50 protein-coding genes (2 of these 50 cut by a window edge) are annotated in these 57,671 nt (G+C 56.0%); 18 read left to right on the top strand and 32 right to left on the bottom strand.

Annotated features, from left to right (window positions below; all coding sequences use genetic code 11):
- The 4 genes from IM271_RS08310 to IM271_RS08295 all read right to left on the bottom strand — a co-directional run.
- Nucleotides 1-908: the 5' portion of a polysaccharide deacetylase family protein gene (locus IM271_RS08310; RefSeq protein ID WP_193052431.1), read on the bottom strand. It extends 340 nt beyond the left edge of the window; only the first 908 of its 1,248 coding nucleotides appear in the window; its start codon is at nucleotides 906-908; the stop codon falls past the left edge of the window.
- Between the two features lie 63 nt (nucleotides 909-971).
- Nucleotides 972-1,412, bottom strand: coding sequence for a PTS sugar transporter subunit IIA (locus tag IM271_RS08305; RefSeq protein WP_049000526.1), 441 nt, complete (start codon nucleotides 1,410-1,412; stop codon nucleotides 972-974).
- Nucleotides 1,413-1,516: 104 nt separating this feature from the next.
- Complete coding sequence (locus IM271_RS08300; RefSeq protein ID WP_023334536.1) at nucleotides 1,517-2,287, bottom strand: ABC transporter permease; 771 nt, start codon at nucleotides 2,285-2,287, stop codon at nucleotides 1,517-1,519.
- A complete protein-coding gene (locus IM271_RS08295) occupies nucleotides 2,284-3,210 on the bottom strand; it encodes an ABC transporter ATP-binding protein (protein WP_028015540.1) in 927 nt (308 codons plus the stop codon). Before IM271_RS08295 ends, IM271_RS08300 begins: the two co-directional genes overlap by 4 nt.
- Before the next feature lie 107 nt (nucleotides 3,211-3,317).
- On the opposite strand from IM271_RS08295, the gene can reads away from it, so the two are divergent.
- On the top strand, nucleotides 3,318-3,980 hold the full coding sequence (gene can / locus IM271_RS08290) for a carbonate dehydratase (RefSeq protein ID WP_014882586.1): 663 nt from the start codon (nucleotides 3,318-3,320) through the stop codon (nucleotides 3,978-3,980).
- A gap of 61 nt (nucleotides 3,981-4,041) precedes the next feature.
- Here the strand turns inward: can and hpt are convergent, their stop codons facing one another.
- A complete protein-coding gene (gene hpt / locus IM271_RS08285; RefSeq protein WP_032644976.1) occupies nucleotides 4,042-4,578 on the bottom strand; it encodes a hypoxanthine phosphoribosyltransferase in 537 nt (178 codons plus the stop codon).
- Nucleotides 4,579-4,786: 208 nt separating this feature from the next.
- On the opposite strand from hpt, the gene IM271_RS08280 reads away from it, so the two are divergent.
- On the top strand, nucleotides 4,787-7,177 hold the full coding sequence (locus tag IM271_RS08280) for a glucose/quinate/shikimate family membrane-bound PQQ-dependent dehydrogenase (RefSeq protein ID WP_049000524.1): 2,391 nt from the start codon (nucleotides 4,787-4,789) through the stop codon (nucleotides 7,175-7,177).
- Between the two features lie 74 nt (nucleotides 7,178-7,251).
- Here the strand turns inward: IM271_RS08280 and cueO are convergent, their stop codons facing one another.
- Complete coding sequence (gene cueO, locus IM271_RS08275; protein ID WP_049000522.1) at nucleotides 7,252-8,811, bottom strand: multicopper oxidase CueO; 1,560 nt, start codon at nucleotides 8,809-8,811, stop codon at nucleotides 7,252-7,254.
- Nucleotides 8,812-8,956: 145 nt separating this feature from the next.
- Between cueO and IM271_RS08270 the strand changes: the two genes are divergently transcribed.
- The 3 genes from IM271_RS08270 (at nucleotide 8,957) to speD (ending at nucleotide 11,084) form a co-directional block, all read left to right on the top strand.
- Nucleotides 8,957-9,304 carry a YacC family pilotin-like protein gene (locus IM271_RS08270; RefSeq protein ID WP_014882582.1) on the top strand — a complete coding sequence of 116 codons (348 nt, stop codon included), beginning with the start codon at nucleotides 8,957-8,959 and terminating at the stop codon, nucleotides 9,302-9,304.
- A gap of 115 nt (nucleotides 9,305-9,419) precedes the next feature.
- Complete coding sequence (gene speE, locus IM271_RS08265; RefSeq protein ID WP_028015536.1) at nucleotides 9,420-10,289, top strand: polyamine aminopropyltransferase; 870 nt, start codon at nucleotides 9,420-9,422, stop codon at nucleotides 10,287-10,289.
- Nucleotides 10,290-11,084 (top strand): adenosylmethionine decarboxylase, encoded by a 795-nt coding sequence (gene speD / locus IM271_RS08260; protein ID WP_028015535.1) that lies wholly within the window; start codon nucleotides 10,290-10,292, stop codon nucleotides 11,082-11,084.
- A gap of 31 nt (nucleotides 11,085-11,115) precedes the next feature.
- On the opposite strand, the gene yacL is transcribed toward speD, so the two are convergent.
- Together yacL and acnB are read right to left on the bottom strand one after the other, a co-directional pair.
- Nucleotides 11,116-11,478 carry a protein YacL gene (gene yacL, locus IM271_RS08255; protein ID WP_041911228.1) on the bottom strand — a complete coding sequence of 121 codons (363 nt, stop codon included), beginning with the start codon at nucleotides 11,476-11,478 and terminating at the stop codon, nucleotides 11,116-11,118.
- 190 nt (nucleotides 11,479-11,668) lie between these two features.
- Complete coding sequence (gene acnB, locus IM271_RS08250; protein ID WP_126326313.1) at nucleotides 11,669-14,266, bottom strand: bifunctional aconitate hydratase 2/2-methylisocitrate dehydratase; 2,598 nt, start codon at nucleotides 14,264-14,266, stop codon at nucleotides 11,669-11,671.
- Nucleotides 14,267-15,158: 892 nt separating this feature from the next.
- On the opposite strand from acnB, the gene IM271_RS08245 reads away from it, so the two are divergent.
- Nucleotides 15,159-16,706, top strand: a complete 1,548-nt coding sequence (locus IM271_RS08245; protein WP_193052430.1) for a DUF3300 domain-containing protein — start codon at nucleotides 15,159-15,161, stop codon at nucleotides 16,704-16,706.
- A gap of 10 nt (nucleotides 16,707-16,716) precedes the next feature.
- A complete protein-coding gene (locus IM271_RS08240; protein ID WP_193052429.1) occupies nucleotides 16,717-17,508 on the top strand; it encodes a DUF2950 family protein in 792 nt (263 codons plus the stop codon).
- Between the two features lie 52 nt (nucleotides 17,509-17,560).
- On the opposite strand, the gene lpdA is transcribed toward IM271_RS08240, so the two are convergent.
- From lpdA to pdhR, 4 genes are all read right to left on the bottom strand, one after another.
- Nucleotides 17,561-18,985, bottom strand: a complete 1,425-nt coding sequence (gene lpdA, locus IM271_RS08235; protein ID WP_023332094.1) for a dihydrolipoyl dehydrogenase — start codon at nucleotides 18,983-18,985, stop codon at nucleotides 17,561-17,563.
- A gap of 175 nt (nucleotides 18,986-19,160) precedes the next feature.
- Nucleotides 19,161-21,059: a pyruvate dehydrogenase complex dihydrolipoyllysine-residue acetyltransferase gene (gene aceF, locus IM271_RS08230; RefSeq protein ID WP_136486631.1), complete on the bottom strand. Its 1,899-nt coding sequence runs from the start codon at nucleotides 21,057-21,059 to the stop codon at nucleotides 19,161-19,163.
- A 14-nt stretch (nucleotides 21,060-21,073) separates the two neighbouring features.
- The gene (gene aceE / locus IM271_RS08225) at nucleotides 21,074-23,737 is read right to left on the bottom strand and encodes a pyruvate dehydrogenase (acetyl-transferring), homodimeric type (RefSeq protein WP_028015529.1); all 2,664 of its coding nucleotides are present in this window, start codon (nucleotides 23,735-23,737) and stop codon (nucleotides 21,074-21,076) included.
- A 123-nt stretch (nucleotides 23,738-23,860) separates the two neighbouring features.
- Nucleotides 23,861-24,625, bottom strand: a complete 765-nt coding sequence (gene pdhR, locus IM271_RS08220; RefSeq protein ID WP_006173806.1) for a pyruvate dehydrogenase complex transcriptional repressor PdhR — start codon at nucleotides 24,623-24,625, stop codon at nucleotides 23,861-23,863.
- Between the two features lie 263 nt (nucleotides 24,626-24,888).
- Between pdhR and IM271_RS08215 the strand changes: the two genes are divergently transcribed.
- From IM271_RS08215 to IM271_RS08200, 4 genes are all read left to right on the top strand, one after another.
- On the top strand, nucleotides 24,889-25,116 hold the full coding sequence (locus IM271_RS08215) for a hypothetical protein (protein ID WP_193052441.1): 228 nt from the start codon (nucleotides 24,889-24,891) through the stop codon (nucleotides 25,114-25,116).
- A 46-nt stretch (nucleotides 25,117-25,162) separates the two neighbouring features.
- The gene (aroP, locus tag IM271_RS08210; RefSeq protein ID WP_028015528.1) at nucleotides 25,163-26,533 is read left to right on the top strand and encodes an aromatic amino acid transporter AroP; all 1,371 of its coding nucleotides are present in this window, start codon (nucleotides 25,163-25,165) and stop codon (nucleotides 26,531-26,533) included.
- Between the two features lie 164 nt (nucleotides 26,534-26,697).
- Nucleotides 26,698-28,095: a glycoside-pentoside-hexuronide (GPH):cation symporter gene (locus IM271_RS08205; protein WP_193052428.1), complete on the top strand. Its 1,398-nt coding sequence runs from the start codon at nucleotides 26,698-26,700 to the stop codon at nucleotides 28,093-28,095.
- 10 nt (nucleotides 28,096-28,105) lie between these two features.
- Complete coding sequence (locus IM271_RS08200) at nucleotides 28,106-29,056, top strand: family 43 glycosylhydrolase (protein WP_045259468.1); 951 nt, start codon at nucleotides 28,106-28,108, stop codon at nucleotides 29,054-29,056.
- Between the two features lie 18 nt (nucleotides 29,057-29,074).
- Here the strand turns inward: IM271_RS08200 and ampE are convergent, their stop codons facing one another.
- Entirely contained in the window at nucleotides 29,075-29,929 is an 855-nt protein-coding gene (ampE, locus tag IM271_RS08195) for a beta-lactamase regulator AmpE (RefSeq protein ID WP_041911235.1), read from the bottom strand.
- A 9-nt stretch (nucleotides 29,930-29,938) separates the two neighbouring features.
- A complete protein-coding gene (ampD, locus tag IM271_RS08190) occupies nucleotides 29,939-30,490 on the bottom strand; it encodes a 1,6-anhydro-N-acetylmuramyl-L-alanine amidase AmpD (RefSeq protein ID WP_116342530.1) in 552 nt (183 codons plus the stop codon).
- Nucleotides 30,491-30,577: 87 nt separating this feature from the next.
- Between ampD and nadC the strand changes: the two genes are divergently transcribed.
- From nadC to hofC, 4 genes are all read left to right on the top strand, one after another.
- Nucleotides 30,578-31,471, top strand: coding sequence for a carboxylating nicotinate-nucleotide diphosphorylase (gene nadC / locus IM271_RS08185; protein ID WP_045259465.1), 894 nt, complete (start codon nucleotides 30,578-30,580; stop codon nucleotides 31,469-31,471).
- Nucleotides 31,472-31,645: 174 nt separating this feature from the next.
- A complete protein-coding gene (gene ppdD / locus IM271_RS08180) occupies nucleotides 31,646-32,083 on the top strand; it encodes a prepilin peptidase-dependent pilin (protein WP_045259464.1) in 438 nt (145 codons plus the stop codon).
- A 10-nt stretch (nucleotides 32,084-32,093) separates the two neighbouring features.
- Nucleotides 32,094-33,476: a type II secretion system protein GspE gene (gspE, locus tag IM271_RS08175; protein ID WP_193052427.1), complete on the top strand. Its 1,383-nt coding sequence runs from the start codon at nucleotides 32,094-32,096 to the stop codon at nucleotides 33,474-33,476.
- A complete protein-coding gene (hofC, locus tag IM271_RS08170; RefSeq protein ID WP_049000509.1) occupies nucleotides 33,466-34,650 on the top strand; it encodes a protein transport protein HofC in 1,185 nt (394 codons plus the stop codon). Before gspE ends, hofC begins: the two co-directional genes overlap by 11 nt.
- Nucleotides 34,651-34,691: 41 nt before the next feature.
- Here the strand turns inward: hofC and IM271_RS08165 are convergent, their stop codons facing one another.
- The gene (locus IM271_RS08165) at nucleotides 34,692-35,735 is read right to left on the bottom strand and encodes a GMP reductase (protein ID WP_028015519.1); all 1,044 of its coding nucleotides are present in this window, start codon (nucleotides 35,733-35,735) and stop codon (nucleotides 34,692-34,694) included.
- Between the two features lie 228 nt (nucleotides 35,736-35,963).
- Between IM271_RS08165 and coaE the strand changes: the two genes are divergently transcribed.
- The 3 genes from coaE to yacG are packed head-to-tail and all read left to right on the top strand — an operon-like array spanning nucleotide 35,964 to nucleotide 37,531.
- Nucleotides 35,964-36,584: a dephospho-CoA kinase gene (gene coaE / locus IM271_RS08160; RefSeq protein WP_028015518.1), complete on the top strand. Its 621-nt coding sequence runs from the start codon at nucleotides 35,964-35,966 to the stop codon at nucleotides 36,582-36,584.
- Nucleotides 36,584-37,327, top strand: coding sequence for a cell division protein ZapD (gene zapD, locus IM271_RS08155; RefSeq protein WP_028015517.1), 744 nt, complete (start codon nucleotides 36,584-36,586; stop codon nucleotides 37,325-37,327). Before coaE ends, zapD begins: the two co-directional genes overlap by 1 nt.
- 9 nt (nucleotides 37,328-37,336) lie before the next feature.
- Nucleotides 37,337-37,531: a DNA gyrase inhibitor YacG gene (yacG, locus tag IM271_RS08150; RefSeq protein WP_193052426.1), complete on the top strand. Its 195-nt coding sequence runs from the start codon at nucleotides 37,337-37,339 to the stop codon at nucleotides 37,529-37,531.
- 34 nt (nucleotides 37,532-37,565) lie between these two features.
- Here yacG and mutT read toward each other — a convergent pair whose 3' ends face one another.
- The 17 genes from mutT to ftsL all read right to left on the bottom strand — a co-directional run.
- Nucleotides 37,566-37,958, bottom strand: coding sequence for an 8-oxo-dGTP diphosphatase MutT (gene mutT, locus IM271_RS08145; protein ID WP_028015515.1), 393 nt, complete (start codon nucleotides 37,956-37,958; stop codon nucleotides 37,566-37,568).
- A 57-nt stretch (nucleotides 37,959-38,015) separates the two neighbouring features.
- Nucleotides 38,016-40,721 (bottom strand): preprotein translocase subunit SecA, encoded by a 2,706-nt coding sequence (gene secA / locus IM271_RS08140; RefSeq protein WP_048957883.1) that lies wholly within the window; start codon nucleotides 40,719-40,721, stop codon nucleotides 38,016-38,018.
- A gap of 58 nt (nucleotides 40,722-40,779) precedes the next feature.
- Nucleotides 40,780-41,283 carry a secA translation cis-regulator SecM gene (gene secM / locus IM271_RS08135; RefSeq protein ID WP_193052425.1) on the bottom strand — a complete coding sequence of 168 codons (504 nt, stop codon included), beginning with the start codon at nucleotides 41,281-41,283 and terminating at the stop codon, nucleotides 40,780-40,782.
- Between the two features lie 280 nt (nucleotides 41,284-41,563).
- Nucleotides 41,564-42,481: a UDP-3-O-acyl-N-acetylglucosamine deacetylase gene (gene lpxC, locus IM271_RS08130; protein WP_006810110.1), complete on the bottom strand. Its 918-nt coding sequence runs from the start codon at nucleotides 42,479-42,481 to the stop codon at nucleotides 41,564-41,566.
- 101 nt (nucleotides 42,482-42,582) lie between these two features.
- Nucleotides 42,583-43,734, bottom strand: a complete 1,152-nt coding sequence (ftsZ, locus tag IM271_RS08125; protein WP_008501978.1) for a cell division protein FtsZ — start codon at nucleotides 43,732-43,734, stop codon at nucleotides 42,583-42,585.
- 63 nt (nucleotides 43,735-43,797) lie between these two features.
- Nucleotides 43,798-45,054, bottom strand: a complete 1,257-nt coding sequence (ftsA, locus tag IM271_RS08120; protein ID WP_006173845.1) for a cell division protein FtsA — start codon at nucleotides 45,052-45,054, stop codon at nucleotides 43,798-43,800.
- Entirely contained in the window at nucleotides 45,051-45,893 is an 843-nt protein-coding gene (ftsQ, locus tag IM271_RS08115) for a cell division protein FtsQ (protein WP_045259458.1), read from the bottom strand. Before ftsQ ends, ftsA begins: the two co-directional genes overlap by 4 nt.
- Nucleotide 45,894: 1 nt before the next feature.
- Nucleotides 45,895-46,815, bottom strand: a complete 921-nt coding sequence (locus tag IM271_RS08110) for a D-alanine--D-alanine ligase (RefSeq protein WP_041911244.1) — start codon at nucleotides 46,813-46,815, stop codon at nucleotides 45,895-45,897.
- Nucleotides 46,808-48,283: a UDP-N-acetylmuramate--L-alanine ligase gene (gene murC, locus IM271_RS08105; RefSeq protein WP_028015510.1), complete on the bottom strand. Its 1,476-nt coding sequence runs from the start codon at nucleotides 48,281-48,283 to the stop codon at nucleotides 46,808-46,810. Before murC ends, IM271_RS08110 begins: the two co-directional genes overlap by 8 nt.
- A gap of 56 nt (nucleotides 48,284-48,339) precedes the next feature.
- Nucleotides 48,340-49,404: an undecaprenyldiphospho-muramoylpentapeptide beta-N-acetylglucosaminyltransferase gene (gene murG, locus IM271_RS08100; RefSeq protein WP_059357870.1), complete on the bottom strand. Its 1,065-nt coding sequence runs from the start codon at nucleotides 49,402-49,404 to the stop codon at nucleotides 48,340-48,342.
- Nucleotides 49,401-50,645 (bottom strand): cell division protein FtsW, encoded by a 1,245-nt coding sequence (gene ftsW, locus IM271_RS08095; protein ID WP_028015508.1) that lies wholly within the window; start codon nucleotides 50,643-50,645, stop codon nucleotides 49,401-49,403. Before ftsW ends, murG begins: the two co-directional genes overlap by 4 nt.
- Nucleotides 50,645-51,961, bottom strand: coding sequence for a UDP-N-acetylmuramoyl-L-alanine--D-glutamate ligase (gene murD / locus IM271_RS08090; protein ID WP_063154807.1), 1,317 nt, complete (start codon nucleotides 51,959-51,961; stop codon nucleotides 50,645-50,647). Before murD ends, ftsW begins: the two co-directional genes overlap by 1 nt.
- A 2-nt stretch (nucleotides 51,962-51,963) precedes the next feature.
- The gene (mraY, locus tag IM271_RS08085) at nucleotides 51,964-53,046 is read right to left on the bottom strand and encodes a phospho-N-acetylmuramoyl-pentapeptide-transferase (RefSeq protein WP_008501985.1); all 1,083 of its coding nucleotides are present in this window, start codon (nucleotides 53,044-53,046) and stop codon (nucleotides 51,964-51,966) included.
- On the bottom strand, nucleotides 53,040-54,398 hold the full coding sequence (gene murF / locus IM271_RS08080) for a UDP-N-acetylmuramoyl-tripeptide--D-alanyl-D-alanine ligase (protein ID WP_136343954.1): 1,359 nt from the start codon (nucleotides 54,396-54,398) through the stop codon (nucleotides 53,040-53,042). Before murF ends, mraY begins: the two co-directional genes overlap by 7 nt.
- Entirely contained in the window at nucleotides 54,395-55,882 is a 1,488-nt protein-coding gene (murE, locus tag IM271_RS08075) for a UDP-N-acetylmuramoyl-L-alanyl-D-glutamate--2,6-diaminopimelate ligase (RefSeq protein ID WP_193052424.1), read from the bottom strand. Before murE ends, murF begins: the two co-directional genes overlap by 4 nt.
- Nucleotides 55,869-57,635, bottom strand: coding sequence for a peptidoglycan glycosyltransferase FtsI (locus IM271_RS08070; protein WP_028015504.1), 1,767 nt, complete (start codon nucleotides 57,633-57,635; stop codon nucleotides 55,869-55,871). The genes murE and IM271_RS08070 overlap by 14 nt, the downstream gene beginning before the upstream one ends.
- Before the next feature lie 15 nt (nucleotides 57,636-57,650).
- Nucleotides 57,651-57,671 carry the 3' portion of a cell division protein FtsL gene (ftsL, locus tag IM271_RS08065; RefSeq protein ID WP_006173860.1) on the bottom strand. 345 nt of this gene lie beyond the right edge of the window, so the window shows 21 of its 366 coding nt (coding positions 346-366); its start codon lies beyond the right edge, outside the window; the stop codon is at nucleotides 57,651-57,653.

Genomic DNA, 57,671 nt, shown 5'->3' with positions numbered 1-57,671 from the left:
TCGAAGACATCCTGTATACCCTTAATTTCCTGAACGCTCATAAACTGCAGCGATTTCGGGTCCCACTTCTGCGGATGGCCTTTGATACGTGACGAAATGATAAACGCCGTCGCGGTGAAGCCGTACTGTTTCAGAACGGGGTACGCGTAGCGGCTCACCGATTTCAGGCCGTCGTCAAAGGTGATCACCACCGCCTTCGCGGGCAGATTCATCTTGTTGCGCACGTAGCCTTCCAGCTGATACATCGTCAGCGTGGTGTACCCCTGGTCGCGAAGCCAGGTCATCTGGTTGCTGAACGCGCGCACGCTGGTGGTGGTGGAGGTATGGCGAAAACGGGTGTTCTCCTCATCGCGCAGGATATGGTGATAGGTCAGAACCGGAATGCCGTTATCTTCCTGCGCGTCCAGGCTGCTTATCCACGCCAGGCGGTTGCCGATGCGGATCTGATACCAGGTCTGGTTCAGGCGGTCTTTGAGTTTATTCAGAATGGGATAGCGCAGGTTGGCGCTCAGGGTGCCAAAGGGCGCGCTTCCGCTATTGGGCGCGTTATAGACGGGCGTATCTTTCCAGGTGATGAGATTCTGGTTACTGAGCGGCTTGTTCAGGTCGCCCAGGCTGTCCTCAACGCGCTGCTTGCCCTGCACTTTCTCAAGGTGGTCTTTATCAATAAAGCCGGTACCGAACCCGAAGCGAAATTCGTAATAATCCGCCGCGGCGGGAAAGACCGCGATGATCTGCCCTGCGCGAATATTGCCCACGTTAACCACAGAGTTACCTACCTGAGCCCAGATGGCAGCATCCTCAGTGGTTTGCATATATTGAGCAGGAAGCCCTTGCTGACTTATCAGGCTGGCAGACGCCCCGCCGGAAACCAGCAGCAAAAGGAGAAAGAACACGCGCATGAACATAGGATATAAATCGACACGGGAAATCAGTCGCCATTGTAGCAAAAGCGACATCAATACCAATGTTTAATGCTTATACAGATCGTGAAGCAGAACGAAAGGCGGGTTTTTCTGCTGCTGGTGCCACAGGCTGCTCACGCCCGGCGAGCCCTGCGCCACAATGGCATTTCGAAATTCAGCACTGCTTAATGAGGCGCGAAAAGGATACAGGGTTTCGAGTAAAGGCAGGTTGATACCGGAGATTACTTCACAGTTATTATGCTTGTGGCTAAGCAACGCCGCGGCCCGGTAAGGTGCGGCACCGGATTTATCGGTAAGAAAAATCACCCCATCACCGGTATCCGTTTCATGCAGGGCATCGCACATCATCCGGCTGAGCATGTTAGTGCTTAGCCCGCGCCAGTAGTTAACCACCCGGCATTGCGCCAGCGGGCCAAATTTGGCTTCAAGCGTGTCCAGCATGTCCTGCGCTCGTTCATCGTGGCAGGTGATCACCCATCCCAGCATAACTCTCTCCTTAGCAGGCAAGTAGTTTAGCGGAGTGAAGGTTTGCTTACGGTGATAACCGTCAAAGAAAGTGCCCGGCAACCAGAGCGTCGCCGGGCAGAGGGTTAACTACGCAGACCGCGCCCGCGCTGGATCAGATACCAGCACAGCAGGTAGAAGGCGATGATGAACACCACCAGCACCGCCACCGTGGTAAACAGCGGAACATCGGTAATGCCGAGGAAGCCAAAGCGGAAGCCGCTGATCATGTAGACGATCGGGTTCAGATGCGACAGCGCCTGCCAGAACGGCGGCAGCAGCGTCAGGGAGTAGAACACCCCGCCGAGATAGGTCAGCGGCGTCAGCACAAAGGTCGGGATCAGGCTGATGTCGTCAAACGTTTTAGCGAACACCGCGTTCAGCAGACCGGCCAGCGAGAACAGAATTGCCGTCAGCAGCAGAGTCAGCGCCACGAACAGCCACGAGTGTACCTGGAACGGCACGAAGAACAGCGAAATCGCCGTCACCAGGATGCCCACGCACAGCCCGCGCGCCACGCCGCCGCCCACGTAACCGGCTATGATGACGTGCGTTGGCACCGGCGCCACCAGCAACTCTTCAATATTGCGTTGGAACTTAGCGCTGAAGAACGACGAGGCCACGTTTGCGTAGGCGTTGGTGATCACCGCCATCATAATCAGGCCCGGCACGATAAACTGCATATAGGTAAAACCGTGCATCTCACCAATGCGGGAACCAATCAGGTTGCCGAAGATAATGAAATAGAGCGTCATAGTGATGACTGGCGGTACCAGGGTTTGCACCCAGATACGCATAAAGCGGTTAATCTCTTTCGCCCAGATACTTTTCAGCGCGACCCAATAAAGATGCGTCATGCCTTGTCTCCTTGTTTATCCTGCACCAGAGAGACAAACAGCTCTTCCAGTCGGTTCGCTTTGTTACGCATACTTAAAACCTGAATCCCCTGCGCGCTCAGCTGGGAGAACACGCTGTTGATCCCCTGCTCGCGCAGCACTTCCACTTCCAGCGTTGAGGTATCAACCAGGCGATACTGGTACCCTTCAAGCTTCGGTAGCGGGCTTTTTGCCGCCAGATCGAGAATAAACGTTTCGGATTTCAGCTTGGAGAGCAGATCCTTCATCGAGGTGTTCTCCACCAGCTCGCCGTGCTGAATGATGCCGATGTTGCGGCACAGCATCTCTGCTTCTTCAAGGTAGTGGGTGGTCAAAATGATGGTGGTGCCTTTGTCATTAAGATCCTTTAGGAAACCCCACATAGAACGACGCAGTTCGATATCCACGCCTGCGGTGGGTTCATCAAGAATCAGCAGCTTCGGCTCGTGCATCAGCGCGCGGGCAATCATCAGGCGGCGCTTCATCCCCCCGGACAACATCCGCGCACGTTCGTTACGCTTTTCCCACAGATCGAGCTGTTTCAGGTACTTTTCGCTACGCTCAAGCGCCTCTTTACGCTCAACGCCGTAATAACCCGCCTGGTTAACGACAATCTGCTGCACCGTCTCAAACGGGTTGAAGTTGAACTCCTGCGGTACCAGCCCCAGCTGGCGCTTGGCGTTTACCACATCTTTTTGCAGGTCGTAACCAAAGACGCTCACCCGTCCGGACGTTTTATTCACCAGCGAGCTGATGATCCCGATGGTGGTGGATTTCCCCGCCCCGTTCGGCCCCAGAAGCGCGTAAAAATCCCCGGCCTCTACTTTTAGGTCTATCCCGCGTAGCGCCTGAACGCCACCCGGATAGGTTTTTTTAAGCTGCTCAAGCTCCAGTGCAATTGCCATGAATTTAACTTACCTTCAGTTCTTACACACGTTGTGTGGTTTCATTAAAAGTCGGGTTACCCTATAGTAGCGCAACGCAATTACTCGGTTACAGGTCGCTAACCTCCATGAACGACATAGATACACTCATTAGCAACAATGCACTATGGTCAAAAATGCTGGTGGAGGAAGACCCCGGATTTTTTGGAAAACTCGCACAAGCCCAGAACCCGCGCTTTCTCTGGATTGGCTGTTCAGACAGCCGCGTACCTGCCGAGCGCCTGACCGGCCTTGAGCCCGGCGAACTGTTTGTTCACCGCAACGTCGCCAACCTGGTGATTCATACCGATCTCAACTGCCTTTCCGTGGTTCAGTATGCCGTTGACGTCCTGGAAGTCGAGCACATCATTATTTGCGGCCACTACGGCTGCGGCGGCGTGCAGGCGGCGGTTGAAAACCCGGAACTGGGTTTAATTGATAACTGGCTGCTGCACATCCGCGATATCTGGTTCAAACATAGTTCACTGCTCGGCGAAATGCCGCAGGAGCGACGCATGGACACGCTGTGCGAGCTGAACGTGATGGAGCAGGTATATAACCTTGGGCATTCGACCATCATGCAGTCGGCGTGGAAACGCGGGCAGAAGGTATCAATCCACGGCTGGGCGTACGGTATTCACGATGGCCTGCTGCGCAATCTGGAAGTCACCGCCACCAACCGCGAAACGCTGGAGCAGCGTTACCGTTCGGGGATTGCCAACCTCAAGCTTAAGCATGTGAACCATAAATAAAGCCGGGGGTTTTCGCCCTCTCCCCGTGGGAGAGGGTAGGAGTGAGGGCATCAGCCCGCAATTACTCGTCCAGCAATACCACTTTCCCAACATACGGCAGATGACGATAACGCTGCGCGTAATCAATGCCGTAACCCACCACGAACTCGTCCGGGATGGAGAAACCGACAAACTCTACCGGCACCTGCACTTCACGACGCTCCGGTTTATCCAGCAGCGTACAAATCGCCAGCGATTTCGGCTCGCGCAGGCTCAGGATCTCGCGCACCTTTGAAAGGGTGTTGCCGGAGTCGATAATGTCCTCAACGATCAACACATCTTTGCCACGAATATCTTCATCCAGATCTTTCAGGATTTTCACATCACGGGTTGTGGACATGCCGCTGCCGTAGCTGGAAGCGGTCATAAAATCGACCTCGTGCGGTACCTGCACTTCACGGCACAGGTCTGCCATGAACATGAAAGAACCGCGCAGCAGACCAACCAGCACCATTTCGCTGCCGCTGTCCTTGTAATGCTCGGTGATTTGACGACCCAGTTCGGCGATACGCGCTTTGATCTCGGCTTCCGGGATCATCACTTCAACAGTATGTTTCATATTACTAACCAAATGATTTTGATGAAAATCTTTCAATGCGGATGAATCTTGCTCCGGCATCGATACGCAAGCCAGCCATTATATCAGTAAATGGATAAGCCTGGCGTATGAGTTATAAAAAGCAAATATTGTGATTCCGATCACACTTGTTAACACCTATAATTAGTTGCTAGCAAATTATTAACAAAAACTGACGAGTACACTTTCTATGGCTGAAACAAACACTAAACAGCCGCGTCTACTGGTGACACTAACAGCGCTATTCGCCGCCTTCTGCGGCCTGTACCTGTTAATCGGTGGCGTCTGGCTGGTCGCGATCGGCGGCTCCTGGTACTACCCGATTGCGGGCCTGGTTATGCTTGGCGTAACCGTCCTGCTCTGGCGTAGAAAACAATCCGCACTGTGGCTGTATGCCGCCCTCCTTCTTGCCACCATGATCTGGGGCGTCTGGGAAGTCGGTTTCGATTTCTGGGCCCTGACGCCGCGCAGCGACATCCTGGTCTTCTTCGGTATCTGGCTGATCCTGCCGTTTGTCTGGCGCCGCCTGATTGTTCCTTCCAGCGGTGCCGTTGCAGCCCTGCTGGTGGCGCTGTTAATCAGCGGCGGCATTCTCACCTGGGCTGGCTTTAACGACCCGCAGGAGATCAACGGTACGCTGAACGCGGAGTCCACGCCTGCGGCAGCTATCTCGCAGGTCGCTGACGGTGACTGGCCTGCTTATGGCCGTAACCAGGAAGGTCAACGTTACTCCCCGCTGAAGCAGATCAACGCGGACAACGTGAAAAACCTGAAGGAAGCCTGGGTATTCCGTACCGGCGACCTGAAAATGCCGAACGATCCGGGCGAGCTGACCAACGAAGTGACCCCGATTAAAGTGGGCAACATGCTCTACCTGTGTACGGCGCACCAGCGTCTGTTCGCGCTCGACGCGGCCACCGGTAAAGAGAAATGGCACTTCGATCCACAGCTGAACTCCAACCCGTCCTTCCAGCACGTGACCTGTCGCGGCGTCTCTTACCACGAAGCGCGCGCCGATAATGCCAGCCCGGAAGTCATTGCCGACTGTCCTCGCCGCATTATGCTGCCGGTGAACGATGGCCGTCTGTTTGCCATCAACGCTGAGACCGGCAAGCTGTGCGAAACCTTCGCCAACAAAGGCATTCTGAACCTGCAGACCAACATGCCGGACACCACGCCGGGTCTGTATGAGCCAACCTCCCCGCCAATCATCACCGATAAAACCATCGTGATTGCCGGTTCGGTAACGGATAACTTCTCTACGCGTGAAACCTCCGGCGTTATCCGTGGTTTCGACGTGAACACCGGTAAACTGCTGTGGGCTTTCGACCCGGGCGCGAAAGATCCAAACGCGATCCCGTCTGACGAGCACACCTTTACCTTCAACTCGCCGAACTCCTGGGCACCAGCCGCGTATGACGCGAAGCTGGACCTGGTCTACCTGCCGATGGGCGTATCAACGCCGGATATCTGGGGCGGTAACCGCACGCCGGAGCAGGAACGTTATGCGAGCGCTATCCTGGCGCTGAACGCAACCACCGGTAAGCTGGCGTGGAGCTATCAGACCGTTCACCACGATCTGTGGGATATGGATATGCCGTCCCAGCCGACGCTGGCGGACATTACCGTTAACGGTAAAACCGTGCCGGTCATTTACGCTCCGGCTAAAACCGGCAACATCTTCGTGCTGGATCGCAGCAACGGTAAGCTGGTTGTGCCTGCCCCGGAAAAACCGGTTCCGCAGGGTGCGGCCAAAGGCGATTACGTCAGCAAAACCCAGCCGTTCTCTGACCTGAGCTTCCGTCCGAAGAAAGACCTCAGCGGTGCAGACATGTGGGGTGCCACCATGTTTGACCAGCTGGTGTGCCGCGTGATGTTCCATCAGCTGCGCTATGAAGGCATCTTCACGCCGCCGTCTGAGCAGGGTACGCTGGTCTTCCCGGGCAACCTGGGAATGTTTGAGTGGGGCGGTATTTCCGTCGACCCTAACCGTCAGGTGGCGATTGCCAACCCAATGGCGCTGCCGTTCGTTTCCCGTCTGATCCCACGCGGTCCGGGTAACCCGATGGAGCAGCCGAAAGACGCGAAAGGCAGCGGGACCGAAGCCGGTATCCAGCCGCAGTATGGCGTACCGTTTGGCGTTACCCTGAACCCGTTCCTGTCTCCGTTTGGTCTGCCGTGTAAACAGCCAGCCTGGGGTTACATCTCCGGTCTGGATCTGAAAACCAACCAGATCGTCTGGAAAAAACGTATTGGTACCCCACAGGACAGCATGCCGTTCCCGATGCCGGTTCCGGTGCCGTTCAATATGGGTATGCCAATGCTGGGTGGTCCAATCTCCACAGCCGGTAACGTGCTGTTCATCGCGGCAACCGCAGATAACTACCTGCGCGCGTATAACATGACCAACGGTGAAAAACTGTGGCAAGGCCGTCTGCCGGCCGGTGGACAGGCAACGCCGATGACCTATGAAGTGAATGGCAAGCAGTACGTTGTCATTTCTGCGGGTGGTCACGGTTCGTTTGGTACGAAGATGGGCGACTATATTGTCGCGTATGCATTGCCGGACGAAGGCAAATAAAAGCAAAACGGCAACGAAAGTTGCCGTTTTTAGCAATGCAGGCCGGGTAAGGCGAAGCCGCCACCCGGCTTTTTTTATACGGTAAAACCGAGCATCATCCCCGTATCTTCATGCTCCAGCAGATGACAGTGCGCCATATAGGCAAACTCTTCAGGCGCTTCATGGTCGAACTTCACCAGCACCTCGCTGACGCCGCCTTCCACTCTCACCGTATCTTTCCAGCCTGCTCGATGCGCTTCCGGCGCTTTGCCGTTCTCAGACAGAATACGGAACTGCGTGCCGTGGATATGGAACGGGTGCAGCATCATGTCCCCTTCCCCTGAAACCACCCAGCGCTCAAACTGCCCCTTCGCGGCGGCAAACATCGGCGTGTTCATATCGAACGCTTTGCCGTTGATCTTGTTGGCGTTGTGGAAATCGAACCCGTGACCGCCGTGATCCATACCGCCCATTTTGCCGTGGTCCATATTCATGTGGCCCATCATCTGGCCGTGGTGCATTCCCGCCATGGCCTGATTGCCATACTTTTTCATCAGCGCCTGCATGCCCATCATGTCAAGCATCGGGTCCATGGAGAGCTGAAGCTTACGCTGCGTGAGCCCATCCAGCGACGGGAGAGCTGGCAGCGTGGCTAAGGTGTCCGGCAGCATACCGGAGGCCGTGACCTGTAGCGGCTGAATGCGCAGCACCGGATGCGGTTTATCAAACGGCGCCACTGCCATCCCCATCTGGCTGACAGGCAGCGTTACCAGGTCAAACGGCTTGCCGTCGCTGATGTCCACCAGCACTTCGAAGCGTTCGCCCATCAGCATCGGCAGCTCGCTCACTTTTACCGGTTCCGGCAGCAGGCCGCCATCGCTTGCCACCACGTAAAGCGGGCGCTTATCGCTGGTGGCGAAGTTCAACGAGCGGGCGTTACAGCCGTTAAGCAAGCGCAGGCGCAGCCAGCCTTTCGGGGCGGCGTGCTGCGGATAGATCGCACCGTTGGCCAGCAGCGTATCGCCAAACCAGCCGACCGCCGCGCTCATCACGTCCAGCTGGTAGTCAATCTGCCCGTCAACGCTGAATTTTTTGTCCTGCACAATCACCGGCACATCGTCGATACCCCACTGTTTTGGCAGGCGCAGGAGACGGCTTTCGTCATCCTCAATCAACACCAGTCCGGCCAGCCCCATTGCCACCTGATGGCCCGTTTTGCCATGCTGATGCGGGTGGAACCAGCAGGTTGCCGCCCGCTGGTCAGGGGTAAAGGTTACGCTGCGTTTACCCCCTGGCTTGATAACACCCTGGGGACCACCATCCACTTCGCCCGGGACTTCCAGCCCGTGCCAGTGCAGCGTGGTCTCCTCGGCAAGCGTATTGTGGATATCCACCGTCACCGCTTTCCCTTTGCGTAACTGAAGCGCCGGGCCGAGCAGATTGCCGTTGTAGCCCCAGGTTGTGGCGCTGTGCCCGCCGAAGGAGGTTTTACCGGCCTGAACAACGAGCTGAATACGGCTACGGGCGTCTGCGGTCAGTAAGTCAGGAATGGGTAAGGCAGGCCTTTCAGCCGCAAAAACCGCGCGGCTCCAGAGTGGTAATGCGCTGGCAACCCCCAGCACAGCGGAATATTTTAAAAAATCACGACGTTGCATGTTCATTTCCTTATTTCCAGCAGGCGATCTTTTGAGCATAAACCCTCCCCTTACCGGAAGGTCAAGTAAAGCGGCAATAATAAAGATCGTCGCACTGGCATCAAGTGTGCTAACGTTAATTTTCCGTGAAGAAGTGGTAGAAGCAATGAAGACGTTTTTCAGGACAATTTTGTTCGGAAGCCTGATGGCAATGTGTGCGAACAGCTATGCGCTCAGTGAAAATGAAGCGGAAGATATGGCCGATTTAACGGCGGTTTTTGTATTCCTGAAAAATGATTGTGGCTACCAGAATTTACCCAACGGGCAAATTCGCCGCGCGCTGGTCTTTTTCGCCCAGCAGAACCAGTGGGATCTCAGCAATTATGACAGCTTTGACATGAAGGCGCTCGGTGAAGACAGCTACCGTGACTTGAGCGGTATTGGCATTCCCACGGCTAAAAAATGCAAAGCGCTGGCCCGCGATTCGCTCAGCCTGCTCGCCTACGTGAAATAACCTTCCCGACGCCCCCTGTTCAACCTATACCCGTGCAACCACGGTTATAGTTAGCTATCATGTTTCGCTCATTTTTTGTGAGCGTTACGGATGTTAACAAAGGAGGAGTCCGCGTATGGCCGACCACACGTTGTGGCATGAAACACTGCATGACCAGTTTGGTCAGTACTTTGCCGTTGATAACGTGCTCTATCATGAGAAAACGGATCACCAGGATCTGATCATCTTCGAAAACGCCGCCTTTGGCCGCGTGATGGCCCTGGATGGCGTTGTGCAAACGACCGAGCGCGACGAGTTTATCTATCATGAGATGATGACCCACGTTCCGCTGCTGGCCCACGGACACGCGAAGCATGTTCTGATTATCGGCGGCGGCGACGGCGCAATGCTGCGCGAGGTTTCACGTCATCGTTCCATTGAAACCATCACCATGGTTGAGATCGATGCGGGCGTGGTCTCTTTCTGCCGCCAGTATCTGCCCAACCATAATGCCGGCAGCTATGACGATCCGCGCTTTAATCTGGTTATCGACGACGGCGTTAACTTTGTTAACCAGACCACGCAGACCTTCGACGTGATTATCTCTGACTGCACCGACCCCATCGGCCCCGGCGCGTCGCTGTTTACCTCCTCGTTCTACGAAGGCTGCAAGCGCTGCCTGAACCCGGGCGGGATCTTCGTCGCACAAAACGGTGTCTGCTTCCTGCAGCAGGACGAAGCCCTCGACAGCCATCGCAAGCTCAGCACCTATTTCGGTGACGTCAGCTTCTATCAGGCGGCAATTCCGACGTACTACGGCGGGATCATGACCTTTGCATGGGCAACGGATAACGACGTGCTGCGTCATCTCTCTACCGAAATTATCCAGGCCCGCTTCCATCAGGCCGGGCTCACGTGCCGCTACTACAATCCGGCTATTCATACCGCAGCGTTTGCTCTGCCGCAGTACCTGCAAGACGCATTATCCACTAAGGGGGTGAGCTAATTGAAAAAGCTTAAACTACATGGCTTTAACAACCTGACCAAAAGCCTGAGTTTTTGTATTTACGATATCTGCTATGCCAAAACAGCGGAAGAACGCGATGGTTACATCGCCTATATCGATGAACTCTACAACGCCAACCGTCTGACCGAGATCCTGTCAGAAACCTGCTCGATCATCGGCGCCAATATTCTGAACATCGCACGACAGGATTATGAGCCCCAGGGTGCCAGCGTCACCATTCTGGTCAGCGAAGAGCCGGTCGACCCGCAGCTTATCGACAAAACTGAACACCCGGGTCCGCTGCCAGAAGTGGTCGTCGCCCACCTCGACAAAAGCCATATCTGCGTTCACACCTACCCGGAAAGCCACCCGGAAGGCGGGCTGTGCACTTTCCGCGCGGATATTGAAGTGTCGACCTGCGGCGTGATTTCCCCGCTGAACGCGCTGAACTATTTAATCCACCAGCTGGAATCGGACATCGTCACGATTGATTATCGCGTGCGCGGTTTTACCCGTGATATCAACGGCATGAAGCACTTCATCGACCACGAGATCAACTCCATTCAGAACTTTATGTCCGAGGACATGAAATCGCTGTATGACATGATGGACGTGAACGTGTACCAGGAAAACATCTTCCATACCAAGATGATGCTTAAGGAGTTCGACCTTAAGCACTACATGTTCCACACGAAGCCGGAAGATTTAAGTGAAGAAGAGCGCAAGGTCATCACCGACCTGCTCTGGAAAGAGATGCGCGAAATCTACTACGGCCGCAATATTCCGGCCGTGTAAGTGTTGCCCGGAGCAGGGACGCTTCGGGAAGTTACTTCTGTTTCATAAACTCACGGTAGGCATTCACTACCTGCAGGAAGTCTTCCACGCCGCACAGCGACAGGCTCTCTTCGTCGTAGTAGCTCATCCCCTCTTCCATCTCATCCCCTGAAAACTCAAGCTGGTTGGCGCGCACCATCACCTCTTCGCCGTCCATCCACAGGGTGTATTCATGTCCGGCGCGTTGCCAGGAGCGCTCGCTGCCTTTCACCGTATTTGCCGCCTGTTCGACTTCATCAAGAAGGGCGAGATTTTCTTTCACCTCTTCGTTAAACCAGTGTCCAACGGCTTCGTGCCCCATCGACATGCGCACTTTCACCACACCGGTGATGTCGCGCAAAAATTCGTAATCCATAGCGTTTTCCTCAGCAAAGCCATTAGGGTAATTATCGCAGCAGAGGGAAAGAAAAAAAGCGGGAGAGGTGGGAGGAATGAAAATAAAAAGGTGAGAGCAAGACCCTGCGGCCTGATGCCCTCACCCCGTCCCTCTCCCACGGGAGAGGGTGCAAACACTAAAAACCGTCTCGTAGAGACGGTTTTGCTGTTTATACTGCCGTCTGGAAGATCACCCCGTCAGCCTTCTCGGTGTACTGAGAAAGCTGGTCGAAGTTCAGATAGCGATAGGTATCCACCGCCGTCTTATCCACCTGCGCCACGAAGGTCTGGTACTCTTCCGGCGTTGGCAGTTTGCCAATCAGCGCCGCAACCGCCGCCAGCTCCGCAGAGGCCAGGTAGACGTTCGCACCAGTACCTAAACGGTTCGGGAAGTTACGGGTAGAGGTGGAAACCACCGTCGCACCGTCGGCTACGCGCGCCTGGTTACCCATACACAGGGAGCAGCCAGGGATTTCGATACGCGCCCCGCTCTTACCGAACACGCTGTAGTAACCCTCTTCGGTCAACTGAGCCGCGTCCATACGGGTTGGCGGTGCCACCCACAGGCGGGTCGGCAGCTGGCCTTTATGGGTATCCAGCAGCTTACCGGCGGCGCGGAAGTGGCCGATGTTGGTCATACAGGAGCCGATGAACACTTCGTCGATCTTATCGCCCTGCACGTCAGAGAGCAGACGCGCATCGTCCGGATCGTTCGGCGCACACAGGATTGGCTCTTTGATATCCGCCAGATCGATGTCGATCACCGCCGCGTACTCTGCGTCTGCGTCAGCTTCCAGCAGTTGCGGATCCGCCAGCCATTTCTCCATGCCCTGAATACGACGCTCCAGCGTACGACGATCGCCGTAGCCTTCCGCAATCATCCACTTCAGCAGAACGATGTTGGAGGTCAGATACTCAACGATCGGCTCTTTGTTCAGCTTGATGGTACAGCCTGCCGCAGAACGCTCGGCGGAGGCGTCGGTCAGCTCGAACGCCTGCTCCACTTTCAGATCCGGCAGACCTTCAATTTCCAGGATACGGCCAGAGAAGATGTTTTTCTTGCCTTTCTTCTCAACGGTCAGCAGGCCCTGTTTGATGGCATACAGCGGGATCGCGTGAACCAGGTCGCGCAGGGTGATGCCCGGCTGCATTTTGCCCTTGAAGCGCACCAGCACGGATTCAGGCATGTCCAGCGGCATTACGCCGGTCGCTGCAGCAAACGCCACCAGACCGGAGCCCGCCGGGAAGGAGATCCCGATTGGGAAACGGGTATGGGAGTCACCGCCGGTACCCACGGTATCCGGCAGCAGCATACGGTTCAGCCAGGAGTGGATGACGCCGTCACCCGGACGCAGAGAGACACCGCCGCGGTTCATGATGAAGTCTGGCAGCGTGTGGTGCGTGGTCACGTCAACCGGCTTAGGATAGGCCGCCGTGTGGCAGAAGGACTGCATCACCAGGTCAGAAGAGAAGCCCAGGCACGCCAGGTCTTTCAGTTCGTCACGGGTCATTGGGCCAGTGGTGTCCTGAGAGCCCACGGAGGTCATCTTCGGCTCGCAGTATGCGCCAGGGCGAATACCGGCTACGCCGCACGCGCGACCCACCATTTTCTGTGCCAGCGAGAAGCCGCGGTTGCTTTCTGCCACGTCTTTCGCGTGACGGAAAACGTCGGAGTGCGGCAGACCCAGCGCTTCACGCGCTTTGGTGGTCAGGCCGCGCCCGATGATCAGCGGAATACGGCCACCGGCACGCACTTCGTCAATCAGCACGTCGGTTTTCAGTTCGAAGCTTGCCAGCAGCTCGTTGGTTTCGTGGTTGCGCACTTCGCCTTTATACGGATAGACGTCAATCACGTCGCCCATGTTCAGGTTGCTCACATCCACTTCAATTGGCAGCGCGCCCGCATCTTCCATGGTGTTGAAGAAGATTGGCGCAATTTTGCCACCGAGGCACAGGCCGCCGCCGCGCTTGTTCGGCACGTGCGGAATGTCGTCGCCCATGAACCACAGTACGGAGTTGGTGGCGGACTTACGGGAAGAGCCGGTACCCACAACGTCACCGACGTAGGCCAGCGGGAAACCTTTTTGTTGCAGAGCTTCGATCTGTTTGATCGGGCCCACCACGCCCGGCTGATCTGGCTCAATGCCTTCACGGGCGTTTTTCAGCATCGCCAGGGCGTGCAGCGGGATATCAGGACGAGACCACGCGTCCGGTGCCGGAGACAGGTCATCGGTGTTGGTTTCACCGGTCACCTTAAAGACGGTCACGGTAATTTTTTCCGCCAGCGCAGGGCGGTTCAGGAACCATTCGGCATCGGCCCAGGACTGCATCACCTGCTTCGCATAGACGTTGCCCGCTTTGGCTTTTTCTTCTACGTCGTAGAAGTTATCGAACATCAGCAGCGTGGAAGAGAGCGCTTTAGCGGCAATCGGTGCCAGCTTGTCGTTATCCAGCGCGTCAATCAGCGGATGAATGTTGTAACCACCCTGCATGGTGCCGAGCAGTTCAATGGCTTTTTCAGGAGTAACCAGTGGGGAGGTGGCTTCGCCTTTGGCGATAGCAGCAAGGAATCCGGCTTTTACGTAGGCAGCTTCATCTACGCCAGGCGGTACGCGGTTGATCAACAGATCTAACAGGAATTCTTCTTCGCCCTTAGGCGGGTTCTTCAGCAGCTCGACGAGCGCGGCCATTTGGGTTGCATCTAAAGGTTTGGGTACAATTCCCTCGGCGGCACGTTCTGCTACGTGCTTACGGTATTCTTCTAGCACGACGGTTCTCCTCGCTCTCATTGTCATATGCGGCGGACGTTCTCTTCACGCTCCTGTGAGACAGCAGTTTGTAGGGTAAATGCCCGATACCGCGTCGGGCAGCATAGCAGGATTTCTGCACAGTGTTAATCCGTTTACAAAAAAGCAACATTAAAAAGTTTGCTGAATCGTTAAGCATGGTGTAGCGGGGAGACGAGGTGAATTTTGGGGACAAAAAAACCGCCTGGTAGCGGTTATTTTGTTGCCTTGCGGTGGTAGCACACCGGGTTGGCAGATTTGCGGCAACCCCAACGCAATGAATTTTGCATCACACCCTGCAGGCTTGCAAGCCATTATGTCAATTTTGCGTAGCACCTTCCCATTTCGAATGAAACCCCGTTTAAATTCATCTCTCGCCTTTAGAATTACCACTGAGTCGATTACTCTTTCCCCTCGGCCTGCTTCGCTGGTGTAGCAACCAGTCACCGGGCCCGGGAGCAGTTCCGTAACCTACGCGGCAATCCCAACTTGCCAGGTTCTGCCTTTCCCGGTGAAGAATGAACCCGCGTAGCCTGTACAGGAACGCACGCAATGGAGATGCGAATCACTGCGCTGATCGTTGCGATCGGTTTACTGCTTACCGCACTGCACGGTGGCTGGAACATATCCGACATCACGGTGCTGTTTGTCGTCAACCTCGGCAACTAGCTGCTGGCCGCTCGCAAGAGCGGCCTTCTGAATTCCCGGCGCCTTTTCCCGCATCGCATATAATTGTGTAATAAATACTCACACTCTTTATCCGGACGTACCGGACGCTTCCCAATAAAAGTCAAAACAGTAAAAGACGGGTGAATGATACTCACGCCAACCGTAACGCCTCACGGCACAGCGCCTGTCTCGTTGGAGTCATTTTATGAAGTTGCCCTTTAAGCCACATCTGCTTGTCCTTCTGTGCAGTGCCGGGCTGTTTGCCGCCTCAGGCGTCATGTTTGTCAAAAGTCGTGCAACGGAACCCGTTGCGCCAGCCCCCGTCGCGCAACCACCGTCAGCGCCTACCGCAGCCCAGCCGGCCCCTGTTGTCGCGCCAACCTACACTGCCGCGCAAATCGATCAGTGGGTTGCCCCCATTGCGCTCTATCCGGATGCTCTGCTGTCACAGATCTTGATGGCCTCGACCTACCCGGCTAACGTGATTCAAGCGGCACAGTGGTCCAAAGACAACCCCAAAATGGAAGGGGACGCCGCGATTCAGGCCGTTGCCAGCCAGCCCTGGGATCCCAGCGTAAAATCCCTGGTCGCGTTTCCTCAGCTTATGTCGCTGATGGGAGAGAATCCGCCGTGGGTACAAAATCTGGGCGATGCGTTTCTCGCGCAGCCGAAAGATGTGATGGATTCGGTGCAACGGTTGCGCGCGCTGGCGCAGAAGACCGGCGCCTTGCAATCTACGCCTCAGCAGACGGTCACCACGGTAACGAAACCCGCACCTGCAAAAACCAGCACCACCGAATCAACGTCAACCACCACGTCCGCACCGGCCCCGACGGTGATCAAAATTGAATCTGCCGACCCGCAGGTGATTTACGTCCCCACCTATAATCCCAATACGGTTTACGGGACCTGGCCTAATACCGCCTATCCGCCAACCTATCTCCCGCCGTCACCCGGGGAGCAGTTTGGCAATAGCTTCGTCAACGGCTTAGGTTTCAGCCTGGGTGTCGCCACAACTTATGCCATCTTCAGCAACATCGACTGGGATGATGACGATGACTGGGACCATCATCATGACGGTGACTGGGATAATCACGGCGGCTACAACCGCAACGGTGATAACAACATCAATATTAACGTTGAGAACTTCAATAAAATCAGCGGACAACGTCTGGCGGACGCCAACCGTACCTGGCAGCACAACCCGGCCTATCGGGAAGGTGTCCCCTACCCGACAAACCAGCTCAACACGCGTTTCCACTCCACCGACACGGCCACGGGGCTTAGTGCAACGCAACAACCGGTTAATCGCGATAGCCAGCGTCAGGCGGCGCTGAGCCAGATGGAGAAATCGACAGGTAAAACCTTCCCACAGACTGCTCGCCCGGGCACGAAAGCGGCGCAGCGACAGGCCTCAAGTGAACAGCTGAAACAGATTTCTCAGCGCAATAACTACCGTGGCTATGACACCAAACCGCAGACGGCGAAGCGGGCCACCACGCAGCAGCGAGAAAACCGCCAGACCACCGCACAGAGACAAGAGAAACGGGTCCAGCCTTCTCAGCAACGTCCCTTCCAGCAGCGAAACAGTCAGCTCCGGGCCAATGCACTGAGCGGCAACGACAGCCGTTCCGCCAACTGGCAGGCGCAGCAGCAGCGTGGGGCGCAAAGCAGACGCCTCGCCGCTCGTCAGCAGCAGCTACGCCCGGCAGCGGCTGGACGTGCTGAACACCGTGAATTCCGTCATCGCTAAGGGAGCCGACATGAAACGTAAATTACTCAGTGGAATGGTGTTGTTCATGGTCTCGGCGACCGTCATGGCGCAGCAATCCTTCAGTTCACCAGAACAGGCTACCAATGCGCTGGAAAGCGCCATCCGCGATCAAAACGAAAGCGCGATGAGCAACCTGCTCGGTGAGAACTGGCGCGACTTCCTGCCCCCTGAAGGCGTTGATCCTGACGCAGTCGATCGCTTTCTGCGCGACTGGAAAGTCCGTCATAACACCATTGTCGAAGGCGATAAAGCGCATCTGGTTGTCGGAGACAGCGGCTGGCAACTTCCCATTCCGGTGATCAAAACCGCCTCCGGCTGGCAGTTTGACATCAAAGAAGGCGCTGAGGAGATCCTGACCCGCGAAATTGGGCGCAACGAACTTGCCGCCATCGAAGCCCTGCATGCTTACGTGGCCGCTCAGCAGAGCTATTTCGCAATGAACCAGAAATACGCGCAGAAGATTGTCAGTTCTGAGGGGAAAAAGGACGGTCTGTACTGGCCCGTCTCGCCCGGCGAAGCGCCAAGCCCGCTTGGTCCGGCATTTAGCCCTAAAGAGCCAAGCGCGGGTTACCATGGCTATCGCTTCCGCATCCTGCCCGATAATCACGGTTTCGCGATGGTGGCGTGGCCTGTCAGCTATGGTCAGACAGGCGTCATGAGCTTTGTGATAAACCAGGACGACAAGGTGTACCAGTCCGATCTCGGCAGCGATTCGGAGCAGAAGGCCCGGGCGCTGGCCTCATACGCACCTGATAACACCTGGCAGCCCTTAGCCCCCTGAACGCCGCGCATAAAAAAAGCGGCCTCAGGCCGCTTTTTTCATCTGAAGAAACTTATTTCTTCTTCGCTTTCGCGTTTGGCAGGTCAGTAATGCTACCTTCAAACACTTCAGCCGCCAGGCCCACGGACTCGTGCAGCGTCGGGTGCGCGTGGATGGTCAGCGCGATATCTTCCGCATCACAGCCCATTTCGATAGCCAGACCGATTTCACCCAGCAGCTCACCGCCGTTGGTACCGACAATCGCACCACCGATTACGCGGTGAGTCTCTTTGTCGAAGATCAGTTTGGTCATACCGTCTGCGCAGTCGGAAGCGATAGCACGGCCAGAAGCAGCCCACGGGAAGGTGGCGGTTTCGTAGCTGATGCCTTTCTCTTTCGCTTCTTTCTCGGTCAGACCGACCCATGCAACTTCTGGCTCGGTGTACGCGATAGATGGGATCACTTTCGGATCGAAGTAGTGCTTCATGCCGGCGATAACTTCAGCAGCAACGTGACCTTCGTGAACGCCTTTGTGCGCCAGCATTGGCTGACCGACGATGTCGCCGATAGCAAAGATGTGCGGCACGTTGGTGCGCAGCTGTTTGTCAACGCGGATGAAGCCACGGTCGTCCACTTCCACGCCAGCCTTGCCCGCGTCGAGGTTTTTACCGTTCGGTACACGACCGATAGCCACCAGCACGGCGTCGTAACGCTGTGGTTCGGATGGGGCTTTTTTGCCTTCCATGGAAACGTAAATACCGTCTTCTTTCGCTTCAACGGCAGTCACTTTGGTTTCCAGCATCAGGTTAAACTTCTTGCTGATGCGCTTGGTGAAGACTTTAACGATATCTTTGTCAGCAGCCGGGATAACCTGGTCGAACATTTCAACCACGTCAATGTCTGAACCCAGCGCATGGTACACGGTACCCATTTCCAGACCGATGATACCGCCGCCCATAACCAGCAGACGCTTAGGAACGGTTTTCAGCTCCAGGGCATCGGTGGAATCCCACACGCGTGGATCTTCATGTGGGATGAATGGCAGTTCGATTGGGCGAGAGCCTGCCGCGATGATCGCGTTGTCGAAGTTGATCACGGTTTTGCCGTTTTCGCCTTCCACTTCCAGGGTGTTCGCACCGGTGAATTTACCCAGACCGTTTACCACTTTCACTTTACGGCCTTTGGCCATACCCGCCAGACCGCCGGTCAGCTGAGTGATAACTTTCTCTTTCCAGGTACGAATTTTGTCGATATCGGTTTTCGGCTCGCCGAAGACGATACCGTGTTCAGCCAGCGCTTTGGCTTCTTCGATAACTTTCGCTACGTGCAGCAGCGCTTTAGAAGGGATACAGCCGACGTTCAGACAAACACCGCCGAGGGTGCTGTAACGCTCTACGATGACGGTTTCCAGACCTAAATCCGCGGCGCGGAATGCTGCGGAGTAACCTGCCGGGCCTGCCCCAAGTACTACGACCTGAGTTTTGATTTCTGTGCTCATCATGACCTCTTAGTTTATACCCGTCGTCCACCGGGTCGTTCTATCCGCCCGCAGTTTACAAAATTGTTAACAATTTTGAAACAACAAACGGCTCACGAATTGTCGCTTTCACCAATAACCTCATAAACACCATGAGATTATCAGAAAAAAGCCGGCCGACTGGCCGGCTTTTCGATTACATCACCAGGCGGCGAATGTCGCTCAGCATGTTGTTGATGATGGTGATGAAACGCGCACCATCAGCCCCGTCGATCACGCGGTGGTCGAAGGACAGAGAGATTGGCATCATCAGACGCGGCACGAACTCTTTGCCATTCCACACCGGCTCCATCGCGGACTTGGACACACCGAGGATAGCCACTTCCGGCGCGTTCACAATCGGCGCGAAGTGGGTGGTACCCAGGCCGCCGATGCTGGAGATAGTGAAGCAGCCGCCCTGCATTTCGCCGGCAGTCAGCTTACCATCACGCGCTTTCTTGGAGATGGTGGTCAGTTCACGGGACAGCTCAGTGATGCTCTTCTTGTTCACGTCTTTGAATACCGGAACAACCAGACCATTTGGCGTATCTACCGCAACACCGATGTTGATGTATTTCTTCAGCGTCAGCTTCTGGCCGTCTTCGGACAGGGAGCTGTTGAAGCGTGGCATCTGCTCCAGAGCAGCGGCAACGGCTTTCATGATGAAGACCACTGGGGTGAATTTCACGTCCAGCTTACGCTTCTCGGCTTCGGCGTTCTGCTGTTTACGGAACGCTTCCAGATCGGTGATATCGGTTTTGTCGAAGTGGGTAACGTGCGGGATCATCACCCAGTTACGGCTCAGGTTCGCACCAGAGATTTTCTGGATACGGCCCAGCTCCACTTCTTCGATTTCGCCGAACTTGCTGAAGTCCACTTTCGGCCATGGCAGCATGCCCGGGATACCGCCGCCAGCGGCTGCCGCAGGTGCAGCTTCGGCGCGTTTCACCGCGTCTTTCACGTAAGCCTGAACGTCTTCGCGCAGGATACGCCCCTTACGGCCGGTACCTTTCACTTTCGCCAGGTTCACACCGAATTCGCGCGCCAGGCGACGAATCAGCGGAGTCGCGTGGACGTAAGCGTCGTTTTCAGCGAACTCTGATTTTTCTGCTTTTGCAGCAGGGGCAGCGGCTGGTTTAGCAGCCTGAGCCGGTGCAGCAGCCGGTGCTGGAGCAGCCGCGGCAGCCGGAGCTGCGGCAGGCGCAGCGCCTTCCACTTCGAAGACCATGATCAGGGAGCCGGTAGACACTTTGTCGCCGGTGCTGATTTTGATCTCTTTAACGGTACCGGCGAACGGCGCAGGCACTTCCATGGAAGCCTTGTCGCCTTCAACGGTGATCAGTGACTGTTCAGCGGCAACTTTGTCGCCCACTTTTACCATCACTTCGGTGACTTCAACTTCGTCACCGCCGATGTCCGGTACGTTAACGTCTTTCGCACCGCCAGCAGCGGCTGGTGCAGCGGCCGGAGCCGGAGCAGCGGCCTGTGCAGGCGCGGCAGCAGGTGCAGCACCCGCCACTTCGAAGATCATGATAAGCGACCCGGTAGACACTTTATCGCCGGTGTTGATCTTGATCTCTTTTACGGTACCGGCGAATGGCGCTGGTACTTCCATAGAGGCTTTGTCGCCTTCTACGGTGATCAGTGACTGCTCGGCCGCAACGGTATCGCCCACTTTCACCAGGATTTCAGTGACTTCAACTTCGTCACCGCCGATGTCAGGCACGTTCACTTCTTTCGCTGCTGCGGCAGCTGCTGGAGCAGCGGCGGCCGGAGCGGCTTCTTTCTTCTCTTCCTGCGCAGGTGCAGCAGCTGCTGCACCGTCGGCGGAATCGAAAATCATGATCAGTTTGCCGGTCTCGGTTTTATCGCCAACGGAGACTTTGATCTCCTTAACGATGCCAGCCTGAGGAGACGGGACTTCCATAGAGGCTTTATCGCCTTCTACGGTGATCAGCGACTGTTCAGCTTCAACTTTGTCGCCCACTTTGACCAGGATCTCGGTGATTTCAACTTCATCAGCCCCGATGTCCGGTACTTTGATTTCGATAGCCATTATTCTTTTACCTCTTACGCCAGACGCGGGTTAACTTTTTCTGCATCGATGTTGAATTTGGTAATTGCGTCCGCAACCACTTTCTTATCGATTTCGCCACGTTTAGCCAGTTCGCCCAGTGCTGCTACAACCACGTAAGAAGCATCAACTTCGAAGTGGTGACGCAGGTTTTCGCGGCTGTCAGAACGACCGAAGCCGTCAGTACCCAGTACGCGATAATCATCAGCTGGAACGTATGTACGAACCTGCTCAGCGAACAGTTTCATATAGTCAGTGGACGCCACCGCTGGCGCGTCGTTCATCACCTGAGCGATGTACGGAACGCGTGGGGTTTCCATTGGGTGCAGCATGTTCCAGCGCTCACAATCCTGGCCATCACGCGCCAGTTCGGTGAAGGAAGTCACAGAGTACACGTCGGAACCCACGCCGTAGTCTTTCGCCAGGATCTGCGCTGCTTCACGAACGTGACGCAGGATAGAACCGGAGCCCAGCAGCTGAACTTTACCTTTGCTACCTTCAATGGTTTCGAGTTTGTAGATACCTTTACGGATACCTTCCTCGGCACCTGCTGGCATTGCCGGCATGTGGTAGTTTTCGTTCAGGGTGGTGATGTAGTAGTAAATGTTCTCCTGCGCTTCACCGTACATGCGCTGCAGGCCGTCATGCATGATGACTGCCACTTCGTACGCGTAGGACGGGTCGTAAGAGATACAGTTAGGAATAGTCAGAGACTGAATGTGGCTGTGGCCATCTTCGTGCTGCAGACCTTCACCGTTCAGAGTCGTACGACCAGAAGTACCACCGATCAGGAAGCCGCGAGCCTGCTGGTCGCCTGCCTGCCAGCACAGGTCACCGATACGCTGGAACCCGAACATGGAGTAGTAGATGTAGAACGGGATCATCGGCAGGTTGTTGGTGCTGTAAGAGGTCGCAGCAGCCAGCCAGGATGCGCCAGCGCCCAGCTCGTTGATACCTTCCTGAAGGATCTGACCTTTCTCGTCTTCTTTGTAGTATGCAACCTGCTCACGGTCCTGCGGGGTGTACTGCTGGCCGTTCGGGCTGTAAATACCGATCTGACGGAACAGACCTTCCATACCGAAAGTACGCGCTTCGTCGGCGATGATTGGAACCAGACGATCTTTGATCGACTTGTTCTTCAGCATCACGTTCAGGGCACGAACGAAAGCGATGGTGGTAGAGATCTCTTTGTTCTGCTCTTCCAGCAGCTGAGAGAAGTCTTCCAGCGCTGGCAGTTCCAGCTTCTCGGTGAAGTTAGGCTGACGAGCTGGCAGGTAGCCTTTCAGCGCCTGACGACGTTCGTGCAGGTACTTGTGCTCTTCAGAGCCTTCCGGGAAGGTGATGTAAGACAGGTTTTCTACCTGCTCATCGGTCACTGGAACGTTGAAACGGTCGCGGATATAGCGCACGCCGTCCATGTTCATTTTCTTAACCTGGTGAGCGATGTTTTTACCTTCTGCGGTATCACCCATGCCGTAACCTTTGATGGTGTGGGCCAGGATTACAGTCGCTTTACCTTTGGTTTCACGCGCTTTTTTCAGTGCAGCGTAAATTTTCTTCGGATCGTGACCACCGCGGTTCAGGGCCCAGATCTGCTCATCAGTCCAGTCGGCAACCAGCGCTGCGGTTTCAGGGTATTTACCGAAGAAGTGCTCACGCACGTAGGCACCGTCTTTGGATTTGAAGGTCTGGTAGTCGCCGTCAACGGTTTCGTTCATCAGCTGGATCAGTTTACCGCTGGTGTCTTTACGCAGCAGTTCGTCCCAACGGGAACCCCACATGACTTTGATCACGTTCCAGCCAGCACCTGCGAAGATGCCTTCCAGTTCGTTGATGATCTTGCCGTTACCGGTTACCGGACCATCCAGACGCTGCAGGTTACAGTTGATGATGAAGCACAGGTTGTCCAGCTTCTCACGGGTTGCGATGGTGATCGCACCTTTAGATTCTGGCTCATCCATTTCGCCGTCGCCCAGGAAGGCGTAAACGGTCTGCTCAGAGGTGTCTTTCAGACCACGGTGTTCCAGATACTTCAGGAATTTAGCCTGGTAGATCGCACCGATTGGGCCCAGACCCATAGATACGGTCGGGAACTGCCAGAATTCAGGCATCAGTTTAGGGTGCGGATAAGAAGACAGACCTTTACCGTGAACTTCCTGACGGAAGTTGTTCATCTGCTCTTCAGTCAGACGACCTTCCAGGAATGCACGTGCATAGATGCCCGGAGAGATGTGGCCCTGGAAGTACACCAGATCGCCGCCGTCTTTCTCGTTCGCTGCACGGAAGAAGTGGTTGAAGCACACTTCGTAAACGGTCGCAGAAGACTGGAAGGACGCCATGTGGCCACCCAGCTCCAGGTCTTTCTTGGACGCGCGCAGAACGGTCATGATGGCGTTCCAGCGGATTGCAGAACGGATACGACGTTCCAGATCCAGATTGCCCGGGTATTCCGGTTCGTCTTCAACGGCAATCGTGTTTACGTAGTTGCTAGCCCCTGCACCTGAAGCAACCTTCACGCCGCCTTTGCGGGCTTCAGAAAGCAGCTGATCAATCAGATACTGAGCGCGCTCAACACCTTCTTCACGGATGACCGATTCGATCGCCTGTAGCCAGTCGCGAGTTTCGATCGGATCCACGTCATTTTGGAGACGTTCTGACATGGGGGTATTCCTTATCTATCTAATACGTTGATTTGTCTGGAACCTGTCCCATTGTGCTCTTGGGCAAGAACACAATAAGACAGGTTCTGCGTTTAGTTGCCGCGCTCTAAAAGTACCTGGCGCTTAATCCTTTCGTTGCTGTATGCGGCGTAATGAACGTTCGCGACGCGATTGTTCACGGCTGCGGTCCAGCAAGATTTCCTCAATGAAAGCCAGGTGACGGTGCGACGCTTCGCGCGCCTGCTCCGGCTCCCCGGCCATTATCGCCTCGAATACTCGGGTGCGATGGTTGCTTACCAGCGGGAGCATCTCCCGACGGGCATACAACAATTCAAAATTCTGACGAACGTTCTGGGCCAGCATCGGCTCCATGCAGCGTAGCAGATGGAGGAGCACCACGTTGTGTGCCGCTTCGGTGACGGCGATTTGATACTGGACAACGGCGCTGGACTCGGCGTCTAAATCGCCGGACTGCTGTGCCCGTTCAATGGCCTGATGCAGTTCGCGGATACGCACGCGATCTTCATCAGTGCTGCGAAGGGCGGCGTAATAGGCCGCAATACCTTCAAGCGCGTGACGGGTCTCAAGCAGGTCAAACTGGGATTCTGGGTGGTCAGAGAGAAGTTCTACAAGCGGATCGCTGAAGCTCTGCCACAGGCTGTTTTGCACAAAGGTTCCGCCGCCCTGGCGACGAAGCAGCAAGCCCTTTGCTTCGAGGCGTTGAATCGCCTCACGCAGAGAGGGACGTGAAACGTCGAACTGTTTTGCCAGCTCGCGTTCTGGCGGAAGTTTCTCACCCGGGCGCAGAGTCCCTTCGAGGATTAAAAACTCCAGCTGCTGCTCAATCACATCAGATAGTTTTGGTTGGCGAATTTTGCTGTAGGCCATATTCCCTGTCTTACGCCTTTTTGCCCGGAGTCAATTGGTCTTACCAATTTCTAGTTCGTATCGCTAAAGTAACAAAGTATTCACCTTCTGTCCATATTGGTTTTGATTGAAATCAGTAAACCCTGCACATTTTAACAACCTTACAGAAATAACGTTTCAGAAATGTAACTTTGCACAAATGAGTTGATTACTCCCAAAGAGGGAGTTTTAACCATAATGAAACGAGGGGTTTTGCAATCTGAAGCGATTCAACATGGCAAATAATGAAAATTCGCCCACTTAAGAAGCATTTCTATTCTATAGGTTGGGTTAGGAAGAATAAGCGGGCCGATTTACAAATGCTTTCTTTTTATTCAAGTCGTCAGCATCCCTTCATAAAGCAGGTGCATTCGCAGGCGCTTACCACTATTCTGGCGGTTACGGAAGTCATCTCCGCTTTTTTCGGTTTGTTTAACCGTAAAGAAATAAATACAGAATATGGACTTTCATAATTACACACGCACAGCGTGAACATAACAACCACACACGAGGTTTCAAATGGAAGCTCAACAGCACGGCGATCAGCTAAAGCGCGGACTTAAAAACCGCCATATACAGCTCATCGCACTGGGCGGTGCGATTGGTACCGGCCTGTTTCTGGGCAGCGCATCCGTTATCCAGTCAGCCGGTCCGGGTATTATTTTGGGTTACGCGATTGCGGGTTTCATCGCTTTTCTGATCATGCGCCAGCTTGGCGAAATGGTCGTTGAAGAGCCGGTCGCAGGCTCGTTCAGCCACTTTGCCTATAAATACTGGGGCAGCTTTGCGGGCTTCGCCTCCGGCTGGAACTACTGGGTGCTGTACGTTCTGGTTGCTATGGCCGAGCTGACCGCCGTCGGGAAGTACATTCAGTTCTGGTACCCCGAGATCCCCACCTGGGCGTCTGCTGCAGCCTTCTTCGTGATTATCAACGCCATTAACCTGACCAACGTAAAAGTGTTCGGCGAGATGGAGTTCTGGTTTGCCATTATCAAAGTCATTGCCGTTGTGGCGATGATCATCTTCGGTGGCTGGCTGCTGTTCAGCGGCAACGGCGGCCCGCAGGCTACCGTGCGTAACCTCTGGGAACAGGGCGGCTTCCTGCCTCACGGCATGACTGGTCTGGTGATGATGATGGCGATCATTATGTTCTCCTTCGGCGGCCTGGAGCTGGTGGGTATTACCGCCGCCGAAGCCGATAACCCGGAGCAAAGCATCCCGAAAGCCACGAATCAGGTTATCTACCGTATTCTGATCTTCTATGTGGGCTCACTGGCCGTGCTGCTCTCCCTGCTGCCGTGGACGCGCGTGACCGCTGACACCAGCCCGTTTGTTCTCATCTTCCACGAGCTGGGCGATACCTTTGTCGCCAACGCCCTGAACATCGTGGTGCTGACCGCAGCGCTCTCCGTTTACAACAGCTGCGTATACTGCAACAGCCGTATGCTGTTCGGCCTGGCCCAGCAGGGCAACGCGCCGAAGATGCTGCTCAACGTAGATAAACGCGGCGTGCCGGTGAATACCATCATTGTTTCAGCCATCGTGACCGCGCTGTGCGTGTTGATTAACTACATGGCACCGGAATCGGCGTTTGGCCTGCTGATGGCGCTGGTAGTCTCCGCTCTGGTTATCAACTGGGCGATGATCAGTCTGGCGCACATGAAGTTCCGCCGCGCGAAACAGCAGCAGGGCGTCACCACGCGCTTCCCTGCCCTGCTCTATCCGCTGGGTAACTGGATTTGCCTGCTGTTTATGGCGGCCGTGCTGGTGATCATGCTGATCACGCCGGGCATGGCGATTTCCGTCTACCTGATCCCGGTCTGGATTGCGATCCTTGGCGTTGGCTATCTCTTCAGCCAGAAAAGCCGTAATGCCATGAAGGCGCACTAAACCTCTCGCCGCGGCACCTGTTTTTGCGGGTGCCGCGCGTTGTTACCTCCTTCACACTTTCACGCCAACAGCATATTTATCCATATCACCGCCCTGATACTGCAACGCATATATTCCTTTGCCAGCGAATAATTCTCCCCATACCGTAAACCGGAGAGCTGTCGATGGATAACAACAAACTGTCAGTAAAAGAAAAGATCGGCTATGGGATGGGCGACGCGGGATGCAACATCATCTTCGGCGCCATCATGCTGTTTGTTAACTATTTCTATACGGATATTTTTGGCCTGGCGCCTGCGCTGGTCGGCGTGCTGCTGCTGTCCGTCCGCGTGATTGACGCCGTAACGGACCCGATCATGGGGGCGATTGCCGACCGTACCCGCAGTAAATATGGCCGGTTTCGTCCATGGCTGCTGTGGATTGCGTTCCCCTACGCGCTGTTCAGCATTCTGATGTTCACCACCCCGGAGTGGAGCTATAACAGCAAAGTTATCTATGCGTTTGTCACCTACTTCCTGCTCTCGTTAACCTATACGGCCATCAACATCCCTTACTGCTCGTTAGGTGGAGTGATCACCAACGATCCAAAAGAGCGCGTGGCCTGCCAGTCGTATCGCTTCGTGCTGGTCGGCATCGCCACCCTGCTGCTCTCCTTAACGCTGCTGCCGATGGCCGACTGGTTTGGCGGGGATAACAAAGCCAAAGGCTACCAGATGGCGATGACCGTCCTGGCACTGATTGGTACCTGTATGTTCCTGTTCTGCTTCGCCACCGTGCGCGAGCGCGTGCGTCCGGCAGTGCAAACCAACGACGAACTGAAAAACGACCTGAAAGACGTGTGGAAAAACGACCAGTGGGTGCGCATTTTGCTGCTGACGCTGTGCAACGTCTGCCCGGGCTTTATCCGCATGGCGGCGACCATGTATTACGTCACCTGGGTGATGGGCCAGAGCACCCACTTCGCCACGCTGTTTATCAGCCTGGGCGTTGTCGGCATGATGCTTGGCAGCGTGCTGGCAAAAGTGCTGACCGACCGCTGGTGTAAGCTGAAGGTCTTCTTCTGGACCAATATCGTGCTGGCGGCATTCTCTTGCGCCTTCTATTTCTTCGACCCGAAAGCCACCGTTACCATCGTGGTGCTCTACGTCCTGCTGAACATCCTGCACCAGATCCCGTCTCCGCTGCACTGGTCGCTGATGGCTGACGTGGACGACTACGGCGAGTGGAAAACCGGGAAACGCATCACTGGGATCAGCTTCTCGGGTAACATCTTCTTCCTGAAACTGGGCCTGGCGATTGCCGGTGCGATGGTCGGCTTCCTGCTCTCCTGGTACGGTTATGACGCGGGCGCAAAAGCGCAAAGCGCGGACGCCATTAACGGGATCGTGCTGCTCTTTACCGTCATTCCGGGCATTGGATACTTAATTACCGCTGGGGTGGTACGTCTGCTGAAAGTGGACCGTGAGACCATGAAGCAGATCCAGTCCGTTCTGGAAAAACGCCGCAACAATTACCGCGAGCTGAATGACTATCAGGAACTCAAAGCCGCTGAGACTAAATAAGGAAAGCCGCATGCATAACTGGCCCAACCCGTTTATCGAACAACGCGCCGACCCGTACATTTTACGCCATGAGGGACAGTACTATTTTATTGCCTCCGTGCCGCAGTACGACAGGCTGGCGATCCGCCGCGCGGACTCGCTGGAAGGACTACGCGGAGCTGAAGAGGTAGTGGTCTGGCGCAAACCCGAGACCGGCCCGATGAGCCAGCTGATTTGGGCACCGGAACTGCACCACATTGACGGCAAGTGGTACATCTATTTTGCCGCGACGCACACCCAGGCGCTCGACGCGCTCGGGATGTTCCAGCACCGCATGTTTGCGATTGAGTGTGCGGACCGCGATCCGCTCAGCGGTACCTGGATCGAGAAAGGGCAAATCAACACCCCGTTCGACACCTTCGCCCTGGACGCCACCACCTTTGTTCATCAGGGCAAACGCTGGTACCTGTGGGCGCAAAAAGCCCCGGATATTTCCGGTAACTCTAACCTCTATCTGTGCGAAATGGAGAACCCGTGGACGCTGAAAGGCGAGCCGGTGATGCTCAGCAAGCCAGAATACGACTGGGAATGCCGTGGTTTCTGGGTCAACGAAGGTCCGGCGGTGCTGGTTCACGGCGATAAGCTGTTTATCAGCTACTCCGCCAGCGCCACCGATGAGAACTACTGCATGGGATTACTGTGGATAGACCTGAACGCCGATCCGCAAAACCCGGCAAACTGGCACAAATCCCCTCGCCCGGTTTTCGTCACCAGCTACGAGAACCGCCAGTACGGGCCAGGCCACAACAGCTTTACGCAAACGCCGGAAGGGGAAGATGTATTGGTATACCACGCAAGAAATTACACCGAAATTGAAGGCGATCCGCTTTACGATCCGAACCGTCATACTCGCCTGAAGCTTGTCCGCTGGGACGAAAACGGGATGCCTGATTTCGGCATCCCGCCTGCGGATACGTTATAGCGTCTGCGGCGCGCTGGGTTACACCAGCGTGCCGTAAATCGTCAGCAGCGCCACAATCACCACCACCACAAACGAGGTTTTCTTCGCCATTGAAACGGCGGCTTTTGGCGTTTCGATCTTGTCGGTATGCGGTTCGCGCGCCAGCGAGAACTGCGCCAGGCGCGTCAACACCTGGTACTGGGACGTATGGCGGTCCCCAAGAGAAGCGAACCATGCGGGCAGCGCTTTTTCACCGTGGCCAATTAAGGCGTACACCACGCCCACCAGACGCACCGGAAGCCAGTCGAGCACGTGCAGGATGGCATCAATGCCGGAGAGCAAACGCTCATGCGGCGTCAGATAACGGGCAAGCCAGGTCTGCCAGGCGCGCAGGAACGAATAGCCCATCAGCAGTACCGGCCCCCACGGGCCGCCCACCACAAACCAGAACAGCGGAGCAAGGTAGTAGCGGAAGTTAATCCACAGCAGCGCGTTTTGCAGCTCGCGCAGGAACTCGCGCTCGTCGCAGTCCGGTGGCACGCCGTGGATCATCGTCAGCTCGCTCGCCATCGCGCCGCGCGCGTGGGCATCGTCACGGGAGGCGGCTTTCAGGTAGGCGTGATAGTGCAAACGCACCTTGCCCGCACCAATGCACAGCACGCCGAGCAGGATCCACACCACCAGCAGCGGCACGTTGAAAAAGAGTCCGTACAGCGAGCGCAGCAGCAGGAAGGTAATCAGCATGACGCCCGCCATCATCAGCAGCGTGCGCAGCATGGAAAAGTGCTTGATGCGGCGGAACAACACCTCCAGCCGGTGATCCAGTTGCCAGTGCTCGCCGAGCTTGAACAGGCGTTCAGCGATGATAACCAGCAGCATGGTAAACAACGTCATGGTATCTCCTTATTCTGACGACGCGGCAAGCATGGCGCGAAACCGCGACCAGTCAAATGCCGGGCCGGGATCGGTTTTTCTCGCCGGAGCGATATCGCTGTGCCCGGTAATATTGTCGGCGATTGCCGGGTAGAGTCCGATAAGCGTGTGGGTAATAGCAACCAGCTGCTGATACTGGGCATCGGTGTAGGGGGTAGTATCCGTGCCTTCCAGCTCAATCCCAATCGAGAAATCGTTGCACCGTTCGCGCCCGTGATACATCGATACCCCGGCATGCCAGGCGCGCTTATCAAAAGGAACATACTGAACTACCTCACCATCACGGCGAATCAGGCAGTGAGCCGACACGCGCAGATGCGCAATCTCAGCGAAGAAGGGATGAGCATTGGGATCTATCGTTCCCGTGAATAACGCATCGATCCACGGGCCGCCAAACTCACCCGGCGGGAGGCTAATATTATGAACCACCAGCAGTGTGGGCTTTTCATCCTCCGGGCGGCAGTCGTGGTGCGGCGAGGGCACATGCCGCGCATCCACCAGCCATCCGTTTTCTAACAACATGCTGGAACTCCTTCTGTATGGTGCAATGACTCGGTTCAGAGTAGCATGTTTCAATATTATGATTCGTTACCAATTTGGAGTTTTATCATGCCGCCTCGCCGCTACAACCCCGACCACCGACGTGAAGCGCTTCTGGAACGTATTAATATGGATATTCCGGCAAGCGTCGCCCATGCGTTGAAAGAAGACCTGGGGGGTGACGTTAACGCCGATAAAGATATTACCGCACAATTGTTGCCAAAAGAGACACGCTCGCACGCGGTCATTATCACCCGTGAGGAGGGCGTTTTCTGCGGCAAGCGTTGGGTTGAAGAGGTCTTTACTCAGCTGGCGGGTGACGATGTACAGGTGACATGGCACGTTGATGATGGTGATGCAGTGACCGCCAATCAGCCGCTGTTCGAGCTGGACGGTCCTTCCCGCGTATTACTGACCGGCGAGCGTACCGCGCTCAATTTTGTCCAAACGCTCTCTGGCGTCGCCAGTGAAGTGCGCCGCTACGTTGACCTGCTGGCCGGCACCCGTACCCAACTGCTTGATACCCGCAAAACGCTGCCGGGCCTGCGCACTGCGCTGAAGTACGCGGTGCTCTGCGGCGGCGGCGCAAACCATCGTCTGGGCCTGTCCGATGCTTTCCTGATTAAAGAGAACCACATTATTGCTTCTGGCTCCGTGCGTCAGGCGGTGGAAAAGGCCTTCTGGCTGCATCCGGATGTGCCGGTTGAGGTGGAGGTCGAAAGCCTGGAAGAGCTGGAGCAGGCGATTAAGGCCGGGGCCGATATCATCATGCTCGATAACTTCGAAACGGAGCAGATGCGCGAGGCGGTGAAACTGACCAACGGCCGGGCCCAGCTTGAAGTGTCCGGAAACGTCACTTTCGAGACGATCCGTGAGTTCGCCGAAACCGGCGTGGATTACATCTCCGTTGGCGCGCTGACCAAGCACGTGCGCGCCCTCGATCTCTCAATGCGCTTCAAATAACGCACGCTCCCCTCTCTGTCCGGAGAGGGGAATTTCAGCCTCGCTCGCAAATCCATTGTCCTTCTCTGCAACACGGAATGAATTCTCTGAAGCTCCTTTCTCGTTCTCTTTTTTGCCCCTCGTTTCTGCCCTGTCCCGCTGACAAACTAGCGCCACTTTGCATAAGGAGCAGATATGGACAGACAACAAGGATTCACACTCATTGAGCTGATGGTGGTCATTGGCATTATTGCGATTCTGAGCGCCATCGGCGTTCCCGCCTATCAGAACTACCTGCGTAAAGCAGCCCTCACCGATATGCTGCAAACTTTCGTTCCCTATCGCACTGCCATTGAGCTTTGCGCGCTCGATCGCGGCGGCGTGGAAAGCTGCGATGCCGGCAGTAACGGTATACCCTCTCCTGCCACGACGCGTTACGTTTCAGGAATGAGCGTGGCGAAAGGGATCGTGACCTTAACAGGCCAGGAGAGCCTGAACGGGCTGACGGTAACCATGACGCCGCAGTGGAGCAACGGCAACGGTATGACGGGCTGGACGCGTGACTGCAATATCAGTGCTGACAGCGCGCTTAAGCAGGCCTGCGAAGACGTCTTCCGCTTCGACACTAACTAAGGGGCGGATAATGAACACCGATCAACTCGTGGCGCTTTGTCTTCGCCACCATGCCCTGCTGCTCACCAGTGACAGCGACATGATTAGCATCGCCGTCGTGGGAACCCCCGCGCCTGAACTGATGGAGGCCCTGCGCTTCGCGACCCAGAAGCGGATTGATATCGAATGCTGGAGCGCTGAACGCATGGAAAAGCACCGGCAGTTAACCGCGCAATCGCATCTGCCCGTCGTTTCGCAACCCCACTCCGCGGTGGATATCCTCAACCACACGCTGCAGCAGGCAGTAAACCAGCGCGCGTCTGACATCCATATCGAACCAATGGAGCACGCGTGCCAGATCCGCTTACGTATCGACGGGGTACTTTATCCGCAGCCTCCCCTTTCCGCCGCGCTGGCGACGATGCTCAGCGCCCGGTTAAAAGTGCTGGGTAATCTGGATATTGCGGAACGACGCTTGCCGCAGGACGGTCAGTTTACGATTGAGCTGACAAACGAGCCGGTCTCGTTTCGTATCGCCACGCTTCCCTGCAACGGCGGTGAGAAAATTGTGCTGCGTTTGCTACATCAGGTTCAGCAGGCGCTGGAGCCGAACGCGCTTGGCATGAGCGCTAAACAGCTGGCCTGTTTTAATGAGGTACTCCACCAGCCTCAGGGGCTAATTCTGGTCACCGGCCCGACGGGCAGCGGCAAAACCGTAACGCTCTACAGCGCGCTGCAGGCGCGTAACACCCCTGACGTCAACATCTGCAGCGTGGAGGATCCCATTGAGATCCCGCTTGCGGGGTTAAATCAGACGCAGGTTAACCCCTGCGCGGGCTTAACATTCCAGAGCGTACTGAGAGCGCTGCTCCGTCAGGATCCGGACATCATTATGGTCGGGGAAATTCGCGATGGTGAAACGGCAGAAATTGCCATTAAAGCCGCGCAGACCGGGCATCTTGTATTGTCGACGCTGCACACCAACTCGACGACGGAAACCCTCATTCGTCTGGAGCAGATGGGTGTGGCGCGCTGGATGATCTCTTCCGCGCTCTCGATGGTAATTGCCCAGCGGCTGGTTCGGCGCCTTTGCCCGCACTGCCGACAGAAAACAGGGGAGCATACGGACCTGCCGCGCTCGGTTTGGCCGCGGCAACTTCCTCGCTGGCAGCCTGCAGGCTGCGATCGTTGTTATCACGGTTTTTACGGGCGCGTGGCCATTTTTGAAGTACTTGCGATCGATAATCCCCTGCGCCAGGCTATTGCCAGCGGGGCAGGCACCGAGGTGATTGAAGCCAGCGCCCGACAGGCTGGACTCATCTCGCTGTTTGAACACGGCTGCATGGCCGTTGAACAAGGGATGACCACGCTTGAAGAGTTAGTGCGTGTTCTGGGTATGCCCGATGGCTGCTAATCAACTCTGGCGCTGGCGAGCAATCTCCGCTGAAGGAGAACCCCGAAACGGGGTACTCTGGGCCACCGACCGCAACGCAGCCTTCACCAAGCTGATGCGTAACGACCTCCATCCTCTGGCCCTGACCCGATGCGCTCAAAGGCACCGCTGGCGTCCACATCACTGCTACGAGATGTTTCGTCAGCTCGCAACGCTTCTGCAGGCCGGGCTGCCGCTCGCGCATAGTCTGCAAATGCTGGCAGACCAACATCCAGTAGAACCGTGGCGGGGGCTACTGCAAAACGTTGCCGATGAACTCAGTGAAGGCTGTCCTTTTTCTGAGGCGCTCAAACGGTGGCCTGCGGTCTTTAGCCCACTGCATATCTCAATGGTGAAAACCGGAGAGCTAACGGGGAAGCTTGAAGCGTGCTGCCGAGAGCTTGCAGAGCAGCAAAAAGCGCAGCAGCAGCTCAGCGCGAAGGTGAAAAAAGCGCTGCGCTACCCGGCGATCGTCCTGACGCTGGCCGTGCTCGTCGTGCTGGCAATGGTCACCCTGGTTTTGCCCGAATTTGCCGCGATCTACAAAACCTTTAATACCCCGCTTCCGGCGCTGACGCGAATTGTTATGGGGATAGCCGCGTTTATGCAGTCATATGCCCTTGCGCTGTTCGCGATGCTGCTTGTTCCCGTAACCGCAGCCTGGCCTCTGCGACACCATCCTCGCTGGCAGCGTATTCTGCTGAGTTTTCCCGTAATGGGAGCGCTGGCGAGAGGGCAAAAGCTGGGGCAGATCTTCACCGTGCTGTCGCTCACGCAGCAGGCGGGCATTGCATTCTTACAGGGCCTTGAAAGTGCAGAAGAGACTGTTGAAAGCCGGTACTGGCAGGGAATACTCCGCAGCATACGCGAGAACATTGAAAAAGGTCTCCCCGTCTGGTCGTCCTTTCAGAAGGCGGCAATGTTTACCCCGCTCTGTATTCAGCTTTTACGAACCGGCGAGATGTCAGGTTCGCTGGACGTCATGCTGGCAAACCTTGCTCGCCATCACACGGAACAGACCTTTCAACGTGCAGACAACCTGGCGGCGCTTCTGGAGCCACTGCTCCTGGTTGTTACGGGGGTTATCATCGGCACGCTGGTGGTGGCAATGTATCTGCCGATTTTCCATCTGGGAGATGTGATGAGCGCGGGGTAGTGCAGCAGCGCTGGCGCACGAGCATGCGCCAGCGAAAGCCATTACAGGCTATTGAAAACGCGGTTTTCCTGCTCCTGAACGCGAATAAACGTTGTGCGTTTCGTCAGCTCTTTCAGGCGGGATGCACCCACGTAGGTACAGGCTGAGCGCAGGCCGCCCAGGATGTCGCGCGCGGTGTTTTCAACCGGGCCGCGCAGAGGCAGCTTCACGGTTTTGCCTTCTGCCGCACGGTATTTAGCCACGCCACCGACGTGACGGGTCATCGCGGATTCAGAGCTCATACCGTAGAACAGCATGAATTTCTCGCCGTTCTCTTCCACCACGGTGCCGCCGCTCTCTTCGTGGCCTGCCAGCATACCGCCGAGCATCACGAAGTCCGCGCCGCCGCCAAAGGCCTTTGCGACATCGCCCGGCATGGTGCAACCGCCGTCGCTGATGATCTGGCCGCCCAGGCCGTGCGCCGCGTCGGCACATTCAATGACCGCGGAAAGCTGCGGATAACCAACTCCGGTCTTCACGCGCGTGGTGCATACAGAGCCCGGGCCAATGCCCACTTTCACGATGTCGGCACCGGAAAGGATCAGCTCTTCACACATTTCACCGGTCACCACGTTGCCCGCAATGATAGTTTTGGTCGGCCAAGCTTCGCGCGCCTTGCTGACGAACTGCACGAAGTGCTCGGAGTAACCGTTCGCCACATCAATACAAACGAAGCTAAGCGCCGGGTTGGCATTCAGGATCTGTTTGGTTTTCTCGAAATCGGCATCGGAAGTACCGGTGGAAACCATCACGTGCTTCACCACGTCAGCAGAGGCGGACGCAACAAACGCATTCCACTCTTCAGGAGTGTAGTGCTTGTGGACTGCAGTAAGAATATCGAACTGAGCCAGCGCCGTTGCCATCTCAAAGGTACCGACTGTATCCATGTTGGCAGCAATGATTGGCACGCCAGACCACGTCTGACCGGAATGTTTAAAGGTGAATTGACGTTCGAGTTCAACGTCTGAGCGACTTTTCAGTGTAGAGCGTTTAGGGCGGATAAGAACGTCTTTGAAACCTAACTTCAGATCTTCTTCGATACGCATGTGCGGATTCCTGGGGTTAGAGGCAAATATGTTAAAAGCACAACTCCAGTGACGCTATCATACGCACTAATACCTGCTCCGCAAGACTGCGAAATTCTCTTTTTTTACGCTACAATCCTATAAATTTACCTGGTAAAAAGCCGGTAAAGAGAATCAAACAATTACTGTCGCACGTTTGTTTTTTAAGCAACTGATTTCCATAATGAATAATTCCCAGGATTTGATTTAATGGGGTATATCGTCGCAGTAACCGGCGGCATCGGTAGTGGCAAAAGTACCGTTGCGGACGCGTTTTCTCGTCTCGGCATCGCGATTATTGATGCTGATATTATTGCCCGTCAGGTGGTAGAGCCCAATACACCCGCGCTAAAGGCCATCGCCGACCATTTCGGTCAGGCAATCATCAATGCCGATGGCACACTGAACCGCCGTCAGCTTCGCGAATATATTTTTTCCGATTCTGCGGAAAAAGCCTGGCTTAATGCCCTGCTCCACCCCATTATCCACCAGGAAACTCAGCGTCAGATAGCCGCAGCCCGCTCGCCCTATGTCCTGTGGGTGGTTCCGCTCCTGGTAGAAAATCAGCTGCATAAGAAAGCCAATCGGGTATTGGTGATTGATGTCACACCCGAGACGCAAATCCAGCGAACCATGACGCGCGACCACGTCTCGCGCGAACATGCTGAACAAATTCTTGCCGCTCAGGCCACTCGCGCTCAGCGCCTTGCCGTTGCGGATGATGTTATTGATAATAACGGCGCACCAGATGCCATTGCATCGGATGTTGCCCGCCTGCACGAGCAGTATCTAACCTTCGCCGCGCAGGCCGTTGCACAGGAAAAACCATAATGTCGACTCACATCCTTTTTGAGCACCCGCTCAATGAAAAAATGCGTACCTGGCTGCGCATTGAATTTCTCATCCAACAGCTTTCACAACATCTGCCTGTTAACGATCATGCCACGGCGTTGCACTTCTTTCGCAACGTAGGCGATCTGCTGGATGTGATTGAACGTGGCGATGTCCGCACGGAGCTGTTGAAAGAGCTGGAGCGCCAGCAGCGTAAATTACAGGCCTGGGCCGAAGTACCGGGCGTGGATCAAAGTCGAATTGACGCCTTACGCCAGCAGTTGAAAAACAGCAGCACGACGCTGATGGCCGCGCCGCGCGTTGGGCAATATTTACGAGAAGACCGTTTGATAGCGCTGGTGCGCCAGCGCCTGAGCATACCGGGCGGTTGCTGTAGCTTTGATCTGCCAACGCTGCATATGTGGCTGCATATGCCGCAGGAACAGCGCGATCGCCAGGTAAACAGCTGGCTGGGTAGCCTGGAGCCGATGAATCAGACGCTATCGCTGATCCTCGATCTTGTGCGTAACTCTGCCCCGTTCCGCAAGCAAACCAGTCTCAACGGTTTTTATCAGGACAACGGCGACGACGCCGATCTTCTGCGTCTAAATTTGTCGCTTGGCGAGCAGCTTTATCCGCAAATTTCCGGGCATAAAAGCCGTTTCGCGATCCGCTTTATGCCGCTGGACAGTGAAAATGGCACCGTGCCGGAACGCCTCGATTTTGAACTGGCCTGTTGTTAAGGAGTGCCAATGTCTGACGTCACCACCGTAAACTGCCCAACCTGTGGGAAAACTGTCGTCTGGGGAGAAGTGAGTACGTTTCGCCCGTTCTGCTGCAAGCGCTGTCAGCTCATTGATCTGGGCGAATGGGCGGCGGAAGAGAAACGAATTCCGAGCGAAGGCGACCTCTCGGATAGCGATGACTGGAGCGAAAGCCAGCAGTAACGTTCAAAGCCTGCTGGCGATTCGTTCGGCAGGCCTACATGTTTGTCGCTAAGCGGCGGATCACAGGCTCATTGGCTGGCGGGAATTTGTCGGCATCACTGACCTGAAGTTCCACCCAGTTACCCGGCTGTCCCTCTTTTCCCCAGGGTTCACCTTCCCAGCTTTCCACCAGCCAGAACCACAGCGTGATGTGCCTGTCGGGAAACTGATACTCCAGCTTATCGAACAGCGTGGCGCCAAGCGGGGTAATCCCCACCTCTTCCTGCAGCTCACGCACCAGCGCCTCTTCCGGTGTTTCTCCTGATTCGATTTTCCCGCCAGGAAACTCCCACTTGTTCGCCATATGGGCGTCAGCAGCGCGCTGGGTGATGAAGATTTGGTTTTGCGGGTTGCGAATAATCCCGACGGCAATTTGCAGTATTTTCATAGCGTCACTCCCATAAAAAAGGCGCAGATATCTGCGCCTTTTGAGTTAGTTATGTTCTTAGCTCAGGCGGCCGTGGCACGCCTTGTATTTTTTACCGGAACCACACGGGCACGGATCGTTACGACCGACTTTACGATCGCCGGTCTGCGCGGCGATCGCTGCTGCGGCTTCGCTTTCGTCAGTCTGGTGGCTCAGCTGCTGCATCTGCGCCAGACGCTCAGCTTCTTCACGGCGCTGCTGCTCCATCGCTTCCACTTCTTCCGGCATGCGCACCTGAACCTTGCTCAGGGTGCTGATCACTTCGTACTTCAGTGACTCCAGCATAGAGGCAAACATGGAGAAGGATTCACGCTTGTATTCCTGCTTCGGATCTTTCTGCGCATAGCCGCGCAGGTGGATACCCTGACGCAGGTAGTCCATCGCCGCCAGGTGCTCTTTCCACAGGGAGTCCAGCGTCTGCAGCATCACGCCTTTTTCGAAGTGACGCATCATCTCAGCGCCAACCACTTCTTCCTTACGCTTATAAACCTCCAGCGCGGTTTCAAAGATACGTTCGCGCAGGGTCTCTTCATGCAGCTCAGGCTCTTTATCCAGCCACTCTTTGATTGGCAGATCGAGATCGAAGTCGTTTTTCAGACGTTCCTGCAGGCCTTCAACGTCCCACATCTCTTCCAGAGACTGCGGTGGAATATGCGCGTCGATGGTGGCTTTGAACACATCTTCGCGGATGCTGTTGATGGTTTCGCTCACGTCGGACACGTCCAGCAGTTCGTTACGCTGGGTGTAGATCGCGCGACGCTGATCGTTGGCCACGTCATCATATTCCAGCAGCTGCTTACGAATATCGAAGTTGCGGCTTTCCACTTTACGCTGGGCGTTAGCGATCGCTTTAGTCACCCATGGGTGCTCAATGGCTTCACCAGGCTTCATGCCCAGCTTACGCATCATGCCGGACACGCGGTCGGAGGCGAAAATACGCATCAGCGCATCTTCCATAGACAGGTAGAAGCGGGAAGAACCGGCATCACCCTGACGGCCCGCACGGCCACGCAGCTGGTTGTCGATACGACGAGATTCGTGACGCTCGGTACCGATGATGTGCAGACCACCGGATGCCAGCACCGCGTCGTGACGCACCTGCCAGTCGGCTTTGATCTGCTCGATCTGCTCTGGCGTTGGGTTTTCCAGCTCAGCGACTTCAGCCTGCCAGCTACCGCCGAGCATAATATCGGTACCACGACCCGCCATGTTGGTGGCGATGGTCACGGCTCCCGGATAGCCCGCCTGAGCAACAATGTCCGCTTCTTTAGCGTGGAACTTGGCGTTCAGAACGTTGTGCTTGATGCCTGCTTTGGTCAGCTCATTGGAAACCACCTCGGATTTCTCGATGGAGATGGTCCCCACCAGAACCGGCTGACCATTGGCAGTACGGTCGCGAATATCTTCGATGATCGCCTGAATTTTTTCCGCTTCGGTCATGTACACCAGGTCCGGCATATCCTTACGGATCATCGGACGGTTGGTTGGCACAACCACGGTATCCAGCTTGTAGATGGAGCTGAATTCAAACGCTTCGGTATCTGCGGTACCGGTCATCCCCGCCAGCTTCTCATACAGACGGAAGTAGTTCTGGAAGGTGATTGAGGCCAGCGTCTGGTTTTCGTTTTGAATGTCCACGCCTTCTTTCGCTTCCACCGCCTGGTGCAGGCCATCGGACCAGCGACGACCCTGCATGGTACGGCCGGTGTGTTCATCGACAATGATGACTTCACCGTCTTTCACGATGTAATCAACGTCGCGGGTGAACAACGCGTGGGCACGCAGCGCGGCGGTTACGTGATGCATCAGCATAATATTGCTCGGAGAGTACAGAGACTCACCTTCTTCCATAATGCCTTCAGCCACCAGCAGCTCTTCGATTTTCACCAGACCGCGTTCGGTCAGGTTCACCTGGCGCGCTTTTTCATCTACGGAGAAGTGGCCTTCACCCTGGAAGGTATCGGAGTCTTCTTTCTCCTGACGCAGCAGGTGTGGAATGATTTTGTCGACTTTACGGTACATGTCAGAGCTGTCTTCGGCCGGGCCGGAGATGATCAGCGGGGTACGCGCTTCATCGATCAGAATGGAGTCAACCTCATCCACCAGCGCATAGTGCAGCTTACGCTGGACGCGCTCTTCCGGGCTGAACGCCATGTTGTCGCGCAGGTAGTCGAAGCCGTATTCGTTGTTGGTGCCGTAGGTGATGTCCGCGTTGTAGGCTTCGCGCTTGGCGGGTGCCGGCAGTCCGGACATGTTGATGCCGACGGTCATGCCGAGGAATTCGAACAGCGGACGGTTGTTTTCGGCATCACGCTGGGCCAGATAGTCGTTGACGGTAACGACGTGAACGCCCTTACCGGTCAGTGCATTCAGGTAAGCCGGCAGCGTTGCGGTCAGGGTTTTACCTTCACCGGTACGCATTTCCGCGATGCAGCGTTCGTTAAGCACCATACCGCCCAGCAATTGAACGTCGAAGTGACGCATGCCGAACACACGTTTACTCGCTTCACGCACCACGGCGAATGCTTCCGGGATCAGGCTCTCTAAGGTTTCGCCTTTTTCCAGGCGTGCGCGGAACTCCGCAGTTTTCGCCTTCAGCTCATCATCAGAGAGCTTCTCCATCGCCGGTTCCATACCGTTGATGACGTTTACAGCTTTGCGCATACGGCGCAGGGTACGATCGTTACGACTACCAAAAACTTTGGTTAATAATTTGATTAGCATAATAAATTCTCAAACGCCCCAGACGGGCAGATAAATTAAGGTATTGAAAAAGGTTAATTTAGCTGAGGCGTTGAGGCCCGGCACGGATGCCGTGAACCTGGCTAATCCATGTCGAAACGGAGAATGATACAGGAGGAACAAACCAGGTTTGCGCCGTCTGACTCACGGTCACGGGCGGCTGGTTATCCTGCGTCAGAAGCGCATTAAGCGTATCGAGCAGGGCAAGATGCTGAGCCTGAACCGGCAGCGACTCTTCAGCAACAGGCATCGTCTGCGGCGCCATCGCGAACGACAGATGACGAATAACCGTGCGGATGGCGTGCTGCTGCCAGTAATCAACGGAGAAATTAGGACGACGGCTGGCTTCAAGCCACGCGAGATTAGTAAAGTTAACCCGCGTCGAGAGATCGTGTTTAGTTGTCGTGGAACGTGCTGGCGCCGCCGCTTCCGCACTGTTGCTGAGCGCAGGCAAGCCGAAACTCGCCGCGACCATCCCTAATAAGAGATGCGGCCAGAAGTAACGTCTGCCAAATTGTCGCCAGCGCGTCAGTATTCCGCTCACTTGCTCCACCACAATCGCCCGCCAGTGCAGGCTGAGTTCAATTATTCTTTTTTAGCGCCCAGATATTACCACTAAAGCCAATACGCAGCAGCAGGAATGACACCTTGCAGCAGGTAAAAACGGTCAATAATGCAGCGAACACACCGTTATTCGGCACCCGACAATGGCCAGGGAGTAGAGGGGCAAATCAAAGAAGGGTAGAAATAAAAACGACTGGCTTCCCTGGTCGGAGAGAGTACCAGGTGAACCAGTCGCTTTTCTTACGAAACGGCGTTAACCGTTACGCCAGGACCATAGTCGGTGCTTTGAACGCCAGCGGCAGTTCCGCTTCGTCTTCAAAGGTCACATATTCCCAGGCTTCCTGTTTTGCCAGGACGGCCTGCAACAATTTGTTGTTCAGTGCATGACCGGATTTGAACGCGGTAAATGCACCAATGATGTTGTGACCACACATGAACAGGTCGCCAATCGCATCCAGCATTTTGTGACGAACGAATTCATCTTCAAAACGCAGGCCGTCTTCGTTCAGTACGCGATAATCGTCAACAACGATGGCACAATCGAAGCTGCCGCCCAGGCACAGGCCGCGGGACTGCAGATATTCGATATCACGCATGAAGCCAAACGTACGTGCGCGGCTGATCTGGCGCATAAACGCATCAGCAGAGAAGTTCATCGCGTAGCGCTGGGTGCTGGAGTCAATCGCCGGATGGTTAAAGTCGATGGTAAAGTCCAACGAGAAACCATTGTAAGGTTTGAATTCAGCCCACTTGTCGCCATCTTCGACGCGAACGGTCTCTTTGATGCGAACAAATTTCTTCGCACAGTTCAGTTCTTCGATGCCGGCATCCAGCAACAGATAAACGAACGGCGCAGCACTACCATCCATAATCGGGATTTCTGGCGCATCGACTTCAACAATAATGTTGTCGATACCCAGACCCGCCAGGGCGGCGTTCAGGTGCTCTACGGTAGAAATCCGCACGTCATGCTCGTTCACCAGACAAGTACAGAGCATTGTATCACGCACAGATTTGGCATCGGCCGGAAAATCTACCGGTGGATTCAAGTCGGTGCGACGATAGATGACCCCGGTATTGGCCGGCGCAGGGCGTAACGTCAGTGTGACTTTCTTGCCGGTATGTAAACCGACACCCGTCGCCTGAACGATACGTTTAAGTGTCCTTTGTTTGATCATCGTATAATCTCGCCAAATTAACTATCCAACCGAGAGTGTATATCACTAACGGTGGGCCAGTTTAGCACAAAGAGCGCAAATCCCCAAATTCCAGCCAATTCTTAGTCAGCTTGCTTACGCAGGAACGCCGGGATGTCCAGATAATCTGGCTCTTTTGCCGTTTGCGGCGTTGGGTCGTTCACCACTTTCGCGGCCGGTTTTTGCTCCTGAGTCAGAGGAGACATACCGTGCTGCTGGTAACGATCCATTACCGGTTGCTGAGTCTGCTTGTTGGTCACGAGAGTGATCTCAGGACGCTTGTCCATACCGATACCGGTCGCAACAACGGTAACACGCAGCTCGTCGTTCATTTCCGGGTCAAGGGAAGTACCGATTACCACGGTCGCGTTGTCAGAAGCGAACGCGCGGATGGTATTACCCACGGTTTCGAACTCATCCAGACGCAGGTCAAAGCCAGCGGTAATGTTGACCAGCACGCCGCGCGCACCGGACAGATCGATATCTTCCAGCAGTGGAGAAGAGATAGCCATTTCAGCCGCTTCTTCCGCACGGTCTTCGCCGCTCGCCACGCCAGAGCCCATCATCGCGTAGCCCATTTCGGACATCACGGTGCGAACGTCTGCAAAGTCAACGTTCATCAGGCCAGGACGGGTAATCAGTTCTGCGATACCCTGGACCGCGCCTTTCAGCACGTCGTTTGCTGCGCCGAAGGCGTCCAGCAGGGAAATACCGCGACCCAGAACTTTCAGCAGCTTGTCGTTCGGGATGGTGATCAGCGAGTCAACATGCTTGGACAGCTCGGTGATACCCTGCTCCGCGAAAGCCATACGCTTCTTGCCTTCAAAATTGAAAGGCTTGGTCACGACAGCAACGGTCAGGATACCTAAATCTTTAGCGACTTCAGCGACGACAGGTGCTGCACCGGTACCGGTACCGCCGCCCATGCCTGCTGCGATGAAGACCATGTCCGCACCTTCCAGTGCAGCACGCAGGGCTTCACGATCTTCTTCAGCCGCGTTGCGACCGACTTCCGGGTTAGCCCCAGCGCCCAGCCCTTTGGTGATGCCACCGCCGATCTGGATAGTCTGGCCAACTGCCGTTTTACGCAGTGCCTGCGCATCGGTGTTAACTGCGAAGAATTCAACACCTTCAATGCGTTCACGCACCATATGCTCTACGGCGTTACCGCCGCCGCCACCGACGCCGATGACTTTAATCACCGCGTCGTTGGTCAGTTCCATAGGTTCAAACATAATTTCTCTCTCCGTTGTGCCTGTCGCCCGAGACCGCTAATTCTCTCCGGTCTCTTTAAAAAATTAAAACTCTTTTCGCAGCCAGTTGTTCAGTCGTTTGACCCACGACCCCACTGAGACGCGTTTTTCCACTTCCGCTTCACCACTGAGATGAGATTCCTTCCCGTAGTGAAGCAGGCCCACAGCCGTTGAATAGTAAGGCTCCTGAGCATAATCCGTTAAACCGGTAATATTCAGCGGCGCACCAATACGCACCTGCGTATGGAACACGCGCTGAGCGCAGGCCGCAAGACCTTCAATTTGCGCTGCACCGCCGGTTAATACAATCCCCGCCGCAAGATGATGCTTAACGCCCTGCTGACGAAGCTGTTCCTGAAGCTGTAAAATCTCTTCGTTGACCAGGTTGAGCAGCTCGGTATAGCGCGGCTCAATTACCTCTGCCAACGTCTGGCGCTGCAGGCTACGCGGCGGACGGCCGCCCACGCTCGGCACCTCAACGCTCTCATCTTTACCAACGATAGACCCCAGCGCACAGCCGTGGCGTACTTTAATCGCTTCTGCATCGCTCGGTGGCGTACCAAAAGCGTAAGCAATATCGCTGGTCACAACGTTCCCTGCGTAAGGGATCACTTTAGTGTGGCGCAGCGCACCGCCGGTATACACGGCCATGTCCATTGTACCACCACCGATATCCACCACACAGACACCCAGTTCACGTTCGTCTTCGGTCAGCACGGAATAACTTGCCGCCAGACCGGCGAAAATAAGTTGGTCAACTTTCAGGCCACAACGTTCAACGGCTTTTACGATGTTCTTCGCCATATCGTTGTGACATGTGATCAGGTGCACTTTTGCCTGCATACGCACGCCAGACAGACCAACCGGGTTCTTGATCCCTTCCTGGTAGTCAATCGCATATTCCTGCGGGATCACGTGCAGCACGCGATGCTCATCGCGAACGCGCACGGACTTCGCCGTATGCACAACGTTTTCAACGTCTTCCTGCGTCACTTCTTCTTCAGAAATCGGCACCATACCGATTTCGTTCTGGCAGCTAATGTGCTTGCCAGAAAGGGCCAGATAGACAGAAGAAATCTGGCAATCTGCCATTAATTCAGCCTGGTCGATGGCGCGCTGTACGCATTTCACCACCGACTCAAGGTCGTTTACCCCACCTTTATCCATACCACGGGACGGGCAACTGCCCACGCCAATGATATTGACCATACCGTCGGGCAGAACTTCCCCTACTAAAGCGGCAACCTTCGCGGTGCCAATCTCCAGTCCAACTACCAGTTTTCTGTCCGTCGCCTTGATCATTGTTGTTCTGCCTGTACCTGTGCCTGATTCTGTTGCTGATTAGGTTCCTCGACCGGAGCCGGCTCCCAACCGACTGCTGCGCCTGAGTCATAGCGCAAATCAACGTAGCTTATCCGTTTGCCGTCCGCCTGCGCCTGCTGTTGTAAAACCGGGTAAAGTTCTACAAAACGCGCAAGACGTTTCATTGTGTCGCCGCGTCCCAGGTTGAGCTTAATGCCGTTCGTCAACGTCAGCTGCCAGGAGCGGCGCGCCGTCATCGCAGCATCTTTTAACGTAAACCTGTCCTTCGCCAGCACCTGCCCCATTTCACGAAAACCCTGCAATACTTCGTTTTCGCTGCCTTCAGGGCCATACAACATCGGTAAATTTTGCTTGTTGACACGATCGCTCGGGACGCTGAAGGAATTTCCATCTACGTCAACCATGTGCTGATCATTCCAACGCGCAATGGGCACATATTCAACCAGATGAATCTTCAATTCATCAGGCCATTGTTTTCTGACACTCGCCTGTTTTATCCATGGCAGACGTTCAATCTGGCTCTGGATAATATTGACGTCCTGCGTCATAAAGGTGCCGGGCGATCCCAGCGCCAGAATAGACTGGCGAATATCATCGTTACGCGTGTAGTGACGCTCGCCGGTCACCACCAGCTTTGACAGCGGCAACCGCTGTGCGTCTTCCATCCAGCCCAGCACCATCCAGCCGCTGATAAACACGGTGCACAGCACCCCGAGCAGGAAAATTATTCCTGCAAGACGCGTTCCATTACTCCGGCGTGAAGAAGTGTATTCTTCTTCGTCATCGCGGTTGCGCGTGTTCAATGCAGCCTGAGACATATCAGCCCGCCTGGTCCAGAATACGTACGACTAACTGCGAGAAGCTCATTCCCGCCTGACGCGCCGCCATCGGCACAAGGCTGTGGCTGGTCATTCCCGGTGAGGTATTGGCTTCCAGCAGATAAAACTGCCCGTCATTGTCCTGCATCACATCAATGCGTCCCCAGCCGCTGCAGCCCAAAACATTCCAGGCTTTAAGCACCAGGGACTGTAATTCGGCTTCGCGCTCTGCTTCAAGACCACAAGGGCAGAAATATTGCGTCTCATCAGAGAGATACTTCGCCTCATAATCATAGAAGACTCCGGCGGGTTGGATGCGAATTGACGGTAAAATTTCTTCGCCAAGCATCGCGACGGTAAATTCCGGCCCGCTGAGCCATTTTTCAATCAGAACTTCTTCATCGTGTTGAAATGCCAGCGCTAAAGCAGATGTTAAATCTTCAGCTTTATCGACCTTTGACATCCCGACGCTCGACCCTTCCCTGCTCGGCTTTACAATAACCGGTAAGCCCAGTGCCGCAATGCGTGTATTAACGCTGTCCGACAGGCCCAATTCAAATTCGCCGCGCGTCAGCGCCACCCACGGCGCAACGGGTAAACCCGCTCCCTGCCAGAGTAACTTACTGCGCAGTTTATCCATAGAGATGGCGGATGCCATCACGCCGCTGCCGGTGTAAGGCAGGCCGATCAGCTCCAGAAGCCCTTGCAGGGTTCCGTCTTCACCGCCACGACCATGTAACGCGATAAAGACCTTATCGAAGCCCATCGCTTTTAATTGCGTCACGTCGACCTCTTTTGGATCGACAATATGTGCGTTTACGCCGCCTTCACGCAGACCCGCCAGCACGGCAGCGCCGGAATTCAGAGAAACCTCGCGCTCGGCGGAGTTGCCGCCAGAGAGGACTGCAATCTTATCAGCCATGATGCTCATCCTCCTGGGTTTGCGGCTTCAGTTTGATTTCAGCTAAGGTACGGGCGATCTTGCCGATATTTCCCGCACCCTGAATCAGGATGAGATCGTTTCCGGTCAGGACCGGTGCCAGAATTTCCGCCACCTGTGCCGGGTCAGAAACCAGAATAGGGTCAACTTTACCGCGCCCGCGGATGGTACGACACAGGGAACGGCTGTCTGCGCCTGGAATTGGCGTTTCGCCAGCGGCGTAAACATCCAGCATCAGCAGGGTATCCACCTGTGACAGCACGCTGGCGAAATCGTCATACAGATCGCGGGTACGCGTGAAGCGGTGCGGCTGGAAGATCATCACCAGATTCTTCTCCGGCCAGCCCGCGCGTGCGGCTTTGATGGTCGCGTCCACTTCCGTCGGATGGTGACCGTAGTCGTCCACCAGCATCGCGGTACCTGGCTTACCATTCACCGCATCCAGCGGGAACTCGCCGAGGAAGTCGAAGCGACGCCCCGTCCCCTGGAAGCTTTCCAGCGCACGCAGGATCGCCTCATCATCAATGCCTTCTTCCGTCGCAACAGCCACGGCCGCTGCGGCGTTAAGTGCGTTATGGCGCCCTGGCGCATTCAGCGTGACGTGCAGCAGCTCTTTGTCCTGACGCGCCAGAGTGAAATGCCCCTGCGCACCAATCTGTTTGTACTCTTCCACGCGGACGTCAGCGTCTTCGCTGAAGCCGTAGGTGGTGATTTGACGACCGACGCGCGGCAGCAGCTCGCGGATCACCGGGTCGTCCACGCACATTACCGCACGTCCATAAAACGGCAGGTTGTGCAGGAAGTTGATGAAAGTCTGCTTTAAGTTTTCGAAGTCGCCCTGGTAAGTATCCATATGGTCGGCTTCGATGTTGGTGACAATCGCCACCATCGGCTGCAGGTGCAGGAACGACGCGTCGCTCTCATCCGCTTCCGCAATCAGATAACGGCTGTGGCCCAGACGCGCATGGACGCCTGCGGCTTTCACCAGACCGCCGTTGACAAACGTCGGATCGAGACCCGCTTCCGCATAAATGCTGGAAACCATCGCCGTGGTCGTGGTTTTACCGTGGGTACCGGCAATCGCAATGCCGTGACGGAACCGCATCAGTTCCGCCAGCATTTCTGCGCGGCGGATCACTGGAATGCGCGCTTCGTGCGCGGCAACGATTTCCGGATTGTCAGAGGAGATGGCGCTCGATACCACCACCACGCTTGCATCGCGCACGTTTTCCGGGCGATGGTTGAAATAGATAGTCGCCCCAAGCGACGCCAGCTGCTGCGTAACAGGGTTTGGCGCCAGGTCAGACCCGCTGATCTGATAACCTTCGTTAGCTAACACTTCGGCAATACCGCCCATGCCGGCACCACCGATGCCAACAAAGTGAATGTGCCGGACGCGACGCATCTCGGGCACGATTGAACGCAGTTTTGCCAGTTGTTGTGTATTCATTCTCTAAACGCCATCGACTACTTAAAATTCGTGCAGCGCAACACGCGCTGCGAGGGTTAAGCCTGGGCTGCCAGACTCACTTCTTTTGCCACCCGTTCTGTCGCATCCGGGATAGCGGCAGCGCGCGCGCGCTGTGCCATCTCCAGCAGTGCGTCTCTGTTCCAGCCCGCCAGGGTGGTGGCGACCGCATCGGCGGTAAAGTGTGGCTGCTCAAAAATTTTCGCCGCGCCGGCTTTCTCAAGCGGCAGCGCGTTCCAGTACTGCTGTCGGTCTTTGTGCTGGAACGGCACGAACAGCGCTGGCAAGCCGGCGGCGGCGATTTCGCTCACCGTCAGCGCGCCAGAGCGGCAGACCACGACATCGGCCCAGGCATAGGCTGCGGCCATATCGTCAATAAATTCCGTCACTTTATGCTGCGGCTGGCCTTCATCAGCGTACGCCTGCTCAACGGTCTGCTGAGCGCCTTTACCGCTTTGGTGCCAGATAGTCACGGCATCACCCAGCTTTGCCGCCACCTGCGGCATTGTCTGATTCAGAATGCGCGCACCCTGAGAACCACCAACGACCAAAACACGAACCGGGCCTTCACGTCCCGCCAGGCGGGCATCCGGCAGCGGCAGCGCCAGCACGTCGACGCGCACCGGGTTACCCACCACGTCCGCTTTCGGAAACGCACCGGGAAACGCCTGCATGACTTTGGTGGCGATTTTCGCCAGCCACTTGTTGGTCAGACCGGCAATACCGTTCTGCTCGTGCAGAACAACGGGAATGCCTAACGACCACGCGGCCAGCCCGCCGGGACCAGAAACATAGCCGCCCATACCCAGCACCACATCGGGCTTAAAGCGCGTCATGATGGTGCGCGCCTGACGCCAGGCATTAAAAATACGCACCGGCGCCAGCAGCATGGCCTTGAGGCCTTTGCCTCGCAGGCCGGAAATACGAATAAAGTCGATCTCAATACCGTGCTTCGGTACCAGGTCGGCTTCCATGCGGTCTGCGGTTCCCAGCCAGCGTACCTGCCAGCCCTGCTCCATTAAATGGTGCGCAACCGCCAGCCCCGGGAACACGTGTCCACCGGTACCGCCTGCCATCACCATTAACCGCTTCGGTTGATTCATCGTGAACCTCGTGTAAACGCCTGGGCTTTCTCCAGACGCGTCTCATAATCTATGCGTAACAAAAACATAATGGCCGTCGACATGATCAACAGGCTCGAACCACCATAGCTGATCAGCGGCAACGTCAGACCTTTGGTCGGCAGCATACCCGCTGCGGCCCCGACGTTAACCAGTGCCTGGAAGCTAAACCAGATACCAATTGAGCAGGCTAAGAAGCCTGAGAAGCGGTGATCGATCTCCAGCGCTTTTCGGCCAATCGACATGGCGCGGAAAGCGACGAAGAATACCATTAAAAGCGCTAATACCACACCGATATAACCCAGTTCTTCCCCAATAATGGAGAAGATGAAGTCGGTGTGCGCCTCCGGTAAATACTCCAGTTTCTGCACCGAGTTGCCCAGACCTTGCCCCCAGACTTCACCGCGGCCAAACGCCATCAGCGACTGCGTCAGCTGGTAACCGCTACCGAACGGATCTTCCCATGGGTTCCAGAACGAGGTCACGCGGCGGATACGGTAAGGCTCGGCGAGGATCAGCAGCACCACTGCTGATATTCCCATTCCGATAATGGCGATGAACTGCCACAGCTTGGCCCCTGCCAGGAACAGCATCGCCAGCGTGGTGACAAACAGTACGACAACGGTCCCGAGGTCAGGCTGCGCCAGCAGCAGGATCGCCAGCACCAGAATGACGCCCATCGGCTTTAAGAAGCCGCGAAGGTTGTTTCGCACCTCATCGACTTTTCGCACCAGGTAGTTTGCCAGGTAGCAGAATAACGAAAGCTTGGTGAACTCCGCAGGCTGAATACGCAGCGGGCCGAAGGCGATCCAGCGTGATGCCCCGTTAACGGAGCTCCCGACAACCAGCACGATCAGCAGCATGATAATGGAGGCGATCAGCATCGCGGTACTGTGGCGCTGCCAGAACGCCATCGGCAGACGAAGCGTTACCAGCGCCAGGCAGAACGCCAGAATGATGTACAGCCCGTCACGCTTGGCGAACAGGAAGGGATCGTTCGCCAGACGCTGTCCAACGGGCATAGAGGCCGACGTCACCATGATAAAGCCGATCGCCGCCAGCCCCAGCGTCAGCCAGAACAGGGTGCGGTCGTACATAATCAGGCTATCGGAATCTTTATCCCGTGAAGCCATCACCCAGCCTTTCAGCGCCGCAAACAGCCACACCAGAATTCCAAATCCTGGCAGGCGCGGCATTTTCAGGCGAGGGAGAGATAAACGCATCAGCCTAACTCCTTCGCAAGGCGGGTAAAGACATCGCCACGCTGTTCGAAATTCTTAAACTGATCGAGGCTGGCGCACGCCGGGGAGAGCAGAACCATGTCGCCAGGCTGCACGCGCGGGGCAATCAGGCGCATCGCCTGTTCCATCGTTTCAGTTTGCTCAGCAACTTCCGGGCGTAGTTCAGCCAGCTCGCTGCCGTCACGGCCAAAGCAGTACAGGCGGATGTTATCGCCGGTGAGGTACTGTTTCAGGGAGGAGAAATCAGCAGATTTGCCGTCGCCACCCAACAGAAGATGCAGGGTGCCGTCAACGTGCAGACCGTTCAGCGCGGCCTCTGTGCTTCCCACGTTGGTCGCTTTGGAGTCGTTAATCCAGCGCACGCCGTTATGCTCCAGCGCCAGCTGGAAACGGTGTGCCAGGCCGGAAAATGTGGTCAACGCTTTCAGGCTGGAAGAGCGCGGCAGCCCTACGGCATCTGCCAGCGCCAGCGCCGCCAGGGCATTGGTATAGTTGTGCTGGCCGGAAAGCTTCATCTCCTTCACGTTCAGCACCTTTTCACCTTTCACGCGCAGCCAGGTTTCGCCCAGCTGGCGGTTCAGATGATAATCACCCATGGTGATACCAAAGCTGATGCAGCGCTCGTCCGCGCCGCGCACCGGCATGGTCAGCGCGTCGTCGGCGTTAACCACGCAAATTTTGGCATTTTCGTAAACACGCAGCTTGGCCGCACGATACTGCTGCAGACCAAACGGATACCGATCCATATGATCTTCCGTCACGTTGAGGATCGTTGCCGCCGCCGCATGCAGGCTGGAGGTGGTTTCAAGCTGGAAGCTGGAAAGTTCCAGAACGTACAGCTCGCAGCCTTTGTCCAGCAGCATCAGCGCGGGCAGACCGATATTGCCGCCTACCCCTACGTTCATGCCTGCGGCTTTCGCCATTTCACCCACCAGGGTAGTGACGGTGCTTTTGCCGTTAGAACCGGTGATCGCGATAACCGGCGCCTGCGCTTCGCGGCAGAACAGCTCGATATCGCCGACAATCTCAACGCCCGCATCCGCAGCAGCGCTCAGTGAAGGGTGCGCCAGCGCCATACCCGGGCTGGCGACAATCAGATCGGCTGCCAGCAGCCAGTCATCATTCAGACCACCAAGGTGGCGTTCAACCTGTTCCGGCAGCTTGTCCAGACCCGGCGGAGAGACACGCGTATCCATCACGCGCGGCGTCACGCCGCGCGCAAGGAAAAAGTCCACGCAGGAGAGGCCAGTGAGGCCTAACCCGATGATAACGACTTTTTTACCCTGGTAATCTGCCATGATTAACGTACCTTCAGCGTTGCCAGGCCAATCAGCACCAGCATCAGCGAAATAATCCAGAAGCGCACAATCACGCGCGGCTCCGGCCAGCCTTTCAGTTCATAGTGGTGGTGGATCGGCGCCATACGGAAGATGCGCTGACCGCGCAGCTTGAAGGAGCCGACCTGCAAAATCACCGACAGGGTTTCAACCACAAACACGCCGCCCATGATCACCAGCAGGAACTCCTGACGCAGCAGCACGGCGATAATGCCCAGCGCACCGCCCAAAGCCAGAGAACCGACGTCACCCATAAAGACCTGCGCCGGATAGGTGTTGAACCAGAGGAAGCCCAGCCCCGCGCCGACTATCGCCGTACAGACGATCACCAGCTCACCCGCGTGACGCAGATAAGGAATGTGCAGGTAGTTCGCAAAGTTCATGTTACCGGTCGCCCACGCCACCAGCGCAAAACCAGCCGCCACGAAGACGGTTGGCATAATCGCCAGACCATCCAGGCCATCGGTCAGGTTAACGGCGTTACCGGTACCAACAATTACAAAGTAGGCCAGCAGGATGTAGAACAGCCCCAGCTGCGGCATCACGTCTTTAAAGAAGGGCACCACCAGTTCGGTGGCGGGCGTATCTTTTCCTGCCAGATACAGCGCGAAGGCAACGCCCAGCGCAATCACTGACATCCAGAAATACTTCCAGCGGGCAATCAGGCCCTTCGTGTCTTTGCGGACGACTTTACGGTAATCATCCACAAACCCGATAATGCCGTAGCCCACCAGTACGGTCAGCACGCACCAGACGTACGGGTTAGACGGATAGGCCCACAGCAGTACGGAAACGACGATCGCGGTCAGGATCATGATCCCGCCCATCGTCGGCGTACCGCGCTTGCTGAAGTGCGACTCCGGACCGTCGTTACGTACGACCTGGCCGAAAGAGAGTTTTTGCAGACGGGCAATCATGCGCGGGCCCATCCACAACGAGATGAACAGCGCAGTCAGCAGGCTGACGATGGCGCGAAACGTCAGATATGAAAAGACGTTAAAGCCTGAATAATATTTGACCAAATGTTCGGCCAGCCAAACTAACATGTCCCGTTCTCCTGTAATGCGTGCACAACCTCTTCCATGGCGGCACTACGTGAACCTTTCACTAACACTGTCACAATTTGTTTTTCTGTAATTAATGCCTTAAGGCGCTCAATCAACGCGGCTTTGTCGGCAAAATGTTCGCCAACGCCGCTGGCATGGCTAATCGCCTGGCTCAGTTTTCCTGCGCTCAGCACGCAGTCCAGTCCCGCCGCTTTCGCCGCTTCACCCACCTGGGTATGACAGGCTTCGCTTTCATCGCCCAGCTCCGCCATGTCGCCAACCACCATGACGCGGTAGCCCGGCATTTCAGATAGCACCTGCACCGCCGCCGTCATTGAGCCGACGTTCGCGTTGTAGGAGTCATCCAGCAGCAATTTGTTTTCTGCAAGCGGGATCGGGTACAGGCGTCCCGGCACGGCTTTCAAATTCGCCAGCCCGGTTTTAATCGCCTCGTGTGACGCTCCCACCGCCGTCGACAAGGCCGCTGCCGCCAGCGCATTGGCGATGTTATGGCGTCCCGGCAGCGGTAACAGCACGTCTACGTCACCCGTTGGGGTAGCAAGCGTGAATTCCGTACCGTGCGACGTCACATGGATATTGGTCGCGGTAAAGTCACTGTTGGCCGCGTTCGGCGAGAAGCGCCAGGTTTTACGCGAGCCAATGATGCTCTGCCAGTTCAGCCAGTCGTTGTTGTCGGCATTGAGAATGGCAATGCCGTCAGCAGGCAGACCGGTGTAGATTTCGCCTTTCGCTTTCGCCACGCCTTCCAGCGAGCCAAAGCCTTCCAGATGCGCTGCCGCAAGGTTATTCACCAGCGCCGCTTCCGGGCGAGTCAGGCTCACGGTCCAGGCGATTTCGCCCTGGTGGTTTGCCCCTAACTCGATCACCGCAAACTCATGCTCTTTGGTGAGGCGAAGTAATGTCATCGGCACGCCGATGTCATTATTGAGGTTGCCTGCGGTATAAAGCGTATTACCGCACTGGCTGAGGATGGCCGCCGTCATCTCTTTCACTGACGTTTTGCCCGATGACCCGGTCAGCGCGACAACGCGAGCAGGTACCTGCTGACGAACCCAGGCGGCCAGTTCACCGAACGCGAGACGCGTATCGTTCACCACAATCTGCGGCAAATCGATATCCAGCCTGCGGCTGACCAGCAGCGCGCCAGCGCCGTTTTCTTTGGCCTGTCCGGCAAAATCATGCGCGTCAAAACGTTCGCCTTTCAGCGCCACAAACAGACAGCCCGCGGTCACTTTACGGGTGTCGGTGGTGACCGCGTCAGTGGTCAGATCCTGGCCCAGCAGCTCGCCGTGCAGTACCGCAGCGGCCTGGCTTAAGGTGATGCTAATCATGCGACGACTCCCAGCAGACGCGCTGCCGTTACGCGGTCGGAGTAGTCCAGACGACGATTGCCAACAATCTGATAGTCTTCATGACCTTTACCGGCCAGCAGAACGACATCATTTTCTTTTGCCTGCATGATGGTGTTTGTCACGGCTTCCGCGCGGCCTTCCACCACACGGGCGCGACCGGCGTCCAGCATACCCGCCAGAATGTCGTTGATGATGGCGCGCGGCTCTTCGGTACGCGGATTGTCATCGGTGACCACAGGAATGTCCGCGAACTGCTCCGCAATGGCGCCCATCAGGGGACGTTTACCTTTGTCGCGATCGCCACCGCAGCCGAAGACGCACCAGAGTTTACCGGTGCAGTGCAGGCGTGCCGCTTCCAGCGCTTTTTCCAGCGCATCCGGCGTGTGGGCATAATCGACAACCACGGTCGGTTTGCCCGGCGCGCTAAACACTTCCATACGGCCGCAAACCGGCTGGAGACGCGCTGACGTTTTCAGCAGTTCCGCCAGCGGATAACCCAGCGCCAGCAGCGTTGCCAGCGCCAGCAGCAGGTTGCTGACGTTGAACGCCCCCATCAGGCGGCTTTCGATTTCACCGTCACCCCAGGAAGAGGCAAAGCGGATCGTCGCGCCACTGTCGTGATAGTTAACGTCAACGGCTTTCAGCCAGCGGCCGTGGCAATTCGGATTGATATGGTCTTCCATCGACACCGCTACCGCGTCTGGCAGCTTCGCAAGCCAGCGGCGGCCCACTTCGTCGTCGGCGTTGATGATGGCCTGGCCGTAATGGTGAGTAGAGAACAGCAGCCATTTCGCGGCTTCGTAGTGCTCCATATCACCATGATAATCAAGGTGATCGCGGCTCAGGTTGGTGAACACTGAAGCAGTAAACTTCAGTGCCGCGACGCGGTGCTGTACCAGGCCGTGCGAAGAAACTTCCATCGCGGCAAAGGTTGCCCCCTGCCCTGCCAGACCGGCAAGCACGTGCTGTACGTCAACCGCCGAACCGGTGGTGTTTTCCGTCGGGCTCACTTTGCCCAGCAGGCCGTTACCCACGGTCCCCATCACCGCGCCGGTTTCACCCAGCAGCTGAGCCCACTGCGCCATCAGCTGCGTGGTGGTGGTTTTTCCGTTCGTGCCCGTCACGCCAACCAGACGCAGCTGGTCGGAAGGTTCGTGATAAAAACGTCCTGCCAGTGCAGAGAGACGCTCATTCAACTGGCTGAGATAGATAACCGGCACCCCGTGCATTTCACGGATCTCACCGTCGGTTGCCTCGTCTTTAGCCTCAGCAATAATGGCAGCCACACCTTGCGCAATCGCCTGCGGGATATAACGACGCCCGTCCGCCTGATGACCAACCACCGCCACAAAAAGATCGCCAGAAGCAGCCACGCGGCTGTCCAGTACCATCTCTCGCAGTGCTCGCTCCGGTGCATTTGGCACCCACGGAGCGAGAAGGTCGCGCAAATTACGATCTGCCACCTGTACCCTCGCCTTGATTAATTACAAATTCACTTTTTTCGCCCGTCGCCAGCGCATCTGGTTCAACGTTCATGGTGCGTAACACGCCACCCATGATGGCGCCAAACACAGGCGCGGAAACGGCGCCGCCGTAGTATTTACCCGCCTGTGGATCGTTAATCACGACCACCAGCGCAAAACGCGGATTGCTAGCAGGCGCAACGCCTGCGGTATAGGCAATGTATTTGTTGATGTAGCGGCCGTCTGGCCCCACCTTTTTCGCCGTACCGGTTTTAATGGCGATGCGATAGCCTTTGATGGCCGCCTTCACGCCGCCGCCGCCCGGCAGCGCCACGCTTTCCATCATGTGCACAACGGTACGAACGATGGATTCCGGGAAGATACGCTCGCCCGGAACCGGTGGATCAACTTTGGTGATGGACAGCGGGCGATAGACGCCGTAGCTGCCAATCGTTGCGTAGACTCGCGCTAACTGTAACGGGGTTACCATTAGCCCGTAGCCGAAAGAGAAGGTGGCCCTCTCTATGTCAGACCACCGTTGTTTTTGAGGATATAAGCCACTGCGTTCTCCGACCAACCCCAAATTGGTCGCCTTTCCAAGTCCAAAACGTGAGTAAGTCTCTACTAACGCTGAGGACGGCATCGCTAACGCCAGCTTTGAAACACCGACGTTACTCGACTTCTGTAACACCCCGGTCAGGGTCAATTCGCTGTAGCGCGCCACGTCTTTAATCTCGTGGCCGTTAATACGGTAAGGGATCGTGTTCAGGACCGTGTTTTCATTGACGATACCGCGCTGAAGCGCCGTCATCACCACCATCGGCTTCACCGTGGAGCCGGGTTCGAACACGTCGGTAATCGCCCGGTTACGCATCGCATCTTTTGCGGTGCCGGTAAAGTTGTTCGGGTTGTAGGAAGGACTGTTGGCCATAGCCAGCACTTCTCCGGTGCTGACATCCACCAGCACGGCGCTGCCGGATTCTGCCTTGTTAAACGCCACGGCGTTGTTCAGCTCGCGGTAGACCAGCGCCTGCAGGCGCTCGTCGATACTCAGAGCCAGGTTGTGCGCCGCCTGGCTGTCCGTAGAGGAGATATCTTCAATGACGCGCCCGTAGCGGTCCTTACGCACAATTCGCTCGCCAGGCTGGCCGGTGAGCCACTTATCGAAGCTTTTTTCAACGCCTTCAATCCCCTGGCTGTCGACGTTGGTGAAGCCGATGAGGTGAGCGGTTACTTCTCCGGACGGATAGTAACGACGGGATTCTTCGCGCAGATGAATGCCCGGCAGCTTCAGTTTCCGAATGTAGTCCGCCATGTCAGGGTTAACCTGGCGCGCCAGATAGATAAAACGCCCTTTCGGGTTCGCGTTGACGCGGGAGGCTAGCTGATCCAGCGGCATTTTGAGCGCATCTGAAAGCGCTTTCCAGCGGTTATCAAGCGTGATGCCACCGGCGTCGTGCAGCTCTTTCGGATCGGCCCAGATCGCCTTCACCGGCACGCTCACCGCCAGCGGGCGACCTGAACGGTCAGTGATCATTCCGCGAGAAGTCGACACTTCCTGAACGCGAAGGGAGCGCATATCTCCCTGGCGTACCAGCATGTCAGGGGCGATGATTTGCAACCACGCCACGCGTCCCAGCAGGAAACCCAGCGCCAGTAAAATGCAGCCGCAAAGCAACGCAAAACGCCAACTGATGAAGTTGGCCTGTTCTTCCTGACGTTTTGGTTTAAGCGTTTTTGCCGCTGCTTTCATGCGTCGCGTGTTCCCTTATTTTTGTACTACGATATT

The sequence above is a fragment of the Enterobacter cloacae complex sp. I3 genome (assembly GCF_014896175.1).
GTDB lineage: Bacteria > Pseudomonadota > Gammaproteobacteria > Enterobacterales > Enterobacteriaceae > Enterobacter > Enterobacter bugandensis.
The sequence above is the reverse complement of the archived record's forward strand: the minus strand, read 5'-3'. Positions and strand labels throughout refer to the sequence as shown.

What these genes read in the sequence shown, in the direction of transcription:
- murF (WP_136343954.1), bottom strand. Translation starts at nt 54,398, where the DNA reads ATGATTAGCATCACCTTAAGCCAGGCCGCTGCGGTACTGCACGGCGAG.
- hpt (WP_032644976.1), bottom strand. Translation starts at nt 4,578, where the DNA reads ATGAAACATACTGTTGAAGTGATGATCCCGGAAGCCGAGATCAAAGCG.
- cueO (WP_049000522.1), bottom strand. Translation starts at nt 8,811, where the DNA reads ATGCAACGTCGTGATTTTTTAAAATATTCCGCTGTGCTGGGGGTTGCC.
- ftsW (WP_028015508.1), bottom strand. Translation starts at nt 50,645, where the DNA reads ATGCGTTTATCTCTCCCTCGCCTGAAAATGCCGCGCCTGCCAGGATTT.
- lpxC (WP_006810110.1), bottom strand. Translation starts at nt 42,481, where the DNA reads ATGATCAAACAAAGGACACTTAAACGTATCGTTCAGGCGACGGGTGTC.
- ampD (WP_116342530.1), bottom strand. Translation starts at nt 30,490, where the DNA reads ATGTTGTTAGAAAACGGATGGCTGGTGGATGCGCGGCATGTGCCCTCG.
- speE (WP_028015536.1), top strand. Translation starts at nt 9,420, where the DNA reads ATGGCCGACCACACGTTGTGGCATGAAACACTGCATGACCAGTTTGGT.
- ftsA (WP_006173845.1), bottom strand. Translation starts at nt 45,054, where the DNA reads ATGATCAAGGCGACGGACAGAAAACTGGTAGTTGGACTGGAGATTGGC.
- mraY (WP_008501985.1), bottom strand. Translation starts at nt 53,046, where the DNA reads ATGTTAGTTTGGCTGGCCGAACATTTGGTCAAATATTATTCAGGCTTT.
- ampE (WP_041911235.1), bottom strand. Translation starts at nt 29,929, where the DNA reads ATGACGTTGTTTACCATGCTGCTGGTTATCATCGCTGAACGCCTGTTC.
- IM271_RS08305 (WP_049000526.1), bottom strand. Translation starts at nt 1,412, where the DNA reads ATGCTGGGATGGGTGATCACCTGCCACGATGAACGAGCGCAGGACATG.
- murC (WP_028015510.1), bottom strand. Translation starts at nt 48,283, where the DNA reads ATGAATACACAACAACTGGCAAAACTGCGTTCAATCGTGCCCGAGATG.
- aceF (WP_136486631.1), bottom strand. Translation starts at nt 21,059, where the DNA reads ATGGCTATCGAAATCAAAGTACCGGACATCGGGGCTGATGAAGTTGAA.
- IM271_RS08295 (WP_028015540.1), bottom strand. Translation starts at nt 3,210, where the DNA reads ATGGCAATTGCACTGGAGCTTGAGCAGCTTAAAAAAACCTATCCGGGT.
- IM271_RS08300 (WP_023334536.1), bottom strand. Translation starts at nt 2,287, where the DNA reads ATGACGCATCTTTATTGGGTCGCGCTGAAAAGTATCTGGGCGAAAGAG.
- murD (WP_063154807.1), bottom strand. Translation starts at nt 51,961, where the DNA reads ATGGCAGATTACCAGGGTAAAAAAGTCGTTATCATCGGGTTAGGCCTC.
- IM271_RS08110 (WP_041911244.1), bottom strand. Translation starts at nt 46,815, where the DNA reads ATGGCTGATAAGATTGCAGTCCTCTCTGGCGGCAACTCCGCCGAGCGC.
- IM271_RS08070 (WP_028015504.1), bottom strand. Translation starts at nt 57,635, where the DNA reads ATGAAAGCAGCGGCAAAAACGCTTAAACCAAAACGTCAGGAAGAACAG.
- pdhR (WP_006173806.1), bottom strand. Translation starts at nt 24,625, where the DNA reads ATGGCCTACAGCAAAATTCGCCAACCAAAACTATCTGATGTGATTGAG.
- IM271_RS08245 (WP_193052430.1), top strand. Translation starts at nt 15,159, where the DNA reads ATGAAGTTGCCCTTTAAGCCACATCTGCTTGTCCTTCTGTGCAGTGCC.
- yacL (WP_041911228.1), bottom strand. Translation starts at nt 11,478, where the DNA reads ATGGATTACGAATTTTTGCGCGACATCACCGGTGTGGTGAAAGTGCGC.
- aroP (WP_028015528.1), top strand. Translation starts at nt 25,163, where the DNA reads ATGGAAGCTCAACAGCACGGCGATCAGCTAAAGCGCGGACTTAAAAAC.
- can (WP_014882586.1), top strand. Translation starts at nt 3,318, where the DNA reads ATGAACGACATAGATACACTCATTAGCAACAATGCACTATGGTCAAAA.
- IM271_RS08215 (WP_193052441.1), top strand. Translation starts at nt 24,889, where the DNA reads ATGAAAATTCGCCCACTTAAGAAGCATTTCTATTCTATAGGTTGGGTT.
- IM271_RS08240 (WP_193052429.1), top strand. Translation starts at nt 16,717, where the DNA reads ATGAAACGTAAATTACTCAGTGGAATGGTGTTGTTCATGGTCTCGGCG.
- mutT (WP_028015515.1), bottom strand. Translation starts at nt 37,958, where the DNA reads ATGAAAATACTGCAAATTGCCGTCGGGATTATTCGCAACCCGCAAAAC.
- coaE (WP_028015518.1), top strand. Translation starts at nt 35,964, where the DNA reads ATGGGGTATATCGTCGCAGTAACCGGCGGCATCGGTAGTGGCAAAAGT.
- murG (WP_059357870.1), bottom strand. Translation starts at nt 49,404, where the DNA reads ATGAATCAACCGAAGCGGTTAATGGTGATGGCAGGCGGTACCGGTGGA.
- aceE (WP_028015529.1), bottom strand. Translation starts at nt 23,737, where the DNA reads ATGTCAGAACGTCTCCAAAATGACGTGGATCCGATCGAAACTCGCGAC.
- IM271_RS08270 (WP_014882582.1), top strand. Translation starts at nt 8,957, where the DNA reads ATGAAGACGTTTTTCAGGACAATTTTGTTCGGAAGCCTGATGGCAATG.
- hofC (WP_049000509.1), top strand. Translation starts at nt 33,466, where the DNA reads ATGGCTGCTAATCAACTCTGGCGCTGGCGAGCAATCTCCGCTGAAGGA.
- yacG (WP_193052426.1), top strand. Translation starts at nt 37,337, where the DNA reads ATGTCTGACGTCACCACCGTAAACTGCCCAACCTGTGGGAAAACTGTC.
- IM271_RS08200 (WP_045259468.1), top strand. Translation starts at nt 28,106, where the DNA reads ATGCATAACTGGCCCAACCCGTTTATCGAACAACGCGCCGACCCGTAC.
- nadC (WP_045259465.1), top strand. Translation starts at nt 30,578, where the DNA reads ATGCCGCCTCGCCGCTACAACCCCGACCACCGACGTGAAGCGCTTCTG.
- lpdA (WP_023332094.1), bottom strand. Translation starts at nt 18,985, where the DNA reads ATGAGCACAGAAATCAAAACTCAGGTCGTAGTACTTGGGGCAGGCCCG.
- IM271_RS08205 (WP_193052428.1), top strand. Translation starts at nt 26,698, where the DNA reads ATGGATAACAACAAACTGTCAGTAAAAGAAAAGATCGGCTATGGGATG.
- IM271_RS08280 (WP_049000524.1), top strand. Translation starts at nt 4,787, where the DNA reads ATGGCTGAAACAAACACTAAACAGCCGCGTCTACTGGTGACACTAACA.
- ftsQ (WP_045259458.1), bottom strand. Translation starts at nt 45,893, where the DNA reads ATGTCTCAGGCTGCATTGAACACGCGCAACCGCGATGACGAAGAAGAA.
- IM271_RS08165 (WP_028015519.1), bottom strand. Translation starts at nt 35,735, where the DNA reads ATGCGTATCGAAGAAGATCTGAAGTTAGGTTTCAAAGACGTTCTTATC.
- gspE (WP_193052427.1), top strand. Translation starts at nt 32,094, where the DNA reads ATGAACACCGATCAACTCGTGGCGCTTTGTCTTCGCCACCATGCCCTG.
- ftsZ (WP_008501978.1), bottom strand. Translation starts at nt 43,734, where the DNA reads ATGTTTGAACCTATGGAACTGACCAACGACGCGGTGATTAAAGTCATC.
- secA (WP_048957883.1), bottom strand. Translation starts at nt 40,721, where the DNA reads ATGCTAATCAAATTATTAACCAAAGTTTTTGGTAGTCGTAACGATCGT.
- ppdD (WP_045259464.1), top strand. Translation starts at nt 31,646, where the DNA reads ATGGACAGACAACAAGGATTCACACTCATTGAGCTGATGGTGGTCATT.
- zapD (WP_028015517.1), top strand. Translation starts at nt 36,584, where the DNA reads ATGTCGACTCACATCCTTTTTGAGCACCCGCTCAATGAAAAAATGCGT.